This is a genomic window from Acinetobacter sp. BIGb0102, from assembly GCF_003815055.1.
Taxonomy (GTDB): Bacteria; Pseudomonadota; Gammaproteobacteria; order Pseudomonadales; family Moraxellaceae; genus Acinetobacter; species Acinetobacter vivianii.
In genome coordinates this window covers 57,672-115,342 of record NZ_RKQE01000014.1, presented here as the reverse complement: position 1 = coordinate 115,342, position 57,671 = coordinate 57,672, and the positions used below count along the sequence as shown (strand labels likewise).

Annotated in this window: 45 protein-coding genes and 6 pseudogenes (2 of these 51 cut by a window edge); 13 read left to right on the top strand and 38 right to left on the bottom strand. The window is 35.3% G+C overall.

Annotated features, from left to right (window positions below; translation table 11 throughout):
- The 3 genes in view from EC846_RS13835 to EC846_RS13825 are tightly spaced (at most 37 nt apart) and all read left to right on the top strand, a layout consistent with a single transcriptional unit that may run on beyond the window.
- Window positions 1–1,870, top strand: partial view of a DEAD/DEAH box helicase family protein gene (locus tag EC846_RS13835; RefSeq protein ID WP_123775517.1) — the 3' portion only. Its footprint begins 1,571 nt before the window's first position; 1,870 of the gene's 3,441 nt are visible here — the last part of the coding sequence; its start codon lies beyond the left edge, outside the window; the stop codon is at window positions 1,868–1,870.
- Window positions 1,871–1,907: 37 nt separating this feature from the next.
- A complete protein-coding gene (locus EC846_RS13830; protein ID WP_002047748.1) occupies window positions 1,908–3,839 on the top strand; it encodes an ATP-dependent nuclease in 1,932 nt (643 codons plus the stop codon).
- 4 nt (window positions 3,840–3,843) lie between these two features.
- Entirely contained in the window at window positions 3,844–5,607 is a 1,764-nt protein-coding gene (locus EC846_RS13825) for a UvrD-helicase domain-containing protein (protein ID WP_123775516.1), read from the top strand.
- Window positions 5,608–5,635: 28 nt separating this feature from the next.
- Here EC846_RS13825 and EC846_RS18340 read toward each other — a convergent pair whose 3' ends face one another.
- Entirely contained in the window at window positions 5,636–6,358 is a 723-nt protein-coding gene (locus tag EC846_RS18340) for a hypothetical protein (RefSeq protein ID WP_228200682.1), read from the bottom strand.
- Window positions 6,359–6,674: 316 nt separating this feature from the next.
- Between EC846_RS18340 and EC846_RS13810 the strand changes: the two genes are divergently transcribed.
- From EC846_RS13810 to istB, 3 genes are all read left to right on the top strand, one after another.
- Window positions 6,675–6,911, top strand: coding sequence for a hypothetical protein (locus EC846_RS13810; RefSeq protein WP_002047769.1), 237 nt, complete (start codon window positions 6,675–6,677; stop codon window positions 6,909–6,911).
- A gap of 269 nt (window positions 6,912–7,180) precedes the next feature.
- Complete coding sequence (gene istA, locus EC846_RS13805; protein ID WP_123775515.1) at window positions 7,181–8,746, top strand: IS21 family transposase; 1,566 nt, start codon at window positions 7,181–7,183, stop codon at window positions 8,744–8,746.
- Window positions 8,746–9,489, top strand: coding sequence for an IS21-like element helper ATPase IstB (istB, locus tag EC846_RS13800; protein WP_017392347.1), 744 nt, complete (start codon window positions 8,746–8,748; stop codon window positions 9,487–9,489). The genes istA and istB overlap by 1 nt, the downstream gene beginning before the upstream one ends.
- A gap of 100 nt (window positions 9,490–9,589) precedes the next feature.
- Here the strand turns inward: istB and EC846_RS13795 are convergent, their stop codons facing one another.
- The 3 genes from EC846_RS13795 to EC846_RS13785 all read right to left on the bottom strand — a co-directional run bounded on the left by EC846_RS13795 (window position 9,590) and on the right by EC846_RS13785 (window position 11,646).
- A complete protein-coding gene (locus tag EC846_RS13795) occupies window positions 9,590–10,048 on the bottom strand; it encodes a type II secretion system protein (protein WP_123775514.1) in 459 nt (152 codons plus the stop codon).
- Window positions 10,045–10,569, bottom strand: a complete 525-nt coding sequence (locus EC846_RS13790) for a type II and III secretion system protein (RefSeq protein ID WP_228200686.1) — start codon at window positions 10,567–10,569, stop codon at window positions 10,045–10,047. Before EC846_RS13790 ends, EC846_RS13795 begins: the two co-directional genes overlap by 4 nt.
- A gap of 96 nt (window positions 10,570–10,665) precedes the next feature.
- Complete coding sequence (locus EC846_RS13785) at window positions 10,666–11,646, bottom strand: hypothetical protein (RefSeq protein ID WP_123775513.1); 981 nt, start codon at window positions 11,644–11,646, stop codon at window positions 10,666–10,668.
- A gap of 229 nt (window positions 11,647–11,875) precedes the next feature.
- On the opposite strand from EC846_RS13785, the pseudogene EC846_RS18625 reads away from it, so the two are divergent.
- Window positions 11,876–11,987 (top strand): annotated as a pseudogene (locus tag EC846_RS18625) (IS3 family transposase); the annotation flags it as partial.
- Window positions 11,988–12,015: 28 nt separating this feature from the next.
- Here EC846_RS18625 and EC846_RS13780 read toward each other — a convergent pair.
- Entirely contained in the window at window positions 12,016–13,179 is a 1,164-nt protein-coding gene (locus EC846_RS13780; protein WP_123775512.1) for a hypothetical protein, read from the bottom strand.
- A gap of 17 nt (window positions 13,180–13,196) precedes the next feature.
- Window positions 13,197–14,240 (bottom strand): nucleoid-associated protein, encoded by a 1,044-nt coding sequence (locus EC846_RS13775; RefSeq protein WP_123775511.1) that lies wholly within the window; start codon window positions 14,238–14,240, stop codon window positions 13,197–13,199.
- A gap of 322 nt (window positions 14,241–14,562) precedes the next feature.
- Between EC846_RS13775 and EC846_RS13770 the strand changes: the two are divergent.
- Window positions 14,563–15,153: pseudogene (locus EC846_RS13770) on the top strand (IS5 family transposase); the annotation flags it as partial.
- Here the strand turns inward: EC846_RS13770 and EC846_RS13765 are convergent.
- From EC846_RS13765 to EC846_RS13730, 8 genes and pseudogenes are all read right to left on the bottom strand, one after another.
- Entirely contained in the window at window positions 15,146–18,397 is a 3,252-nt protein-coding gene (locus EC846_RS13765) for an AAA domain-containing protein (protein ID WP_123775510.1), read from the bottom strand. The pseudogene EC846_RS13770 and the gene EC846_RS13765 overlap by 8 nt on opposite strands.
- A 111-nt stretch (window positions 18,398–18,508) precedes the next feature.
- Window positions 18,509–18,994, bottom strand: coding sequence for a GNAT family N-acetyltransferase (locus tag EC846_RS13760; RefSeq protein WP_123775509.1), 486 nt, complete (start codon window positions 18,992–18,994; stop codon window positions 18,509–18,511).
- Window positions 18,995–19,028: 34 nt separating this feature from the next.
- Entirely contained in the window at window positions 19,029–19,376 is a 348-nt protein-coding gene (locus EC846_RS13755) for a hypothetical protein (protein ID WP_123775508.1), read from the bottom strand.
- A 39-nt stretch (window positions 19,377–19,415) separates the two neighbouring features.
- Window positions 19,416–20,483: a PoNe immunity protein domain-containing protein gene (locus tag EC846_RS13750; RefSeq protein ID WP_123775507.1), complete on the bottom strand. Its 1,068-nt coding sequence runs from the start codon at window positions 20,481–20,483 to the stop codon at window positions 19,416–19,418.
- Window positions 20,484–20,485: 2 nt separating this feature from the next.
- Window positions 20,486–21,931 (bottom strand): hypothetical protein, encoded by a 1,446-nt coding sequence (locus EC846_RS13745; RefSeq protein ID WP_123775506.1) that lies wholly within the window; start codon window positions 21,929–21,931, stop codon window positions 20,486–20,488.
- A pseudogene (locus EC846_RS13740) lies at window positions 21,928–24,991 on the bottom strand (type VI secretion system Vgr family protein). The gene EC846_RS13745 and the pseudogene EC846_RS13740 overlap by 4 nt, the downstream one beginning before the upstream one ends.
- A gap of 128 nt (window positions 24,992–25,119) precedes the next feature.
- Complete coding sequence (locus EC846_RS13735) at window positions 25,120–25,452, bottom strand: hypothetical protein (protein WP_123775505.1); 333 nt, start codon at window positions 25,450–25,452, stop codon at window positions 25,120–25,122.
- 91 nt (window positions 25,453–25,543) lie between these two features.
- A complete protein-coding gene (locus EC846_RS13730; protein WP_123775504.1) occupies window positions 25,544–26,782 on the bottom strand; it encodes a tetratricopeptide repeat protein in 1,239 nt (412 codons plus the stop codon).
- A gap of 143 nt (window positions 26,783–26,925) precedes the next feature.
- Here EC846_RS13730 and EC846_RS13725 point away from each other — a divergent pair, with 143 nt between their 5' ends.
- The gene (locus tag EC846_RS13725) at window positions 26,926–31,602 is read left to right on the top strand and encodes a hypothetical protein (RefSeq protein WP_123775503.1); all 4,677 of its coding nucleotides are present in this window, start codon (window positions 26,926–26,928) and stop codon (window positions 31,600–31,602) included.
- Between the two features lie 122 nt (window positions 31,603–31,724).
- Here the strand turns inward: EC846_RS13725 and EC846_RS13720 are convergent, their stop codons facing one another.
- Together EC846_RS13720 and EC846_RS13715 are read right to left on the bottom strand one after the other, a co-directional pair.
- On the bottom strand, window positions 31,725–31,973 hold the full coding sequence (locus tag EC846_RS13720; protein WP_123775502.1) for a hypothetical protein: 249 nt from the start codon (window positions 31,971–31,973) through the stop codon (window positions 31,725–31,727).
- A gap of 170 nt (window positions 31,974–32,143) precedes the next feature.
- Window positions 32,144–32,347, bottom strand: a pseudogene (locus tag EC846_RS13715) (hypothetical protein); the annotation flags it as partial.
- 198 nt (window positions 32,348–32,545) lie between these two features.
- Here EC846_RS13715 and EC846_RS13710 point away from each other — a divergent pair.
- The gene (locus tag EC846_RS13710; protein ID WP_046813278.1) at window positions 32,546–33,595 is read left to right on the top strand and encodes a helix-turn-helix transcriptional regulator; all 1,050 of its coding nucleotides are present in this window, start codon (window positions 32,546–32,548) and stop codon (window positions 33,593–33,595) included.
- Here EC846_RS13710 and EC846_RS13705 read toward each other — a convergent pair.
- From EC846_RS13705 to EC846_RS13695, 3 genes and pseudogenes are all read right to left on the bottom strand, one after another.
- Complete coding sequence (locus EC846_RS13705) at window positions 33,592–34,932, bottom strand: hypothetical protein (RefSeq protein WP_123775501.1); 1,341 nt, start codon at window positions 34,930–34,932, stop codon at window positions 33,592–33,594. The two genes, EC846_RS13710 and EC846_RS13705, sit on opposite strands and share 4 nt — an antisense overlap.
- Before the next feature lie 180 nt (window positions 34,933–35,112).
- Window positions 35,113–35,694 (bottom strand): annotated as a pseudogene (locus EC846_RS13700) (hydrolase or metal-binding protein); the annotation flags it as partial.
- A gap of 372 nt (window positions 35,695–36,066) precedes the next feature.
- Entirely contained in the window at window positions 36,067–36,597 is a 531-nt protein-coding gene (locus tag EC846_RS13695; RefSeq protein WP_123775500.1) for a DUF4468 domain-containing protein, read from the bottom strand.
- Window positions 36,598–36,868: 271 nt separating this feature from the next.
- Between EC846_RS13695 and EC846_RS13690 the strand changes: the two genes are divergently transcribed.
- Window positions 36,869–37,738, top strand: coding sequence for a bestrophin family protein (locus tag EC846_RS13690; protein WP_123775499.1), 870 nt, complete (start codon window positions 36,869–36,871; stop codon window positions 37,736–37,738).
- Between the two features lie 5 nt (window positions 37,739–37,743).
- On the opposite strand, the gene EC846_RS13685 is transcribed toward EC846_RS13690, so the two are convergent.
- From EC846_RS13685 to EC846_RS13610, 16 genes are all read right to left on the bottom strand, one after another.
- Complete coding sequence (locus EC846_RS13685) at window positions 37,744–38,370, bottom strand: molybdenum ABC transporter ATP-binding protein (RefSeq protein ID WP_123775498.1); 627 nt, start codon at window positions 38,368–38,370, stop codon at window positions 37,744–37,746.
- A 1-nt stretch (window position 38,371) separates the two neighbouring features.
- Window positions 38,372–39,061 (bottom strand): molybdate ABC transporter permease subunit, encoded by a 690-nt coding sequence (gene modB, locus EC846_RS13680; protein WP_123775497.1) that lies wholly within the window; start codon window positions 39,059–39,061, stop codon window positions 38,372–38,374.
- 1 nt (window position 39,062) lies between these two features.
- A complete protein-coding gene (modA, locus tag EC846_RS13675) occupies window positions 39,063–39,812 on the bottom strand; it encodes a molybdate ABC transporter substrate-binding protein (RefSeq protein ID WP_123775496.1) in 750 nt (249 codons plus the stop codon).
- Between the two features lie 33 nt (window positions 39,813–39,845).
- Entirely contained in the window at window positions 39,846–40,631 is a 786-nt protein-coding gene (gene fdhD / locus EC846_RS13670) for a formate dehydrogenase accessory sulfurtransferase FdhD (RefSeq protein WP_123775495.1), read from the bottom strand.
- Window positions 40,632–40,712: 81 nt separating this feature from the next.
- Window positions 40,713–43,142: an FdhF/YdeP family oxidoreductase gene (locus EC846_RS13665; protein ID WP_123775494.1), complete on the bottom strand. Its 2,430-nt coding sequence runs from the start codon at window positions 43,140–43,142 to the stop codon at window positions 40,713–40,715.
- 210 nt (window positions 43,143–43,352) lie between these two features.
- On the bottom strand, window positions 43,353–43,847 hold the full coding sequence (locus tag EC846_RS13660; RefSeq protein WP_123775493.1) for a molybdenum cofactor biosynthesis protein MoaE: 495 nt from the start codon (window positions 43,845–43,847) through the stop codon (window positions 43,353–43,355).
- A 1-nt stretch (window position 43,848) separates the two neighbouring features.
- Window positions 43,849–44,100 carry a MoaD/ThiS family protein gene (locus EC846_RS13655; protein ID WP_123775492.1) on the bottom strand — a complete coding sequence of 84 codons (252 nt, stop codon included), beginning with the start codon at window positions 44,098–44,100 and terminating at the stop codon, window positions 43,849–43,851.
- Between the two features lie 48 nt (window positions 44,101–44,148).
- Complete coding sequence (gene mobA, locus EC846_RS13650; RefSeq protein WP_123775491.1) at window positions 44,149–44,778, bottom strand: molybdenum cofactor guanylyltransferase; 630 nt, start codon at window positions 44,776–44,778, stop codon at window positions 44,149–44,151.
- 30 nt (window positions 44,779–44,808) lie between these two features.
- A complete protein-coding gene (locus tag EC846_RS13645; RefSeq protein WP_123775490.1) occupies window positions 44,809–46,026 on the bottom strand; it encodes a molybdopterin molybdotransferase MoeA in 1,218 nt (405 codons plus the stop codon).
- Complete coding sequence (gene moaCB, locus EC846_RS13640) at window positions 46,023–46,946, bottom strand: bifunctional molybdenum cofactor biosynthesis protein MoaC/MoaB (protein ID WP_123775489.1); 924 nt, start codon at window positions 46,944–46,946, stop codon at window positions 46,023–46,025. The genes EC846_RS13645 and moaCB overlap by 4 nt, the downstream gene beginning before the upstream one ends.
- 102 nt (window positions 46,947–47,048) lie before the next feature.
- Window positions 47,049–48,107: a GTP 3',8-cyclase MoaA gene (moaA, locus tag EC846_RS13635; protein ID WP_123775488.1), complete on the bottom strand. Its 1,059-nt coding sequence runs from the start codon at window positions 48,105–48,107 to the stop codon at window positions 47,049–47,051.
- A gap of 123 nt (window positions 48,108–48,230) precedes the next feature.
- Entirely contained in the window at window positions 48,231–48,341 is a 111-nt protein-coding gene (locus EC846_RS13630; protein ID WP_123775487.1) for a DUF2474 family protein, read from the bottom strand.
- 8 nt (window positions 48,342–48,349) lie between these two features.
- Window positions 48,350–49,354, bottom strand: a complete 1,005-nt coding sequence (gene cydB, locus EC846_RS13625; RefSeq protein ID WP_123775486.1) for a cytochrome d ubiquinol oxidase subunit II — start codon at window positions 49,352–49,354, stop codon at window positions 48,350–48,352.
- A complete protein-coding gene (locus tag EC846_RS13620) occupies window positions 49,347–50,783 on the bottom strand; it encodes a cytochrome ubiquinol oxidase subunit I (protein ID WP_123775485.1) in 1,437 nt (478 codons plus the stop codon). The genes cydB and EC846_RS13620 overlap by 8 nt, the downstream gene beginning before the upstream one ends.
- A gap of 807 nt (window positions 50,784–51,590) precedes the next feature.
- A complete protein-coding gene (locus tag EC846_RS13615) occupies window positions 51,591–52,208 on the bottom strand; it encodes a TetR/AcrR family transcriptional regulator (RefSeq protein WP_123775484.1) in 618 nt (205 codons plus the stop codon).
- Between the two features lie 109 nt (window positions 52,209–52,317).
- Window positions 52,318–53,712 (bottom strand): hypothetical protein, encoded by a 1,395-nt coding sequence (locus tag EC846_RS13610; RefSeq protein WP_123775483.1) that lies wholly within the window; start codon window positions 53,710–53,712, stop codon window positions 52,318–52,320.
- 622 nt (window positions 53,713–54,334) lie between these two features.
- Here EC846_RS13610 and EC846_RS13605 point away from each other — a divergent pair.
- Window positions 54,335–55,669 carry a hypothetical protein gene (locus tag EC846_RS13605; RefSeq protein WP_123775482.1) on the top strand — a complete coding sequence of 445 codons (1,335 nt, stop codon included), beginning with the start codon at window positions 54,335–54,337 and terminating at the stop codon, window positions 55,667–55,669.
- Window positions 55,670–55,675: 6 nt separating this feature from the next.
- On the opposite strand, the gene EC846_RS13600 is transcribed toward EC846_RS13605, so the two are convergent.
- The 3 genes and pseudogenes from EC846_RS13600 to EC846_RS13595 all read right to left on the bottom strand — a co-directional run bounded on the left by EC846_RS13600 (window position 55,676) and on the right by EC846_RS13595 (window position 57,319).
- Window positions 55,676–56,710 (bottom strand): helix-turn-helix transcriptional regulator, encoded by a 1,035-nt coding sequence (locus tag EC846_RS13600; protein WP_123775481.1) that lies wholly within the window; start codon window positions 56,708–56,710, stop codon window positions 55,676–55,678.
- A 188-nt stretch (window positions 56,711–56,898) separates the two neighbouring features.
- Window positions 56,899–57,062, bottom strand: a pseudogene (locus tag EC846_RS18490) (hydrolase or metal-binding protein); the annotation flags it as partial.
- On the bottom strand, window positions 57,059–57,319 hold the full coding sequence (locus EC846_RS13595) for a hypothetical protein (protein ID WP_123775480.1): 261 nt from the start codon (window positions 57,317–57,319) through the stop codon (window positions 57,059–57,061). The gene EC846_RS13595 and the pseudogene EC846_RS18490, both read right to left, overlap by 4 nt.
- 313 nt (window positions 57,320–57,632) lie before the next feature.
- On the opposite strand from EC846_RS13595, the gene EC846_RS13590 reads away from it, so the two are divergent.
- Window positions 57,633–57,671 carry the 5' end (the start) of a hypothetical protein gene (locus tag EC846_RS13590; protein ID WP_123775479.1) on the top strand. The gene runs 270 nt beyond the window's last position, so the window shows 39 of its 309 coding nt (coding positions 1–39); its start codon is at window positions 57,633–57,635; the stop codon falls past the right edge of the window.

The following is a 57,671-nucleotide window of genomic DNA, read 5'->3' as shown; positions in this document are numbered from 1 at the left end:
GGCTACACCGCGTGATGAAGTCGACCGTGACACTTATGCACTCTTTGGTTTAGAAAGCGGTGTTCCAACTGATTACTATGATCTTGATCAAGCCATTGTTGATGGCTATCTTGTGCCACCTAAAGCCTATTCCGTTCCACTGAAATTCATGCGTGAAGGCGTGAAATATGACGAACTCTCTGAAGAAGAAAAACAACATTGGGATAGCCTAAATTGGGGCGATGAAGAAGCACCTGAAGAAGTCTCAGCGTCTAAGATCAATAAAGAACTGTTTAATACAGACACCATTGATTTGATGCTCAAGCACTTAATGGAAAATGGCATTAAAACCGAAGGTGGTGATCGTCTAGGTAAAACCATTATCTTTGCGGTCAACCAAAAACATGCACAGTTCATTGCTGACCGCTTCAATGAAAACTATCCGCAATATGATGGTAAGTTTGCCCGTGTCATTACCCACGCGACAAAATATCCGCAAAGCCTAATTGATGACTTTAGCAAGAAGGACTTGCCTGAGCCACAAATCGCTATTTCTGTCGATATGCTCGATACAGGCATTGATGTACCTGAAGTGGTCAATTTGGTGTTCTTTAAAGCGGTTCGCTCTAAAGTCAAATTCATGCAAATGATCGGGCGTGGTACACGCCTCTGCAAAGAACTGTTTAGTCCAGAAGATGATAAAAAAGAGTTTTATATCTTCGATTATTGCTCGAACTTTGAATACTTCAATGAAAACCCTGATGGTGCGCCTGTTGCGACCACAGAACCATTAGGGCAACGCCTATTCAAGGCTCGTTTAAATATCATTAGTCTGCTGAATGCTAAGGACTATGACACTGACGATTTAAAAGCAGTACAGCAAGATATACGTCAAAGCCTACAGAATGAAGTTAAGTCGATGAACAAAGATAACTTCATTGTAAAATCTGAACTTGAGTATGTCGAACATTTCAAAAATGATGATGCTTGGGATAACTTGGATGATCTTGCAATTGGTACGTTACGAGAACATATCTCTAAATTACCTAATCAGCTTGAGCCTGAAACCTTAGAAGCCAAACTGTTTGATATGTTGTGTTATAACCTTGAACTGGCAGTATTAGAAAAGAACAATACCGCTATTCAAAGCTATGCCAATAAAGTGATTGAAATCGCTTCTAAATTGGAAACTAAAGAAAACATTCCTATTGTTGCAGAACAGATTGCACTAATCCAAGACATCCAAACCGTAGAGTATTGGAAAAGTATTACCTTACCAATGCTTGAGTCAATGCGTAAACGTATCCGCAACTTGGTCAAATTGATTGAGAAATCGACCTCGACGATTGTTTATTCAATGCTTGATGATGAAATTGGAGAGATGCAAGCAGTCGATATTCCAGTCGTTTCAAGTGGTGTAAACCTTGCCCAATATCGTAAGCGTGTCGAAAGCTTTATTAAAGCCAACGAAAACCACATAACCATTGCCAAACTCAAACGTGGTTTAGCATTGACTCCGACCGACCTAAGTGAACTTGAACGATTTGTTTTTGAAGCGCAAGAAGTTGAAAGCCGAGATAAGTTTGAAGAGTGTTTTGGGACAGAAAAGTCGTTACCACTGTTCATTCGATCTTTGGTGGGCTTAGATCGTCAAGCAGTACAAGAAGCCTTTTCAAAGTATTTACAAGGTTCAAGCTATAACGAAAAGCAAATCCGTTTTGTTGAAATGATGATTGATCATTTGACTCAAAATGGCGTGCTAGAGGCAGCACAACTTTATGAACCACCGTTTAATCAAATCCATTATGAAGGCATTGATGGTGTGTTTGGTGATGCAGATGCTGACAACATATTTGGGGTTGTTGAAGCGTTTAATGAAGCGGTGGCTTAATTTTTAAATTTTCATCAATAATTAATCAGGTATAACTGTGTATATTAAGAAGTTATCAATTACGGGATATCGTTGTTTTTCAGAACTTTTTGAGATCAACTTTAGGAAAGGTTTAAATGTAATTGTTGGGGAAAATGGAGCTGGTAAAACAGCTATTATCAACTCGTTTCGACAACTATTTATTGATACTGAATCTGGCTCTTATAATGTTTCTTCTGATGATTTTAATAAACCATTTAAAGAAGCTTCTATAGCAGCTGACTCTTTCAAAATAAAAGTTGAATTTGATAATTTAGAAAATGCTGAACCAATAGCATTTCTACAATGGAGTGATGCTGCAAATAATGTAATTTTAAACTTAGAAGTCTTAAATAAAGAGTTACGTGGGCGTTTTAAAAAAAGTTTCTGGGGTGGAAATTCTAAAGCATCACAATTTGATGTTGAACTATTTGACAAAATCCATTGTATTTATCTACCTCCATTACGTGATGCGGAATCAAAGCTAGTAAATGGAAGACAATCTCGCTTATCGAAACTATTAAAGTTTATTGAAGCTGAGCAACTTAAAACATGTAAAAAAGCTAAAAAGAAACATCCACTAGAAGAGAAATTTAAAGACTTTAATAAATCTCTTATTGAAGAAGAAGGTTCAAGTATAAAAGAAGCAAATCGATTAATCACAGAACATTTGTTAAAGGCAGTTGGACAGAATTTTAGTCAATCAACACATATACAATTTGTTGAAAATGAATTTTCTAAAATTGTTGAAAATTTAAGATTAATTTTCTTTCCTAAAATTACAACTGCTGAAGCAGATCAATTCAGAGACTTATGTCAGAATAGTCTTGGATATAACAACTTATTGTATATTGCTTCTATTCTTGCAGAACTAACGTTAACTAAAGAAGAATCATTATACAGACTTTTACTGATTGAAGAGCCTGAAGCGCATTTACATCCACAGTTACAGGTTCGGTTATTAGATCATCTAGAGAAAGTAGCAAATGAACATAAAGTACAAGTTATTGTTACTACTCACTCGACAGTTTTAGCCTCAAGTGTGCATTTAGATAAGATTATACATTTAACTAAGAATGATAATCCTACTGCAACACCTTTAGCTGAATGTGGTTTAGCTGATAATAACTTGAATTTCCTTAATCGCTGGTTGGATATCACAAAATCCAACCTACTTTTTGCGAGCGGAGTGATCCTAGTTGAAGGTATAGCTGAACAAATGATCATTCCAGAGCTAGCTAAGACAGTATTAAAAGGTAAAGAGATTAATAATATAGAAGACTATGGGGTTTCAGTAATCAATCTTAATGGTATATATTTTAATCATTTTATGCGCCTTTATTGTAATATTACAGGTGTGCCAGATGTGCAAGAAGATCAAGTGGGTTTAAATGTTCCAATCCGTTGCGCAGGCATTACAGATTTAGACCCTGATCAATTTTACTATGAAGAGGATACATCTACAGACACTGAGTCGAAAGATAAACCAGAGAAAAAAATAAAAATAGATTATAAACCCCATGAAGACAATATATTAGAAGGAAAAAATCATGCTCTGAAATTGGTAGATAGCATTAATACTTCTGACTTTGCACGGCTATTTGTTGCAAAATTTAAGACGTTAGAATATGACCTTGCAATGGAAAGTAATAATGCAAAAGAAATGGCTAAAGTTCTTATTGAATTATGGCCATCAAAAACAGGCGATGTGAAAAATGGCTTACAAGTAATAATAGATGATGATTACTCGGAAATTACTTCTGAACAAAAAGCAAATCATGCCTTTGAAATATTAAAAAGAGTTGATGATAAAAATATTGGGAAAGGATATTTCGCACAAGTTTTAGCAGATAAGATTTCATCAGAGGAAATTAAACTTCAAGTACCTCAATATCTCGAAGATGCGATTCTTTGGGCTTGTTCATTAGACAAATCCTCTATTGAGGAATAGTTAGATGAAATATACAGATGAACAACTCGATTATATTGAACGTGCAAAAATTACAGAGAATGTTTTTTTAAATGCGTGTCCTGGCAGTGGAAAAACTGAAACCATTGCTCAACGAGTAGCAAATGAAATTGAGAGTTGGGCAAATTTTCCTAGTGGGATTGCGATTCTATCTTTTACTAAAAGTGCTGCAAAAGAAATTGAGCATCGAATTAAAGAAAAAATACATGGACAAACAACATATCCCCATTTTATAGGAACATTTGATAGCTTTATCCTCAAGAATATTGTGAATCCTCTTTCGAAAGATATTTCCAAATATGAAGGACATAATGGAGATTATTCATTTAAAGTAGTGAACTATGATTCGCAGTTATTTTTTTTAACAAAGTATCCACATCGTTATCAAAAAATTTCAGGACATCATGTAGAAATAGATAACAAAACAGGACGTTTTAAATTTCATACGCCAAATAAAGATACAAACAGAGCTCTTAATGCTATGGTTTTAGAGCAATGGCAAAAAGATGATATTTATCGTGCGAAGAAAAAATGCCGTGATGCAGGTTTTCTAACTCATAAGGATATCGAATACCTTGCGGAATCAGCTCTTACCACTCGTACTGCAACACAGGATTATACAAAAAAATTAGCAAAAAGATTTCAACTTATCATTGTTGATGAATGCCAAGATCTATCCTTTGAACAACTAAATATCTTAAAAGCCATGATGTTGAATGGAACAAAATTACATTTTGTTGGAGATTTAAATCAATCTATATATGAGTTTAGGGATGTTGATCCTAATGACATTATTAACTTTATAACTGACAATGGCTTTCGAGAAATTCAATTAACTAAAAACTTTCGAAGCTGTCAAAAAATTGTAAATATTGCTACAAATATTATGAAATCAGGTTCAATCGAAGCTGATTTCACATCACCCGAACAATCATGTTTTGTACTTCAGTATAAAGATTCACCTTGTGAAGTTATTTCTCAATTTAATGAACTGACCAAACAGTATAGCAATCGAGTTTTAGTAGCTAGAGGTCATCAAACTTTAAACCAGTTATCTATTGTGGATAGCACACCAGCGAAACCAGTTGAGTTCTTACTAAGCTCAATCTTGAATTTTGATGAGACAAGTTATACTTCAATCAATCAGTCACTTATTGATTTCTCAAAATATATTAAAGATAAGGTAAAGCTAGAAACAAAATCAAGTGATTATAATTGTCCTCAAATTATTGCATCAGAATTAGATTGGAGATTGTTCCTCCACAACTCTATCCAGTATTTATTAAATCATGATTTGCAATTAGATAGTTGTACATGGACAAATTGGTGCAAAAAAGTAAATGCTGTTGTTATTAATTTGTTTAAGCAAGAATTTGTACTCCCAGAGATTTATGAAGCATTAAAAAATTCTGACTTTAAAATTAGGTCTCCAAATGGTAAAGCAACACACTGCATTTCTAACTATCACCGTAAAAATGATTCATTAGATATCAAATTCAGAAAATCAACTATTCATGGTGTTAAAGGTGAAACACATGAAGCTACCATGCTGATTTCAAATCCTACACGGAATGGAACTGGTACACATTGGTCTCATTGGATTGGAGATAAAACATCTGAAGCATCAAGATTTGCTTATGTTGCATCATCAAGACCAAAGTATATTTTAGTCTGGTGTGTCAAAAAGCTAAAATCTTCTGAGCAGAAGGATTTAGAAAGTTTGGGGTTTGAAATATTGGATATAAAGTAACTCATTTATATTTAATATTTTGTACGCATTATTGATGGTCGTTTTCAGTTAAGTTTAAAAAAATTTCATAAGCATAAGTATATGAAAAGTGATCATCTCTTTTGCTCAAATGACATAAAGATTTTTCTATAAATTCAACTTCATCTACAAAAACAACATGTTTACAAGGTATAGCATGTACATATGCTTCAAAAAACTCTTTTACAGTAGGTGGCAGAAGCTGTAATTGAGGTAAACTAAAAACTTGACCTAATACCGTCAATGAACAAATTTTAAGATTTAAAAAATATCCCGAATAGCTCATATCAACAGCTTCATTCAAAAACAAAATAAATACTGTTAGAGTATCTAAAGGATATTTTTTGGATAACTTTGTTAGTATTTCAAAGATTTCACTATTTTTATAAAAAATTCGTTTTACAAACCTAAGCTCAAAAGATGATCTTTCAGCTAAATGAAGAAAATGACGGCTAACTTCAGGGGCTAAGCTAAGTATGATTCTATCGGTTTCAATAGCAGAACGTGAATCAAAATTGAAAATATTCCAAATTGGATGATGAAACCAGATAGCAGTTTCTGGATACTTCAATGCCACCATTTCTACACGTTCTGGTCTTGGAGAAGCCTCACCGCGCTCATAGCGTTCCCACAATCTTGGTTTTTGATCTACTGGCTCTAAATGCTGAAATTTTTCAGGTTCAAAAAAGAGTTCTAATTGCGGTGCCGACAAGCCACCTGAATAATATTTCATGAGGCGGAACCAAATCATTGTTCTGATTCCTCTAACTTTCTTTCGAAAGTTCTTTTGCCGTTGTATATAACTTTTTTGATCCATAATTTTTTGGCGTAAATCGTGACAGAAGAAATCTATTAAATCACAATAAAAATTTCATGAGTTTTCGTTTTTTAGTCATACGCAACTTTCCTAAAAAATACTATTCATATAAATCAGCAGCTTAACATGAAAATTATGGCTATTTTGTACTTAAAATTTAAGAAAAAAATTCGGGTTCTCAAGCATCATTATTTTTTTCATAATATAAAAAATCCAACACCACCGAACAAATATGGACACGACCAAACAACATCAGAATTTTGCAGATGAACTCGAGCAAAAATTTGGAAAAATTGTAGGAGGGACGGAATTAACGAAACTGCTAGGCTATCCAAGTACTGATGCTTTTCGGCAAGCAATGAAAAGAGAACAATTACCAATAGATGTTTTTTCTATACCCCATCGTCGTGGATATTTTGCCTATTGTCGAGATGTCGCTCAATGGTTAGAGAATTTACCTAAAAAATAGAGGATTACTTACATGAGACATTTCAAGGAGAAGTACTAGTGATTTGATTTATCTGACTTTTATGATTTCTAGGTAAGGCACAATAGTTTATGCTCTGCAAAGCATAAACTATTGCAATAAAACGATGTCTTGAGCAGACCTTTTTATTTTGTGCATTTTTTGAAGTAATGTCAATTCGCTTTGTCTTATGCCATAACGCCTTACCATAAATATTCAACTATCTCATTCAATTAGAAGCTTTTACTATGATGTAAAGGTTAGGAATTTTTATGCGTATACCATATGAAAAACAACGTGAAATTATCCGATTACTATCTACAAATAAGTTAAGTAATCGTGAGATTGCTAGAATTGTTCATGTTTCACATAACACGGTAAAACTTTTAAGAACAAAGTTTATGAAAAGCGGTGAAACATGGGAAAGTATTTCTTCTTTACCTGTACAAGAATTCTATCAACGACTTCCAAAAACTACGAAAAAACGGTTATATGAGCCTAGAAAGCATATGCCTGATTGGGAATATGTTAAACAGGAATTATCACGTAAAAATATGACTTTAGAACTTCTTTGGCAAGAATACAGAGAAGAATTCGGCTTTAATGGTTATTCATACTCATGGTTTGTTAAATTATTCAATCAATGGTGTAAAGTTCAAAAAAAGAGCATGAAGCAATTTTATAATGCTGGTGAATTTTTATTTGTGGACTTTTGTGGACAAACCATTCCAATTTATGATGCCAAAACGAATATGGAAAAATTTAAAGCCCAAATTTTCGTTGGTGTGATGTGTAACTCTTCTTATAACGTTATACATGCAGTTCCAGATCAAAAGATTAAATCCTGGATTGAATGTCATATTGAAGCATTTAAGCAATTAGGAGGTGTTCCACAATATATTATGCCAGACAACTTAAAGGCCGCTGTCATAAAACATACTCGTTCTGAAATTAATATCCAAAAGGATTTTAATGAGTTCGCTGAACATTATAATTTCATTGTTTATCCTGCTCGCTCACGAGAGCCACAAGATAAAGCATTAGCTGAGAAAGGTGTTCAAATCATTCAAACTCAGATTCTCGCTAGACTAAGAAATCAGCGTTTTTATTCATTGACTGAATTGAATAAAGAGCTCTATATACATAACCAAAAAATCAATGAAAAACAAACTAAGACCTTTCCTATGGGGAGGACACAGCTATTTTTACAAACGGACAAAGTTGCACTATCACCATTACCAGAACTGCCATTTGAGATATGTGAACGTAAGTATGATGTACGTGTTAATGAATTTGGTTTGATTGAATGGAATAAGCATTTTTATTCAGTACCTCATCAATATGTACATTGCCTAGTTGACCTTAAAGTGACACAACAGATGATTGAAATTACACATCAGCGTCAATTTATTGCTCAACATTTATTAAATGATCAAACTGGTGGCCATACGATTTCATCAGAGCATATGACTGAGACACAACGAGCCTATAAAGAATTAACTTTACCTTATTTAATTGAATGGGCAGAAAAAACAGGCCCATATACGACTGAATTTGTTCAAAAGAAAATTTCTGAGAGACGTGATTTTGCGAACGGCATCCGTACAGTACAACGATTAAAGCAATGGTCTAATCAATCAGGATACACAAGTGAAGATTTAGAGTCTGCTTTGCAATATGCTATAAAAATTAATGCTTTAACCTTTGACAGAATAAAATCAATTATCCAAAAAAAAGTATATGGTAATCCTAGGGAGACACCTACTACAAAACTCACTTTACATCATAATATCCGAGGTGCCAATTATTTTAATATCAATAAATTAGGAGATAAATGATGTTGTCACCTGATTTAAGAAATAAATTGGTTCAACTCAGATTATCAGCTATGGTCAAAGTTTTGGATTTACATTTGGTTGACCCAAAATTTTTAGAATTAACGTTTGAGCAACAACTCACTCATATCGCCGATGCTGAAATTTCAGATCGTGCTAATAGAAAAATTAGTCGACTATTAAAAAATGCAAGTCTGAGGTATCCGCGAGCATCAATAGATAATATTGACTATCACTCAGAAAGAGGTATTCAGAGACGCCAAGTTTCAACATTATTTGACAATAAATGGATTCAGCATCGTCAAAATTTAATTATTCTTGGTGCAACTGGTACAGGAAAAAGTTGGTTAGGTTGTGCCTTTGCAACACATGCTTGTCGCCATCATTATAGCGTTTTGTATTTCAATACTAATACTCTGTTTGAGGCACTAGCTCTTGCTGTAGCAGATCGAACGCTACCGCAGTTAAGGCGTAAGTTGATTAATACTAATCTATTAATTATTGATGACTTTGGCTTGGGAAGCATAGATTCGCATTTAGCATCCATATTTCTGGATATCATTGACCTACAGGCCGTAAACGGATCATTACTTTTAACAAGTCAGTACCCTACGTCTGTATGGCATAGTCGATTTGAAGATCCCACATTGGGGGATGCTGTTTTAGATCGAATCGTGCATAAAGCTCATCTTATAGAGTTACAGGGGGAATCTATGAGGAAAAGACAAGGTAAAAATACAAATTAATTTTTAGGGAGACTGAAATATGTCTCCTTTATTTTATGTCCGTAGAAAAATGGTCAGATTAAAAAGATTTTAGCTGGTCAGATCAAAAGAGCATGAGTGGTCAGGTCAATAGATATTTTGCACTCAGTGAATAAACATCATAAACATCTCCATCATATTTAAAATGATCTGGTTCATTACGATATGAGCGAATCCCCCATGTTTTATCTACTGCTGATGATGGATCTTCATAAAATGGGTCAGTAGGAATCCTTCTTAAAAAGTAAATTTTTCTTTTTTTGGGATCTTTAATATCAACAACTCCATCAACAAGCTCATTTAATGTATTTGGATAGCCTGTTGTATCAGCACTACGGTAGATATGACCATTGTCACCTGCTTGTTTATAAGCATCAATTGCGGTGCGGATTTCTTTTAATGCACTTTTAAGCTCTTGCTCTTTCACTCGCTGCATACTCAGTTGGGTAATTGGCACAATAACAGAGGCCAAAATAGCCATTAAACTCACCGTTACAATGAGCTCAATAAGCGTAAATCCTGCCACAGATCGAGAAGTCATGGGGTGCTCTGCGGCGTTGGCTGTTGTATAGGTGCAGCCAATTGCGATGAATCAAGTGAATCTGTCGATGGAGTATTTAAAGGCATATTTCTTGGATTATTCAAAGAATTATCCGATTGCGTTTGATTGCTACTTAAAGAAACTGTATTTACAGGTAAGGGCGTTACAGTGGCATGATTTCCACTATTTACGATTTGTGACCGTGTTAAACTATAATCTGCTGATGGTGTGAGTCTTAAAGGCTTGGTACTAACAGAATCATTGGTGCCAGAACTAAATACATTATTATCCAATGTCGGAGGAATCATATTTCTGATAATACGGGGCGTGATCAACAAGACAATTTCCGAATGGCTTTTACGATTTGTCTCATCTGAAAACAATTTACCCACGATTGGTAACTTCCCAAGCCCAGGAAGATGCGAAGCCGAATCCGTTTGATCATTCTTAATCAAACCCGCTAATACTTGGGTTTCACCATTATGGAGGCGTAAAGTTGTACTCACATTTCGAGTACCAATTTGATGTACTAGCTCATATGGTAGATACTGAGTTCTATCAAAGATTTAAAGTATGACTTTTCTCCTTTTGGAGAGAAGTCACTCGATATCATTTATTTAAACAGAACCCAAATCTCTGCTAAGGACTTTCGTATACTCCAAAAGATCTATTTCTGAATTAAATTTCTTTAATTCAGGTTCTACCTCTCCTAATTTCCATAGAAATGAATGGGATATATTTGCTTCTACATCTCTAGAGCCCATTATGTCATATTCATTTGGGTCGTTAATTTCTAAATGAAAGGATACTGAACTAATATTTTTCTTTTTTTTCATCATTGTCAGAAGATTTCGAAACTCCCCCCAAGCCTTCTTATCAACTTCTTGAAATTTGGAATTGAAATAATAAATTAGTGCTTTTTCAATAACTAAACCCTCCTTGTCTAAAGGGATATCATAAATCATTGAGTTAGTTGATATTATATCTATATTTCTCTCTTCAATTTTAGTAAATGATCCAACTTTAAATGTATTAACTGTTAAAAAAATATCATTTTCTGATGTAGGCACTTTATAAAGTATCTCTGTCAAGCCTCTGTGCTTCAAACCTAAAGCTCGTTCTACAGGATTTTCAGTTATACCAACATACTGTACTTCACTTGCAATCCCCAAATTGATCCCATACTCTCTTAGAAAATAATGAATGGGATAAGCTAGCGATTCAGAAACTTCACTGTGAAAATAAATAAACTTTTCATCTACAGTTATGTTAGATGGGATTTCTTTCGGGAAATAAATTTCAATTTTCCTTTTATCTTTATTTCCTATTAAAAAATAAATAGTCAACTTTCGTCTATCGAAGAAGGAAAATTTCGGTTGCTTCTTTACATCGAAACGAACTTTCTTTCGTGAAGTGACAAAATAGATAAATCTTTTTTCATTACTTGATTCAACATACTCTTTGAAATTATTCAACATTTCTTTAAGCTCATTTTTAGCTTCATCAAATGGCGGATCAACAATCAAGTCGTACCAAAGAAAGTATGATGAGTCTATTGTAATGTGCCAACTTTTCTCAGCATCATTATACTCAGGCATTTCCTGTATCGAATTATAGAGGCCTCTTGTCATATACGTTCTACTAAAAACTCTACTAATCAATTAAAACTATAAAGTTAAGTCAATATAGTCAACTAAAATACGTCATAAAATGACGCATAAAGAACTAACTAGTTATAATCGGCTCTTGACGCTTAATCATTTACTGTCAAATCTGACAGAAGAACAACTAATCTGTAGTTGTACTGTTGATTGAGACAAATCAAATATGCATGCCCAACTGATCGATAGCAGCAACTTTCGATTATCTGAATGTGATTGATGATTACTGGCGAAAGGATTTAGCCATAGAAGTCAGCTTTTCATTACCTGTAATTAGATAGGCGGATTATGGTCAGATCATGACGTTTAAAAAAAGAAACGTGTAATAAATACTAAAAAAACTAAAGAAGTAGCAACAAGAGTTATATTTTTAACTAATACTAAATTATCATTCAATTTCTCGATTCTTTTATCTAATTGAGTATAAACATCAAGATATTCAGCTTTATAATCTGAATCATCTTTTTTTCCCATCTCAGCTTTTCTAAGTTTCATCTCATTATCTAATGCTTCCAGTGTATTATTCTGATTAGAAATTTGCATTAAAACAAATACACAAAAAACAATAATTCCAATAACGATAAGAATATTTTTTATGAAATCCCCAGCCGATGCAACATAAACCATCTGCCCAGCTGCAAGGAGTGTAGCTATAGGTAAGGTAAGTAGTTGATTTTGCATATCTGAGAATACTTTGTTAATTTTAATTGTATATTCCCGACGATCCTCTTCAACTTTATTTTTGAAATCATCAAAAGAAAACTTATCCATATATAACTGGAAGTTACTTTTAACCACTCTATAAAAAGTTTCAAAGTTTTTCAAAACCACTGATAAAGATATTTCTCCTTCTTTAAAAACCTCATGTAAACCATTAATTACAGACAAATGCCTATCTTGGTTATGAAATTCATTTTGAATATATTCTTTAATAAATCTTTTAACCAACAAAATATTAAAATTCAGGTCTTCTGCAACATACTCAGAATTTATTTTTAAATTCTTTTTCCCCACAAAAATAACAAAAGATTTATTACCTAAACTTCCGTGTATATCGGAAATCATTTTTAAATTTTCAAACAATTCAGCAATAATGAAAATATTGCTAATACTTTGATTATCATCACTTACTTTAGGAAAATACCTTTCAGATATATCATATACATAAAAACTATCTTTAGGCTTCACATCTAATCGACGAGAATTATTTTTTAGATAATGATTTATATCAAAATAAATATTTGTAGAAGTTAATGGGATTACTAATATATTTTTAGTCGAGTCATTATCAGAAGTATCAATATCAAATGACTCAAGCTTTTTCTCGATTTCAAAAAAACTTAAACCGGATCTTTTTCCTAAACAACCCTGAATACAATTAGACTGCTCATCAAAACAAACGCTATCTAACATCGTTAATAAATTAACGACGAAATCTAACCTTTCGTCTGCTGTTCCTGATTGCGCCATCTATTATATGCCATAAATTAAGGTTTAATTCCCTCAAGGTATTGTTGTTTAGCCTTCTCACTAACATTGGAAATCACAAAATTACCTTCATCGGTGAGAACTATATTACCACTTTCGTAGTCTGCCACATCAAAGGTAACATTGATAGTGCCACTTTTGACAGTAACACGTTTCCAACGACGAACTGTGGCGCGATCAGGTTGAAATTCATCACTTATTTCTATATCCGATTGACGTATATATGTATAGAAACTTTCAGGTTCCTCCTGGTTCAAAATAACTGATATTTCTTTTAAATAGACAATTGGTTCGCCATTATCAGTTCTCTTATTAATTGCATCTACAAAATGATCCTGCAATAATTGTTTTTTAGCCTTTTTAGTTTCTTTATCCCACTTTTGCTGAACACCATAATCCTTTAACGCTTCAAATATTGCTTTTGTATATTTTGTTGAACTTGTATAATTATCACAGTTTATCGAATCTCTAAAATAATCTGATACGTCTTTGCTAGATTTTTTTATAAAAGATACATAGGGCTCTTGATCATTTTCCCATTTTCTAATATCGATTCGTGCACCCTCATGAATTTTCTCCATATCAATTGACAATAACTCTTCAAGATTAAAATTATCGCGATCAAAAGTTATTGCTGTTTTTTCTTTAATCATTGTGACAAGTAAATAAGTATTATCTGCTTCCCTATATTCAAGAAAGACTATTAAACCACCTGTCGCCCACTTTAATTGTTGCCCTTCAGACAATGCTGTCATTAACCTTTCAACATGTAGCCTAGACAGTTTAATAAAGTCAATCTTACCATCTCGATAATCTTGTAACTGTAACTGAAAAATAGAGTTTTCTGACTTATCTATACAACCATAACCGCTAATAGAGTTAGTATATTTAGCTCTTAACCTTGTCGAGAATGTAATTGAAGCTGCTCTATCCAATGGGAACTCTTGATCAGAATCTAAAATTAATTTTGGCATTAAATCCGTTGGATTTTGTTTTTCATTGTTTTTTTCAATTTCATGAATAATAAAATGTGTTAGTTTCATATGCCCCCCATCTTTATAAAAAATTAATAGTAACTAAGTTACTAACAAATAACAATCAAAAATCACCATAAAATACTTTACATATACTGTATAACCATTTGGTAAATCTTCAAGAAAACTATAACTCCCTCCCCCTACTTAGCAATGCTCCCAAGTCTTCATACATTATCCATAATAATTTTGTTGTTTGTTAAAGTTGATTAGCAACGGCTTTGTTGCACAAACCTATCTCTCAGGGCTTATTCAGCAATATAATTCTTAGATGAACTAGCCTGCATCCAAAATATATCATACAAAGAATTGGTCTTCTTACAACTGAGCTTTGATCAATCGTGGAAACCTCACCATTTGGTTTGATTCCAATACACAGTGGTATGCACAACCAACACGTAAATAAGGACGAAATCAAACTTATTCAAATACAGCTATTCAGTGTTGTTTAATGATTAAAGTCTTATTTCGTTTAACTTTACGAATGACTTCAGGCTTTGTTCAAAGCCTCATTAAAATTTACGGTTTAGATTAGACAGTACCAGATTACTCAACGCTTTGTAGAAGACAAAAGCATATTGATATCGCAATTAGCTATCAAAAAAGCAGCCATGGACTGCATCTACTTGTTGATTCTACAGGCTTAAAGTTTTTAGGTGAAGGAGAATGGAAGCATAAGAAGCATCAACCTGGATATCGTCGCCAATGGCGTAAATTACACATAGGTATAGATGCTCAAAATCTGCAAATACGGGCTGTACAGCTAACAACGAATAAGGTCAGTGATTCACAAGTACTTGGTGATTTACTTGATCAAATTCCACAAGAAGAACCAATTAACTCAGTCTATGCCAACGGTGCTTATGACACAAAGCAATGCCGTCAAGTGATTGCATCTCGAAAAGCGCATGCAGTTATTCCAGTTCAATCGACCTGTTTGTTGTACTCACTATTCTGACTGGAAGCGCATCAACCAAGGTTGAGAAATAGTTCATTTTAGACCAAGTACGGACATTACCGATAACATACAAACGACTCTTTGCTCGTGTCACAGCAACATTTAATAAATTTGGACTTGAGGAAGCCCAAGCTCTAGCTCCTTCCCCAGTACGATCTTTTGCTGTACCTAATACTAAAAAAACGATATCCGCCTCTTTACCCTGAAAAGTATGCACAGTGCCACATTCAACACCTTTTATTCCTGCCTCTTTAATACGGCTTTTACATGCTTGAATCACTTTTCTAAAAGGTGAAATGACATATATTTTAATTTTTGAATTATCAACCGAGGCTTTGCGTTTTTTCTCTAACTGTCTTAAACAATCAATCAACACATCAAGTTCTTCAGAATTAACGGGATGAGTAAAATCTATTGAATCTACATTCATCCATGTGCTAGCACCAATGTCATAGGCCATATCTATTGCTTTAGGATTTCCTGCACTATCAACACGTCCTTGTACCATTTGACCTGCATACGCAATACTATTTGCAATGGAAAACATAGGGTCATCACAACGACGATGCGTTCTTAATGGCATACCTGTCCAAATTCTTGATTGATCATCGCCACTACCACCATCAATCCATGAACCAAATGGGGTTATTCGGTCAGCAAGGGTTTGTACAGACTCAAATATAGGGGACCAAGATAAATCGACATCATTTTGTTTGCGTAGGATCTCAACCACACTATCTGGTAGTGTAAATACAGGTTCAACCTGCAAAGGATCACCAATTAGGATAGCTCTTTTACTTCTCCAAATTGCACCTGCTGCGGATTGAGGTGTAGCTTGACCTGCTTCATCAATAAGTAACCAGCCTAGACTATCTTGTCCCATACCTGCAAAAAGCCGACTAAATGAAGCCAAAGTTGTGGAAACAACAGGAACCACAAAAAATAAGCTGTCCCAAATCTGTGGGCGATCTTCATAGGAAAGCCCTTTAGCATTTCCTGAAAGCATTTGCCCAACCATTCTTAAATTACTTAAAAATCGTTTGGCATTAGATAAAATCGTTAGTTTGTGTAGTTCTATCGATTTAATAAAAATACGAGCCCGAATATCATCTATAATTTCTGAGGTATTTACTGAAGCTCGATGTACGGCTTCAAATGATAATTTCCAGAAATCAGAACCGATTACATTTCTTACACCTAGAGTTTGTATCGCCTGTAGATCAAGGCTCAATCTCTCATACTCTTGTTTTATCTCAGTGAGTTCATCATTTAGTTCTAATAGTTCTTGTTCACAAATCTTTATCATTTTATTTCTTGATATCTTATCATTAACAAGATTTTCATATCGTGCAGTGGTTTCTTGCAATGATAGGGTCACTTCATTAATCCGTTGATTATAGATTTCTATACGGTGAGTCCGATAGCCAAATAACGCACATAGGCGATCCCACAATTGTGGTCCATGGGATATCTGGATTTGCTCTAATATCTGTTTTTTAGATTGTATTAAGATAGACTGATCTTGTAATTCACTTTGTATTTGAAGAAATACATTTTGATGCTCATTTAATTTTTTATTTTTAATCATAATCGTTTGCAATAGCGTTTCATTCTTCTCCATACACTCTGCAATCATCTGCGAAGCATGTTCTGCTTTCATCAAAATTGAACGCTTTTGCTCCAATTGTTCAATTAATTCAAGTAGCTCAGTTTTTACTTTATTCCACTCTCGTCGATAAGTATTAACATGAGGAATAGCCGCTTCAAGTATTTGTTTCATCGATATAAATGAATCTTTACCATCCTCTTCATCATTCTCAGTAACATGATCTTCTTTAAAAAATGCACGAGCAAAGGATCTACGGTTAGTGCTATTACCCAAGGCTGCGGCAATTAAGCCCCATGTAGGAATTGGTGCTTGATTTTCATCTAGAACTTTTTGACTATCAAACACACCCTTTATGACCTCAGGGAAATATAAAGAGCTTGATGCGTACCCCTTATCTAATTTACTGAGTGCAGGTAACTCCTGTGAAATATTTTTTACCGCATTATTATTGTTACTACTGACAACGATTGAACTATCCCTCACCAACTCTTCTACAATGGGTGAGAACCTTCGTCCCATGATTTGAGTTGGCTGTTTAAATATAGCTTCTGGTGTAGAAAGTGCTAAAATTCGCTTGGCTCTATCCGTAATGACGGACGCAATAACATCACAGAGTAAGGTTGTTTTCCCTGTGCCTGGTGGTCCATTTACACCGATGATACCGTCTTGATGACTCAGTATGTTTCCAATGTGAGCAACAACTGCTTGTTGTGCTAATACTAATGGTTTATCGGGTGATGTAGGCCAACGGGAGATAGGTAAATGAGCAGCACAAACAAGCTTTCCCATCACTTCATGATTTTCTAAAATATCTATTCGTTTGTGATCAAGAATGGATGGTCCAAGATATGTTGATAATGCTTGTCCAAATGATTTGCCTGATACACTTTGTTTCAGCATTTGATCAAGATCATCTAAATAAAATGAATTAAGGTAATTAACCTCTTGCTCAATATTCTCTAATGTTTTTTTTCTGCGTAGTTTTTTGGTGGTAACCACAATTCGCCAATCTAACCCAACTTGGTCATTGTGATCAAAAATAGATCTAACTAATTCAGTTTCGCTTTCCAAGTCCTTCCAAGAACATCGATAATCCTCTTTCGATTGAAATAAACGATGACAACGCTGAGCAAACTCTTCCTTAGCTCGAGTAAGTCTTGCATTCAAATCAGTAAGTGGTTCTCCTCGACTTAAAGCTTGGGTACCATACACGTAACTGGCTGGTGCATAACTATCCTCATTGAAACGTCCATTTTCGTTTACAGTAAAAGAGGCTAACCAACCAGTCCCTGCTATACGTTCACGTTCTTTATCACCCAACTCTTCGCTTACAATCTTTCGTAAGACCAGTCGAGTCAGGTCTTCTTGATCTGCAACCCCAATATAAACTGTATGGATATACATATATTCTGACGTTGGTTGATACTCTGCCTTATCCCAAGGTAGTTTCTCACCAAACCTTAAGGTTATTATCTTCGTTGATTTATTATTGTCTTTTGATGTTGGAGCAGGAGGTATAGTGAAAATTTCTAAATCACGCCAAAATGAAAGAATACGACTGACCTCAGTAAAACTACAACTACTCTTCTTATTATCCATAAAAAATCTCAAAAAAAATTAAATTTAGATACTACCTTGCATTAAAAAAATTTAAAAAAGCGATATCTTTTTATTCATTATTTAAACACAATGTATTAAAGCCCAGTAAGATCATATTTTATCAAGGTTAACACTTATTAACTTTTTACTCTCATAATCTTGAATCAAGAGCTTCAATTTTTGAATAGGTACTATAAATTCATTACTAAACCCTAACTTATTCATAAAAGTTTTGCATTGAGAATTTGGACATTCTATAGCTAAATACTGATAATCATATTTCTCACCAAAATGACATAGCTCTTTGAGCAACGCCGTGCCAGCTCCATTTTTTATTCGTTTAAAACCAATTCTGGCTACAACAATTGTCTTTACATCCTTTTCCGGTGTATATGCATAACATCCAAATCTTAAATAAAGATCATCTTCACCAGAACTTCCAACAGCTCTAACCATAATAAGATCATGTGAGAACTTATTTCTAGGATCAGAAACTTCAAATAATCTAGCAGGCAACCTTAGCCTCATCATCATAAATTTTTTTACTAGTCTATATATTTCATTAAGTTCATCTTTTTGAAGTATTAGTTTATTCATTTATGTATACTCAGAATAAAAGATACGAGTTATCTTACCTATTACAATCAATCTGTAATTTACTCTCGTAATATTCCATAGCTAATTTCAAATCTTTTAAAAGTGTTTCTTTACTATAGTCATTGGGTGAAATTCGAAGCAAAGCTGGCATATACTTCGTTTCATATAGCATGGGGTACTCTTTACAAAGGACTTGAGTTTGCTGTTCTTTATCTGCATTGTGATCATCCAATAAGTCTAAATATTCAGATATCTTTTGATCAGCTTCAGCAAACTGTACTTTAGCATCTAAATTTGCACTTTCTTTTTCTTGCTCAGACTGTTTTTGACAACCTATCATCATTGCAGCAAAGATCACTAAACTTATAACTTTAATTCTCATACATCCTCCCTTCCAAGACTCCCCCTCAACTATTACAGACTACTCTTCACCATCCCAATACCAGTACACCTCACCCCAATCTAACTCAGTAAATGCAGGGACAATTTCACCTTGATTAAAATACTGTCGTGAATCAGGTTGCGCTGGTGTTTGCCAATAGCCTGTTTTAATACATGCTTCTCCACCTTTCACTTTTAAACGCTCAGGGTCTTTTTCTTCTATAATTGGCTTCGATTGTGATCGTGCAAAATCAACTAAATCTTTTGGATAGAACTGGTGTTCGCGATATACAGTATCATCTATATCCAGCAACCATGTAACAGCAGCCGCTTCCCATGACCAATAACCGTAATATAAATATCCTTCATCAATATCAGTTTGAGGATGTTGATTATAATAAGGCTCTCGACGACTCGCTTCATACCAGCTTTCTAGGTATTGCAGTATTAAAGCTGGACGTTGTTCAGGTGCAGCTTTAAATACCTTGATTAATTTTCGATAAGGTAAATGTCGTCTAGCCTCATCTGGAGGCGTTCCTCGGTCTGCTACAAATGGGGTCACCAAACGTTCAATTAAACCATCTTTTTCTTGTCCTTCTGGTGTTGCTTCCACATAGTCAATAAGTGGCATGATCCGAACCATTTGATCAGCATAACCAGTCAACAACCCAAAACAAATCAAACGTAATGCAATATTCCAGTAGTCTTCCGTACCTAAACTAATATGCCAAACAAAACGACCATCTGCATCAGGGCTTAAATTATATAAATGACTTGTTTCTGCATACTCTTCGACCCAATGCAATAAATATGGATATAACTCTTTTAAAAATTCAATGTCGCCACCAGCTGAATAGTGTAGAGACATTAAATTAAGTGCATCCTGCAAACGCTGATGTCCTGCTGCGATATATCCCCCAAACTTCTTTTCATTCTTATAATTGCTAAAACCATCTGTAACAGCATATAAACCGTTTATGAACTCATCAAAATTCATGTGATACATATTTTCTGATAATAATTTATCTCTGTATAAATCTATATCCTGTATTTCTAAACTTAACCACTTTTGCCAATCTATTTCTTGCTCATTGACTATTATTGACATTTCTAACGCTCCAACATTTCATTTGGCATAACAAATTCTAAAGTAATCGCATGGGAAGTAACTGTACGAGTACATTTGGGTTTATCCAAACCTTTACATTTACGATGGTGATCAAATTGATTCCCCGTAATCGTAATTAAGCTACGATCATAGGGACACCGCACCGCAACGGTTTTACCCACTCTTTTTTCAGTACCCGCTTTAAATTTAACCCTTCTCCAGGCCCTTATGTCTGAAAGTAATTTGACCTTATGGTTAGGTGTAATATTAGCAGTTATAATTTTATTAGATATCCACAGGTGAGACATTTGTACACCATCACCCACTGTTGTACCAACTGATCGTTTAACTTTATTCTCTTGATCAGACTTCATATAAACATCTAACCCCATCCTTAAAGCCGCCATAGCGGCTTTAGGCGTCATAAGTTTTTTATGACTGGCTAAATTCGTCGCTTTGCTATCAGTAATTCTGTACTTATGCCCAATACTATTGCTATGCCATACATGGTCAATCCCATTATGTCCAGTATCATGATATTCATAAAGCACACCGTTATTATTAATTTTGCTACGGTTCTTTTTACGTTTTACAAAATAATAATCCGTTATATGTTCGCCACCAGAGCCTAGCTCTTGATTCGTGCGCTTTTTTGCCTGTCTTTTTGTTGATGTATTTAACTTACCGGTATTTGCTGTACTTCCACCTGTATTTTTTACTACTTGCCCATTTTGAGAGGTTTGTGGTGCAGATGAATGATTGGTATTTTTTGTAGTATTACGGCTGGGCTGATGAATGGGTGCTCTTGCTGTCGTATTTGGATAAGGGGTTGCTAAAGCTTGTTTATGAAGTGACTGTAAATCTTTCATCACCAATTCAATTTGCCTATTTGCAACCTGTTTCATCTTCCGAAGCTGCGAGACCAATGTCTTTAATCGAGCTTGCCCCAAGACTGCTCGTGACAACCAACTATCAAAAACATCAATCAATCCATCTACGATTTTATTTGAGGTTTGTTGTAATTCTTTCGTATACGCATTCCAGTTTAAATTGCGGAACCATTTCTCGACATTCCCTCGCATTGTTTTACTTGGGATTGAGTCTAATATCGCCCCCATTCCCTTACCTGAACGTAATTGTTTGAATACAATTTTTAATCCATCACCAGCAACAGGTACAAATGCAATCAAATTAAAAACCAAGTCAAACCAATTATCTTTCTGCTCAGGCTTTTCTGCTATTTTGACAACTGAAACAATGACATTACCGACATCAACGCCTTGACCTACAAATGGAATGCAACCAATAACAACAGCAACTACAATTTGTGCTGGGCTAGAACCGCTGCCATCCAATACTCCTTTGATCCAGTCTGCTGCTGATTGCTCAGCATTTTGTGTGACTCTGATTGAAGAGTTAACAGATAGTTTTACAACAGCAGTATTCATTCCTCATCCCCAAAACTAAAATGTGGTGTCGCTTGTTCATTTAATGGAATTTCTTCTGCATTATCCTCTATCGCATCAGATGAACTATTTTTTTGTTCCAGAGATTGTTCAACATAGTCATTGATATGCTCATCATACTCTACCGAATGTCCATCAATCATTGATTGAATTTCATCTGGGAAATATTCATCTAAAAGTATATCGAGTTCTTGCTTGTTGTATTGCTCAATCAACTGTTCCGCTTCTGCAAGCGTCATGATTTTATTATCTTTAAATGTATTTTCTGGCTTGGTATGGTCTGATTTAGCTTCAACACTGCTAAAACCGTAATATACTTTTGGCTTGCTTTTATCCGCTGGAACTTGAACTTTAGCATAGCCATTAGTATCTAATATTCCCTCTAGCATTGTTCCATCTTCAAACATAAGTTTATAAGGTGCTTGAACAACAGGTTTTAAGTCATCGTATAAATATTTAAGCTCTAACGCTTTAGGTGGCATATTCAATACAGGTAAAGCTGGCAATTTTGCTTGAACATTCGCGCCACTCTTCAACAAATGCTGCCCAGCTTTCACTTCGAACTTTCCACCTGTGGTTGGAAAGATTCCTGAACCATTCAACTTAAGTTCAGAACTATCTGCTTTAAATACAATTTCCTTTGGACTATTAAAATAAATTGCATCTTCAGTCGAAATGATTTGTATTCCTGCCTTTGCGAGAATATCTAAAGCATCACCTTGAGCCTGTATCTCAAACTTACCTTTTGCAGCAACTTGTTTAATGCCATTCTGGGCTGCAAATAAACTGATCTTTTGACTGGCTTGGGCAATCAGGTTCTTCTGTGTGGTCAGATTAATACTATCCCCTGCAAATTGGTTCAACTGTCCATCTGCTGACAGGTGAATATCTTCTGAGGTACTCAGTCCAATCCCATTTGGTGAACTAAGTAAAAGTACGGCTTCATTAAAATGCGCAATATCTTGCTGTATCTGTTCAAAGAATTCTTTTAATTGATCAACCGATTCCAATTCATCCGTTTGCTGATTCTTGGCAACTTCACTCAAGGCTTTGGCATTACTTTGATTGCCTTCTAGCTGTTGTTTAGCGCTTTGCGCTTCGAGATGATCGCCTTCGGCTTGTGCTTGAGCATGGGTGGTAATCAATAAGCCTTCACCTGCTCGGACTGCTCCCCATTGATCAGTCCGTAGCTCAAATCCCTCGCCTCGGTCTTCACTTTCTGCTTCTGCTTTGGGATGGCTGAGTTTGCCAAGATTGAGTTGACTGGCAGCATGGCTACTTTGTAGTTGTACGCTGATCTGTCCAGTGGTGTCATCAAAGCGTAGTTGGTTATAACCTGTGCCTTGATATTCTTTACTTTTAATACCTGCTAGTTTTTTGGTGTCAGGCAATTGTCCTGCATTGTCGAATTTGGTTGGGCTGCGTTGTGCTTCGTGCAATCGTCCTGTGACAAAGGGACGATCAATATTGCCGTCAAAGAAGTCGATCACCACAATTTCACCAATTCTCGGTAGAAAGCGTGCACCATAGCCTTCGCCTGCCCACGGGGTCAGTACATCCACCCATGCTGAATCGGTGTCATTGTCGTTGCTGCCTGCTCCACCATCGTGTTGGTGATCATCGTTTCGGGTAAACAGGAATCGAACTTTGATTCGACCCCATTCATCGACATGAATTTCTTCGCCTGCTGGTCCGACGACTTTAGCACGTTGAGGATGGGCTGCTGGACGGTGTTGTAATGGCTGGTATTCGGGTACGGTTTTGATGCTGCGGCGTTGCAGGGTTAGTTGGTTGGCTTGGCGTTCTTCTATGTTGCTTTGGGTCGTGTTGTTTTGCCAGTTGCTTTGGCTGATCAAGCTTTGGATTTGTTGGTTTAAATCTTTAGGTAAGTTGTTTTGGTTGTAGAATGTTTTGGCGGTGATCAGAAATTCTTGGTCTGATCCGCTGTGTTGGTCAATTTCAGGGTGTTCAGTCAGCTTAAACCAATAGCCGACTTGAGTATCTCGTACGGTGGTGTTGGCAATAAAGTGTTTGGCTTGGGCATCATGGTAGTGACTGAGGTTTTGATTGAGTTTTTCAATTTGGCTGTTGCCTGATTTTGTTGCGCCATCTTCGCCATTGAGGTCGTGCATCCATGCTGGGGTGAAATGCCATGCATCTTCGAGTCCTAGGCTGGCATTGTCATGTTGTTGACTATGCTGATGTTTGCTTTGCACACTACCTGCGCCATCTTCTTGTTCTAGAGCATCCGCTTGCCAACGTTGGATATGCACGGCTGTCGGTTGTAGACTGCGTTCGGCAATCAAGCTGGTCATGCTGTCGTATTGTTCGGTGGCACTACTGCGATGGTAGCGAATTGTTCTTCGATTTAAAGCTTGGTATTGGTGGTTATCGTCAATCAAACGTAGTTTTTGTGCTTGGATTGGACTATTTCTGTTCGCGACGTTGAGTTGGGCTTCGTCGATTAACCAACAGATAGATTCTGAACGAAGTAAATTTGTTAAAAACTCTGCATCTGTTTGATTGTGTTGCATGATAAATGGACGGATATCGTAGTCTTGTGTAAGTCCACTCAGATCAAGTGTAAGGCTGGATGCAAATAATGGACTACGCTGCTGCCACTCACGGAACACTATTTCTAGAACTTCAGGCACAGATTTATTCATAAACACACGGCTGTTGCGGCGTTTATGCCAGAGTGCAGTGGCATCTTGTAATTTGAGTTTATACAGTGTGAGACTACCGTCAGATTTGTCCTTGTACGGCTTCAGTGATAATGCCAGAGATTCTGAATAGGGTGCCTGTATCTGTGACTTGGTCTATCGCTGCCTGACAACCAATGAACTGTTTCAATGCAATGGTTGCGTCCGTTGATAGGCAGATCAGGTCAGTAGTTATCCCTTCATTAATTGCATGTGTACCCTCAATGCGTTGCAAAAATACCTGATTGGCTAAAGCAGGATTAGAAAATTGAATATGAATCGCACGTTTTTGTGCTGTTAAGCCAAGTTGTTCTAATGCAGAATAAATAGTTTTGAACATCGCTTCTTATTTAGATTTTTTTAAACGTGAGCGCATTTTACAGCAAAAAGTATATTTATGCTCAGACGGTTTTGTCTATTTGTGTCATTTCCCTTGAGCTGCTTGAGTAGCTTTCGCCTATAACAAACTTAATCAAAGCTGAGATTATATTTCCGTTGAAGTTGGTTAATACTCAATTCAGTGGGTTCATTCCAATATTTTTCTACCCATGCTTTTTTATCATTGCGCCGTCCAATATTGTCTAATAAAAGTTTAAGTTCTTTACGTGCATACATAATTTGCCGTTCGGTCTGATTCAAGTTTTTAGCAATCTCCTTGACCTCTATATCTGTTCTAAAGATTTCCTGTTGGTGTTCAAGTAGCCAGTTTTCAGACGTACCTTTATCTGCCTGAAAGATACTTTCTAAACGAATAAAAGCGTTAGTAAGATCATCATCATTTTTAATTGATTTAATATTCACTGATATTTCCTCATTCTTATAGTGTCCTCCAATTCCTAATACCCAGAAACAGGAGGATAGACATCAATATAGTTTCTCTAATTTAAGAGTATTATTTCAGCTTCAAATAAAACTTACTCTTACTGTCATACTGATAACTTAAAATTTTATTTACTTTAACCATTCGATTATTGTCGTTCATATCCGTTCCCTGATAATGAATCTGGAATGGATAAAATGGTTGTCCATTTTTGTTGACTTGGATTGCTGAAGAATAGCCGTACTCTGGTTGTTCTGAAACTTTTCCTTCTTCAAACATTTGTTCAAAAATATAACTTTCCTCATTTAACAGAAGAAGTGACCATACGCTTTCCCCATAACCATTGCCGTAATAACCATCAATGGTATAACTTCCTAGTGTATTGTTTCCAAAAGCTTGTAAGTTCTTTTTAAATTCTTGGGCGTTCCATGAGGTTCGACCATATCCCTCAATACTTTCAATTCCCCCTTGGGCTGTTTTTGAAATCATTTGGAATTGTCCATTGTCCAATTTTTTAAAGAGATATAATTCCAAAGTACCTCGTGTAACATGTGAAGTTTCTATCCTGCCTTCGATTGCTAAAGTCACTTCCACAGGGACTAAATAACGGGCTTCCCCCTGCATATTCTGGTAAGTAAAAATAGGGGCGATACTGATCACAGCGTCTGTGAGATCGTCCAAGTCGCTAGGCTTATTAACATAGTAGTATTTGCCACTTCCCCAGTAATCATCTTTTTCTCTTTCTCTGGATGATGCTACCTTGTAAAAACTTCGGGCAATGGTATCCGTACTCAGATTAGGGAGTACAACTTGCTTAAAGTTCTTAGGTTCAAGCTTGGATGTATCATAATATTTAATGGCAGTTGTGGCTGTTTGTACTGATGGCATTTGAGTGGTATTAAGCTGCTGCACCTTGGCTTGTAATGAGTTATACATCATGACCGCTTCAGGTTGTCCCTGCCGCGCGGCACTTTGTAACAAGGTAACGCCCTTTTCTGCATCCTGTGGTACACCATCCCCATTAAGATACATGACTGCTAATGCGTACTGTGAAGGAGCAAAACCATTCGCTGCTGCCTTGGAAAACCATTCAGCCGCTTTTTTATGATCTACAGGTACACCCTTCTTTCCTAAGTAGTAAAGCATCCCCATATTGTGGTGACTTTGGTTATTATCTCCTTTGTTCCTGACTTGCGACAGCACATAGTTCAGTCCTGCCGACAGGTTCACTTTCTTGGTTTCAGCAGATACTGTTGAACTGGTAACTACAATATTAGTGGCGACAACAAGGTGAAGCATTAATCTTTTCATTTGATTTCTATCCTTTATTTGTCATCGACTTTAAACCAGTACGAATATTCTTTAGGCTGACCATTAGCCCATGGGCAAAGTTTTGCTATCAATAATAATTGTTATATATTACTGAATAGTAAAGTAAAAATAAGGTTCTATACGTGGCGTTAGAAGCAGGCGGTTTTGCTGAGAAATTGGGCAACTATTTTGAGACAAATTGGATTGCTTATCAATTAATTAGACTTCTTGAAGAGAAAATTGCTTATGTCACTATAGAACCCATAGGTACTGATGAAGTAGGCGTAGACATTATTATTGGGCGATTAGATGGCAAAACAGAACATCATCAGTGCAAAGCTGGAAATGGAAGCAATGAGTTCTGGACTCTTTCAGCTTTAAATAGCACAAGCATATTAAAAAATGCCAAGTTCCAGATTGAGCAAGGTACTCAAGAATTTAATCTTGTTTCACCTTTAACTTGTAAATTAATGGCGGACTTACGTTTAATTGCATTGAATTACAATGGGGTACCTCAAAATTTTTTAACTTACCAAATTAGCTCTAGCGCAGAAAGACAAAAGGATTTCTCACAGCTATGTACACATCTGGGCTTAGATCTCCAACAAGATATACATTTGGAACGTGCAATTAAATTCCTACAAAAATTTGTAGTGACTAGTTACTCTGAAGATGCCTATCAACGTAATGAGCTACTAGATAAGGCTTCAATGCTCTTTTTTGACCAACCAATTAATGTGATTAATTTTCTAAAAACGTATCCTGTTGGCTTTAATAGGCTAAGGCAAAAAATTACAGCATCTCAACTATTAAACGACCTTGAGGCCCACGGTTTCAGTCTAAAGATCACTCCTAATGATGAAAGAATTACGACTGTTATTAGACAACTATCAGAAGAATTCGTTAATTCTATTGAACCTCATCTAATTACTCAAAATGTTATCCCACGTCCTGAACTTAATGAAATTGTACAATCAGTGAATGAAACAGCCATCACGCTTATTAAAGCAGAAGCTGGTATGGGTAAGAGTGTTGTCTTATTGGAGTTGCATCACCGGTTACAAGCACAAAATATTATAAGTATCCCTATAAGACTTGATCGAAAGCACCCTGAAAATAACATAGATCAATTTGGGCAAGATTTAGGATTCCCTTCTTCCCCTATTAGCTGTTTAAAAAATTTTGCGAAACATCAAAAAGTCGTGATTCTTTTAGATCAACTAGATGCTATACGTTGGACAGGATCACATTCAAGTAACGCCTTAGAAATATGTCGTCAATTAGTAAGACAGATTCTTAGTTTACGTCAAGAAAAGATTCAAATTAGTATTATTCTTGCTTCTAGAGATTTTGATGCACAAGAAGATGCAGCCCTTTCAAGTTGGATTAGCAGTCTTAACAGTCAGCTTAACGAAATTAGTATTTCCACGTTAGATCAATCAATAGTCAGTAATCTCATCAAAGATTATGAGGTTTATAACTCTCTGACAGAAGAAAAAAAGAAAACTTTACAAATCCCTTTATGGCTTAATATTTATTTGACGATAGCAGAAAGAATCCAATCTGCTCCCCAGTTTACAAATAAGTTAGAGTTAGTACGACTCTTTAGAGAGAATCGCATAGACCTCCTAGAAATTAGCCACCACATTTCTAAACAAGATGCGATAAATCTTATCGATATTATTGTTGAACAAATGTCTCGTAACTCACGCCTGAATGTAAATGAAAACGTTCTACCCCCTTGTAGCCAAAATACATTACATGCTTTAATTTCTGTAGGACTATTATCTAAGCAAAGCACGAGAATAAGTTTCAGACATCAAGCTCTTTATGATTATCAAATAGGTCTTAAGTTCTTTAATGAGGCTATGATATCTACCGACAATCTAATTCAAATGCTTGGAAACCGTAACGAACAAACCTTAACTAAGCGTGAGCATTTAAAATATGCTCTAAATCTTTTACTTGAAGCAGAACAAACCTCATTCTGCAATAGTATTAGAGCAATAATTTTTAATGAGAATATAAGATTTCACTTGAAATATTTAGCCCTCAATTCTCTAAAAAATATAAAAGATTTAAAAAAACCAGCTAAGCTCTTGATTGATGAAATTATTGCGGAAACCAGTTTATTTATTAAATTCCTAAATAATAGCTGTTATGAGAATGTGGCAATTTTATCCTATCTTTCAGAAAAAAAATATTTGAATAGTTGGTTAAATGATCATAATCCTGAATTGCTAGATATTACTTTAAGATTACTCAGATCGATTGCAGACTATTCACCAGATCTTGTTCTCTCTGAAATGAAACCATTTATAGGGAAGTCTGAACAATGGGATAGATATGTCTATAACTCCTTATGCTGGGATATCGCTAATGATTCAGTAGAAATGTTTGAAGTACGCAAACAGCTTATAGCATCAGGCTGTTATGTCAATTTTGTCAACTGGAAAGATCTTTCTAGAAAGAATCCCTTACGAGCCTTAGACCTGATTGAATTAATGCTGGATCATTATCAAGATATTATAGAAATTGATTATTATTCTGAACAACGTTCTAGCAAACCCAAATTTTCGAATAGAGATAATTGGTCAAGTATCGAACTGGATGAAATTATTACTCTCGCTAATGCAGTTCCCCAAGAAGCTATTCGTAGATTACTTACTCGCTTATCCACTCTCTTAAGCAGTACAAATAATGAGGAACAAGCATATCACTGGTTATCTAAAAAAACTAAGTACAATAACGATCCTGTAGCTAATTTAATTCATGGAATAATTGAATTACTCGAAAAATCAGCTGAAAAATTACATGACCAACCTAATTTTTTGTTTGAGTTAATTCATAGCTGTAGCAACAACCAAAATTTTGTATTTAATCATATATTAGCTAAAATTATCATACATCTATCACCTAATTATTCAGATTTTATCATTGAATGGATTTTAGCCAATCCTGAAATACGTTTTGAATGCGGCAATACCTACAAAGAACCAGCATGGATATTATCAGGAAAAATAATTGAAAAATTTTCTCCATTCTGTTCAAAAACCTTATTTCATGAATTAGAAAACAAAATTTTATTTTTTTCTTCCTTTGATTATGATGATATAAAAAGACAGCTTAAATATAGAAGAACAGGGTATTTCTCTCATTATTGGGGAGAAACTCAGTACTTCTTACTACCAAAACTTGATAAAAAAAGGCGGTCTATCGAAGCAGAACAAATGATCCAGATACTTAACCGTAAGTTTGGTCAATCTAAATCATCAGATTTTTGTAAAACTTACGAAATAAATAGTGGTTGGGTCACCTCTCCTATACGCAACCCTAATCATCTTTCTGATAAAGCATGGACTAATTTGATTCTCACGCCTGCTAAAGAGTTTAATTCATTTAGATTAAAACGTATTAATGGAGATACTCTAGCAGAAGCAAGTATCCATCAATTTTCTAATGCATTATTTACTGCTACAAAGAATCAACCTATTCGCTTCTGTCAATTAGCCTTATCTTTACCTAAAGATATTGATAATCAATATATTGAAGCTTTTTTTCGGGGCTTACGTGATTCCAGCTTGACGAATGTTACTGAACCATATCGTGATAGTTGGCAATCTCCTCCTATTGAATTAATTGAGCAAGTATTAGCCCACTTTTCACTAATAGATGATGGTCACGCTTTAATTGATTTATTAGACACTCGTATAAAAATTTTGTCTCCAAAATATATTGAACAAATTGAATATTTAGCGATAAATTCAAAAGATCCAATACAGGGTAAGCTTAATATCTACAACCCTCAAAAGGGAAATGATCCAGAAGTAATTTCAGCTGAAGAACTTAGGGGTAATACAATTAACTGTGTAAGAGGTAAAGCTTATTTGGCTATTGCCGAGCTCTTTTGGAATGATAAAGAATATGCTTTGTCTCATAAGCATTTTGTAGATTTAGCTATAAATGATCCTCATCCAGCCGTAAAGATGGCTACACTGGAACTCTTAGCTCCTCTGTTAAATTATGATGAAGATTTTGCATTTACCCAATTTCTTGCTTTATGCAATAAAGACCTAAGAATGACTTGCGGTTATGAATCCCATTATTTTTTCAATAATGGTTTTAAAGGTAAGCATCAGGAAGATTTAATCTCACTTGTTTTGAAAATGTTAAGCTCAGAATATCAAGACGTTCGTAAAGAGGCCGCACGCCAAATTTATGCTCGTTGGTATTTTTATGACCTCTTTCAGGAGGAACTCAAAATCATTTTTAATGACACTGGTATTCTAAAAGAAGGCTGTACGTCTGTAGTTAACCAGCTTTTATGTGATGGGCATGGAGATGAAAATTTAGAAAAATTGCAATCATCTTTTGAGATATTAGTTAATGATAATGATGAAAGTATTTTACGTTCAATTAGTAATACCGTTGGTCATGATGAGTTTTGGAATAAAACAAATTCAGCAGAACTATTTGAAATATTTGCCAAATCTAAAGCTGCTCATTTTAATCTATATGGCTTATTTCATTACTTTGAGAACAAAGGTGATAGTTATGCTGAATATAGCTCATCACTTTTGACATTAGTTATTAATATAACAACTAATTCAACCATCAACAGTGAATTTAAAAATGAAAGGTTTCAAGACTCAGAAATTATAAGAGTTGTACAACGTCTTTATGATGAAGCAACAGATGATGAAGATAGCGACACTCTTAACATTTGTTTAGACATATGGGACTACCTATTTCAGTCAGATGTTTATTCTTCACTTGTTTTAAGAACGACCAATCATATAGAAAATGGTCTTCTCAGCTAAATGACAAGCACAATAGATAAGCTATGTAGTTCAGCAGATAAATCTATTTAATAAATGATTTACCTCAAAACCTGGACAGAGGGTTACTCATTTTCAATATTCCCTGTCCAAGGTGAAATATATTATCTTTCTTTATTTGATTGAGAAAGTACTGATGCTGCTAAAGTTTTTGTCATATCGCTATATTTTTCACTTTGTAATACTTTTGAAGCCTTTGACTCCATATCACTGCTTGTCTGTTTACCTGAATGGGTTTGAGCTAGAGCAGATCCAGCAAGCTCTTTCTGAATTGTTGAAGAAGATGGATTACGTAATACATCTGAAGCTAGTGAGCCAACTTTACTAGATGTTTGTTTTGAATTTTTTGACATGATATTAATACCTTAGGTTAAGAAGATTAAATCATATCTTGAATACCAATTTGATCAACATTTAAACGACACAGCTTGACGCTATAAAAGTCTTTCCCGATGAAATGTAATTAAAGATTAATTCATCTGATTAAATTCAACACCTACATCAATTACTATAACTCTTTCTAAAAACCTACTGCCTTACATAGTTCATCCCTCTGTTCGGCTAATCTAATCACGTCTTGCAGATCCACATCATCAAGTAAAGTTAAGTCCACGTAATAAATCGGAGTCCGATAACTTTGAGTGGTACTTTTTCCTCTCAACGTGAGTTGCAAAGGTAGGCATGAAAGTAAGTCACCTGAAGCTGCATGGTAATAGCGTAGTCGTGCCACATGATCTAAAGCTTCCTGATAAAATCCTGCTGCCTTGCTCTGTTCATCAACCCGTTTAGCTAAGAAAACCACTTGATGCATATTAATCCATTGATCTAAATAATTTTTTCTTTATTCAATTTATTGTTATTTGGATCTATTTTTTATTGATTTTAATAAGTAATCTATTCTTTTCTAAGATTACATATTCTAAATATGAAAAAAGGATTTAGCGTCCATAAGTACGTCGTTGCAAATAATAGAAAGGGATTCTTCCTATGGGCAATCAAAAATGGAAAGAACGAATTATTTGAAACAATTTCGAAAGAATGGGTCTCATTGGACAATTTTTCTGGAGAGCGTATTCCACTCGATATAGTAAGTAGAGAAATAAAAACAATGGTCACTCTTGCCAATGAACCTAATCTAGGTCTTGAGGTCGTGGCAAGTGGTGATGGTACACTTTCACCTTTATACAAAGTTATAAGTATTGCTCTAGGACCTATTCTCAATAGAAATGTGGAATTACCTTTTATCTTTATTATTCGTTTAGTTATTCATTACTTCAAAATCTTAACTGAAGTTGTCTCAATTGATTTGCAAGAAACCAAAGATACTATCAATATTGTATTTAAACCCAACTTACCTGAGCTATTTAGTTATCATCAAATTGAGGGAGCTATGTTTGGGGTAGCTCGGCTTGTAGCGAATTTGTACAAGCACTGGCCTGATCAAATTGAGTTTCAACATGAACCGAATCCAGTTAATCTAGATATCTATCTCAAAACTTTTAGAGCTTATCCGCTTTTTAAAAAAGATAACAATCAACTCATTTATAATTCTACGGTCTATATCCCATTGGATTCACCTATCTTAATCAATCCTTTTATCAACTCTATTGATAAGCAGTTTCCTGAAATTTCCTATAAAGAAAAAATCAGCCTAATTCTTTGTACAACATTGGGTTTTCTTCCACCCAATATTAAAAATATAGCAACGTCCATGAATATGAGTGTCAAGACGCTTCAAAGACGTTTAAATAGTGAAAATATTACCTTTAATGACATTTTATTGGAAGAAAGAAAAAAAAGAGTGGTTGAGTATCTTAAAACCCAACAATTTACCTCTCAACAAATAAGTACATTATTGGGTTATAAAGCTAAAAGTCAGTTTTTAAAAGCTTTCCAAACTTGGTTTGGAATGACTCCAAAAGAATACAGGACAAGGTTTTTAACCCCGTCCTGGAACTTACCCATACATCATTAGAAGTTTAGCTTTTGGTAAGCATTACATCCTAAAGCTTCAAACTCTGCTTTTGTATAGTAACGGGCTTGTGGCAGGTATTCGCCCATTACAGCACTTTCATCACCTGGAGTTTTGGTATTTTGAATTGCATTCTGGAAATTGCTTGCTGGTAACATATTACGGATAATAATCCTTGCATCATTTTTATTATCTGTACGACCCTCAGCAAGTGAGAAACCATCACCATTTTCAGGCCATTTCAAGAAGTCAACACCACACTCTTTTGTTGCATTACTTGGGCGGTCACTGTCCAAACCAGTAACAATTGTGTATTTTCCATCAGGATTGATTGTAGTGTTCTCATCAAATAAACAATCCGTCACTTTCTGTGAATAAAATTCATTTTGGCATATTGACCAGTAACGAAGCTGTGCGTTCTTACTGTCAAAACGATCTTCCCCATTCCATGTCTTTGGTACTTTAGGAATTTTTCCTCGAATCACAACAATTGGCTTGATACTACGATCCAAGAAAGTAGATATGTACTGATTATCTAAATTTGCATAGTAAGCCACACTACGAACGGGATTCGTATTGCATACACCATAGAACTCACACTGGAGTGTAAAAGCACTTGTATAACTTGCCCGCCATACAGGTATCTCTTTGGCTGGATTATTTTGACGAGCTTTAGCATAGGTTTCTGCGGGAATAACGGGAATACTAAGTATTTTATTCTCACTATTTAATGCTTTACATGCTTCTTGTCCTGTTAAGACTTGTCCTTGTCTTGTTGTAAGCTCAACTTGCGGTAATTTAACACCACCGAGTTGATTTTTACCTTTATTTGGTACATACACACGATATAACAATACGCTTGCACCACCATCTTTTGCATAGTCATAGAGTGTATTTGCTGGTCGGCCTTGTATCGTCTCCCCCGCAGTAACATTTAATGTATATGAACGATTTGGACTATTTCTGACATTGCCATCAACAAAAGGATTTATTCCGTTTGCATCTGGAATAATACTGCTATCACTAATTGCATCTGCTGGGGATGTGTCGGCTTTGTAACTATTAATCGACATATATCGAGCATAAGGGAAATCACCTTTCAGCCTGAGCACAGCTCCCTCTGGTAAGGTATATTTTGCACTCCAGTAGGTACTTCCAGTATCAGGAAAGGCGAAGTTGGTTGCAGGATTTTCTCTTACATACGGCCCCTGCCAGAAACAATCACTCGTCTCAACAGGTGGTGTAACTGTTATAATTTCGTCATTGGAGTCATCTCCACACGCAGTCAACCCAACCGTAATTAAACAAAGACTTGCAATGAAGTTAATTGCCTTATACATATGTCCTCCTAACATTTTGTTATTGGCATTCCATCCACTATAAATAATCTATTTTCAAAAATAAGTGTTTATAGATGACATTTCTCACGAAAAAGGTCGCATTTAGCGACAAAATTATCTTTGTGAATTAATTTTTAAAATGAAGTGCTACTAGAGAATATGACACTCCATTTTCATTAATCAATTCAAAGCCTGAACCGACTGTTGCAATCCCTTTTGAATATCTTGAATAGGTGCAGGATCATGAACTTGTTCCAAGTGTTTAATTTCATCAGTATAAAATTCCTCAACAATATCCAAGCCCTCTTCACTTCCCACTTCAAAACTGGCATTGCCATAACCTTGCCGAGCAATATGATCTAATACTTCCTGGTAAAAACCTACCGCTTTACTTTACTCATCAATTTGTTTCGCTGAAATAATCGCTTCTTGCAGATTGGTCCCATCACGTAGGGTTAAATCCATGTAGTAGATCGGAGTACGATAGCTTTGAGTTGTACTTTTGCCCCGTAAAGTGAGTTGCAATGGCAGACATGAAAGTAGATCACCCGATGCCGCATGGTAATAGCATAGTCGTGCCGCCAAAGTACGAATGCTATTAAAGCCTCTGGTTCTAAAGATGAATGTACCCAACTTATTGGATTCATCCAGATTGACGTAAAGTCTGCCGTAAGGCTTATACAAGCTAACTTGAGCCAAAGGAGATAAACTAGGTAATGGATATGATTGTTGTTCAATACCATTTTGATTTAATTGATGACAGTTTTAATCACTCCCCGAACAGATTAGGTAACCTATTTTAGCTCAAATAGTTTGTATCAAGATCAGAATGGGATCATTAAAGTGTATTAGCAATAATTCTAAGTTTCTGATTATAATTAGCGCTTTCATTCGAAGCTGTTTTTCCACGTAAGGGGCGCTAAATCATTTTTCTTTTTCAGTTCTCTGACCGATACCTATAAAACATATTACTAATCCTATAATTACTTTTTCGTTTATTTCAACTAAGATCATTACACTATAACCAAGTTGCTATTTAGGGGACATAAAACAATTAAAACCTCGATCAATCCAAATAAATTATTTCATATTTTTAAATAAATTTATCATATTTAGTTACATTATCAATATAACCTACATAGGAATTGATGCTTCAGGTTGAGCTTCTGGATTTAGAACATGAAACTCATATTCATCTACTAAGTTTTTCAATTGAGATTTAACAGCTAATTTCTTATCTTTATAAAAATTATTACTATGATTATTATAATTTACATTTCTAAAAACAAGTTTAACACTATGATCTTTTATATATAGCTCCATTATATAATCAAAGGATTCATCAGTCATTTTTATCATATTACGACTAATACACGTAGAACAATTATCATATTTCAATCCCGCCTGCCCTTTTATAACTAGCAAACCTTGCCTCTCGTCCTCCCTGATAAGCTTACGACTTGAAGAGTAATCCAATAGATTATTATGCCAATTTTTCGATTCCTCATAAATTTGCTTTTTACTTAACTCTTTAAACTCAATATTTTTTATAAAAAAGATATTTCTTTCGGTATATGTTTCTTTAAAATTATTTTCGTAAAAACTACATCCTTGCAAGCTTATTATAGTACAACCCAATACAAGACCTAATAGTAATTTTTTCATATATTAGTAGCTTTTCAAAAATTTTAAATTAACATTTTTTTATTTCAAATGAAACTTTATGAGAGTAGATTTTCTGTAAAATCTTGCGTTTTTTCTTTCAAGACCTAAGTTGCTAGATATGTAACTTTAATAAAAAAATAACTAGACTGCTCCAGAAACAACCCCAAGCCGTTGATTATATTAAAAAATTCTTAAAAAATGAAAAGTATTAAGCTCCTTTTAATTCAAAAAATTATAAATTACAATAAATCAAATTCTAAGGAAAGGCGTTATGTTCGAAAGAGACAAAAAAAGCATTATTTCTTTGCTTTTTGCTTGGAATGAAACTGTTTTACCTCAAATTCTGCCTGCACTCATATTGGTAGTGATAATTTCGACTGGTTTTAGTAGTTTGATTTATTTCAATATAATTAAAATTTCAACTTTTCCAACTATTAGCTTTTCGATATTTGGTGTTATCTTATCTATCTTCTTAGGCTTCAAAAATACTGCCTGCTATGACCGTTGGTGGGAAGCAAGAAAACTCTGGGGATTGTTAATCGCTTCTTCAAGACATGTTCTTCGTGAAACTCTTTTACTCCCTCAATCTCACCGTGAATTAGTCATTAGTTATTTAATATTATTCACTAGTACTTTACGGTATAGATTACGTAATATCCCCTTAAATAGAGAGTTACTTTCGAAATATAGTTTTCTAAATGAGTCTGATATCACAATTCTACTAGTACAAAAAAATCCTCCTCAATTCATCTTAGAAAAAATACAACATGTTTTAATTACTGCATTAAAAGATCAGGCTATAACAGATATTATTTATAATCAAATAAATGCACATATTACAGATTTAGGTAACGTTCAAGCTGGGTGTGATAGAATCAAGGATGCACCACTTCCATATTCTTATTCTGTCCTATTACATCGGGCCGTTTATTGCTTTTGCTTTATTTTACCATTTAGCCTAGAAACTGCCCTAGGAATTGGAACTCCTCTATTAGTTGGGCTTATTGCTTATTTATTCTTAGGACTAGATGCTCTTAGCACCCAACTCGAAGAACCATTTAACTTGAATATCAACGGATTACCTTTAGATAAAATGGTAACTAATATTGAATATGAGCTCAAAAGGGATTTATCCAATTGAGTTTCCTATATATGCCAAATAGTATCTGTTAAGCGATTAACCTCTTCCATATCATGAGTTACATACAGCATTGGAATTTTAATTTCATCCTTTATTTGCTGAAAGAATGGAATTATCTCAGCTTTATGCCCTGCATCAAGAGCAGATAATGGTTCATCTAACAACAGAATATTTGGCGAATATAAAATTGCACGCCCTAGTGCTACCCGTTGTTTTTCTCCCCCCGAGAGCTTTATAGGCATACGTTCGAGTAGTTGATCTAGTTTGAGAAGATTAACGATGAAATCCAATTCAAATTTACGTTCCAATTTAGGAGTATGTTTAAAGCCAAACATCAAATTATCGAGTACATTTTTATGTGGAAATAACTGGCTATCCTGGAAAACTAATCCTACCCGACGCTTTTGAATAGATAAATTTATTTTTGCCTGTTTATCAAACCAAACTTCATTATTTATTTTAATCTTCCCTTGCGTTGGAGTTATTAAGCCAGCAATAGCATGTAAAATGCTGGTTTTTCCAGCTCCTGATTGGCCAAAAAGGCCTATTACAGGAGCATTTGATTGAAAGGATTTATCTAAATTAAAGTCTTTAAAATTTAAAGTAATTTGACAATCAAAAGTTTCATTCATACTAGTTTCGCTTTTTCTTTTGATATCGAGTAAACCATTGAGCAAACCACAATGCAAAAAAAGCTACTGTTAGCGAAATGATAACCAATCTTTGTAATGCATGATCTGTATCTGGTTGTTGCATTAAGCTATACATAGCTAAAGGCAAGGTACGTGTTTCATCTTCAATATTACCAACAAATGTAATAGTTGCCCCGAACTCCCCTAGACTTCTGCAAAAACATAATATTGCTCCAATTAAAATACCACTACTAGCAAGAGGTAAAGTAATGGTTAGAAAAGTGCTAAGAGATGAGGCCCCTAATGATTTCGCTGCTAATTCTAACTTTTGATCGACTAATTCTATTGCCAAACGGATAGATTGTACTAATAAAGGAAACCCCATAACCATTGAAGCAAGCACAGCCCCTTTCCAATTAAACGCTAATTCAAGTCCAAATTCCGATAAATAGCTTCCAATAAAACCTCTATTACCAAAGACTTGCAATAACAAATATCCAGGAACCACAGGCGGTAATACTAAAGGAAGAAAAATTAGAGTTTCTAGGAAGGATTTTCCCCAAAACTCTTTTCTTGCAAGAATCCATGCTACAAAAATTGCTGGTACTATATTAAAAATTAAACAGAAAATTGCTACTTTGCATGAAAGAAGCAAGATTCCAATTTCGTAAGAAGACAGAGGAGAAATCATTTTAAGTGTTATTTAAAATACTGAAGCCATATTTTTTAAAAACAGTTTTAGCCTCATCACCTTGTAAATATTGATAATATTTCAGAGTAGCAGCATTTTTATTTACTATTCCCATCGGATAAATAATTGGAGAGTATGTCCCCTTAGGGAACTCTGCAATAACCGAAACTTTATTTGTGATTAAGGCATCTGTAGCATAGACGATTCCAACTAGGCATTCACCTTGCATAACAAAATTTAAAGCTGTTCTCACATTTTCAGTCTCAACTAGGCGAGGTTTAAGCTTCGTCCACCAATTTAAATTTGTTAAAGCTTGTTTAGCATACTTACCAACAGGAACACTTTGAGTATTTCCTGTACATATTTTTCCATTAAAAGCTTTTAATGGGTCAAAACCTTTAGCCATTTGAAAATGAAATGCTTGATCTTTAGGACTAATCATAACTAAACGATTGCCTAATAAATTTATACGATCATTTCTATTAATTATTTTTTTATCTTGAAGATAATTCATCCATTGTACATCAGCAGAGATGAACAAATTTGCAGGAGCTCCAGCTTCAATTTGCTTAGCTAATGTTGAAGAACCAGCATAGGAAGTTTTGATATTGATATTATTTCTCTTTTTATATTGCTGATTTATCTCAGCTAAAACATTGGTTAAACTTGCTGCTGCATAAACGGTAATATTATCTTGTGCATATCCATGACTCATTACGCACAAGCTTAAACTTAATAATAGACGCTTCATTTTTTATCCTTTCACGGCAAATCTATAGGCTTATCATGTATAAATTACAAAGCCTTCACCTCTACAAAAACTTGCCAAGGTTAGATCAGCAGCTTGTGCCATTTCTATAGCCATACTCGTAGGAGCAGAAATTGTTGCGAGTAATGCTATATCTAATACAGCACACTTTCTAATCAACTCATAACTTGCTCGGCTCGTCATTACTACGAATCCTTTGGAAAGATCAAAGTTCTCCGCGGAAATATAGCCAAGCAATTTATCTAGTGCATTATGGCGGCCCACATCTTCAAATATTGCCTGAATTACACCGTTCTCAACCCAAGCGGCTGCATGGGCTCCTCCAGTAACAGCAGTTATCTTTTGCTGACTTTTTAATTGTTTTACTGCATTAGGAATTTCTTCTAACCACTGTGGTTGAACCATATGGCTAATTCTAGGCATTGAGAAATGAAATTGTTGTAGGCTTTCTATACCGCATAAGCCACATCCTGTTCTACCAATGAGCATTCTGCGATGTTCTTTTAATGCCATAAACGCTTTTGATGAAATATTCATCTCGACCTGAATACCAAAACTATTCTGAATAATATCAATAGAGTAAAGATCTTTTAAACTTCCAATGATTCCTTCAGAAAGACTGAATCCTTTTGCAAATTCAGCTATATCGGTTGGCGTAGCCATCATAACCGCATGAGATATACCATTGTAGACTAAGGCAATAGGGTATTCTTCGACGACTTTATCAAATTGAATATCGGTTTGACCTTTATCAAACCGTGTAATTTGAATTGTTTCATAACCTAGAAATTGTGATTCCAACTTTAGCTTTCCTTACAATTAAGGATGGCAATCAAAGATTGCCATCCAATTTCACTTACAGTGGACTAAAGTAGTAAATATTTAAATTCCAACTTTTTTATCTGCATCTTCAGGATCAACTTCAGTAAATAAGTTGAAGTGCTCAGGTGCATCGCCCGGATGTAGAATTACGGGAATACTCTTTGAAGCTGGAATTTTGGCATATTTATCATGGCTTGAAAGTGCAACAAGTGGATTCGTTTCAGGATAATAAGCCGCTAAACTTCCTCTCGGAATGTTGTATGGTACTATTCGGAAACTTTTTACAACTCGTTTTACACCGTCTGAGAATACACTTTCAATATCGACCCACTGGTTATCAACGAATCCAGCCTCATCAATATCCTGCTGATTCATAAACAATACGCGACGTTGACCAAAGACACCTCTATAACGGTCATCAAGACCATATAACGTTGTGTTGTATTGATCATGAGAACGTGTAGTCATTAAAGTATAGACTTTACTATCAGTATACTGAGCAGAAAATTGATTCTCTTGATCTTTATAAACCTCTGCCAATGGTGTGATAAGGAACTGTGCTTTACCTGCTGGTGTATTCCAAACTTTCTCATTCGCAGGGTGGATAAGATGGAAGCCACCTGGCTGATATACGCGACCATTGAAATCTTTGAACTCTTCAAAAACATCTTCAATAGAATCACGAATACGATCATAATCCTCAATATACCAGCGCCATTTAATTTTAGATTCAGTTAAAGTCGCTTCAGCCATGCGTGCAACAATATCAGGTTCAGAAAGTAAGTTTGGTGAGGCAGGCTCATTACGTCCAGCTGATAAGTGGACATTACTCATTGAATCCTCAACTGAAATAGCCTGATTACCCTTCAATTGTTTATCTACTTCGGTTCGACCTAAGCACGGTAATACCAATGCATCTTTACCACACACTAGATGACTGCGATTTAATTTAGTCGCAATATTTACAACCAATGAACAACGTCTCAAAGCTTCTTGAGTATAAGGCGTATCCGGAGTCGCAACCGCAAAATTCCCACCTAAACCAATAAAGACTTTAACATCACCTTCGTACATGGCTTTAATGGTATCTACAACTCCAAAACCATGTTTACGCGGAGATTTAATTCCAAAAACACGGTCAATGTCATCAAGCATTTTTTTACTTGGTATTTCATTAATCCCCATGGTTCTGTCACCCTGCACATTACTATGCCCGCGAACAGGACATAAGCCTGCGCCTGAACGACCAATTTGCCCTTTTGCCAACATTAAATTAGCTAACATATGAACATTGGCGGTACCATGTCTGTGTTGTGTGATTCCCATACCCCAACAAAAAATTGAGCGTTCTGACTCTAAGAACATTTTAGCAATTGATTCTAAATTCTCCGGAGAGAGACCAGAATATTTGTAGATATCAATCCATTCAGTGCGATCAATTTCCTGCAACATTTCCTCGAAACCGACGGTATTCTCAGTAATATATTGACGGTCAAATACACTTTTTTTACCAGCTTGGATTGCTTGTTTATCCCACTCACGTAGATGCTTCATCATACCTAATAGAAGAGCATAATCTCCCCCAATTTTAGGTTGAAAATAATAGCGACTAATTGGAGTGCTACCATTTGTCATCATTTCAATAGGAGCTTGTGGATCTTGGAAACGCTCTAATCCACGTTCTTTAATAGGATTAATAGCAATAATATTACCGCCTCTACGTGATACTTCGCGTAAAGTACCTAACATACGTGGATGGTTCGTACCAGGATTATGCCCGAAGCTAAATACAGCATCAGCTTCATCGAAATCTTCTAAAGTAACTGTCCCCTTCCCAAGTCCAATTGAGTCTAACAAACCTACACTAGTTGTCTCATGACACATATTTGAGCAATCAGGAAAGTTATTCGTTCCAAAACTACGTACAAATAACTGATACAAGAAGGCTGCTTCGTTACTTGCTCGACCAGATGTGTAAAAGGCAGCTTGATCCGGATTATCCAGAGCTTGAAGATGTTGTGCGATAAGCTTAAATGCATCGTCCCAAGAAATTGGAACATATTTATCCGTAGCTGCATCATAACGCATTGGGTCCGTTAAACGCCCCAAATCTTCTAGATAAAAGTCATTTTGCTCAGCTAACCAACTCACAGTGTGGTGAGCAAAAAATTCAGGGGTAACTCTTTTACTCGTTGCTTCAAATGCAACAGCTTTGGCACCATTCTCACAGAAGTTAAATGCGTGAGCATTTTTTTTCTCAGGCCAAGCACAACCCGGACAGTCGAAACCTGTAGGTTGGTTAATATTCATTAATGTGATTGAGCCTTTCGCGAAGACTTCTTGTCTTTTTAAATTTCGGGCAACACTCAATAAGGCTCCCCATCCACCAGCTGGATGCGTATAAGGTTCGATACGCGCGAAATTTGTATTCTCCTGAATATGACGCTCTTGGCCTTCAGTTTCAGGCTTAATTTGTTCTGAATTGTTCATTTGAGTGCCCTCTTTAATGGGTTACCTGATTTAATTCAAAATCAGCTCATGAAAAAAGATTTCATTAACTTACTTTGCAACTTTTCATAACAATCGTTTCATTGTTATAACTTAACGCATTTAACTTACAATTATTCACTCTATATAAAATGAGATAAATTTAAAAAAGATGGGTTATCTTTAATTAAACATATACAAATTTATTTCAGCTTAATGAGAGTGTGATTTAGCACCAGAATGGTGATGATGATGCTCATGAGATCCTTCATCTTCATCCTTTCGGATACAGCAACCTGCTACATACTCACTCGTACCGTCAGAATAAAACTCTTCTTTCCAAACTGGAACCTCATGTTTTACACGCTCGACAGCCTCTTCACATGCCATAAAAGCTTCTCGACGATGAGGTGCATAGGCGACTGCTATAATTGCTTTCCCTCCAATATCTAAAGAACCAATTCTGTGAATAACTTGAATATAGGAAACACTGTATTTACTTTTAACTTCTTGCTCAATTTCACGAATCATTTTTTCAGCAATAGGCTTATATGCAGTGTATTTTAATGCATCAACACTTCGACCTTCATGGTGATTACGAACTGTCCCAATGAAGATTCCGATACCACCACATTCTGGATAATGATCGATGGATTCAAAATCATCTAGACTTAAATCTGTTTCCTTAATACGAGAGATATCCGTCATTTTAGCCTCCTGCTACAGGGGATAATAAAACTAATGTACAGCTATTCGCCAAACCATGACGACGTGAAATAATCTCATCGCCAATCGCACAAGCACATTTATCCAGAAGTTTTAATGAATCAGGATATTCATCAGAAATTTGTTTTAAAACTTCTGAGACCAAACTATTTTCAGCACAAGTAAAGATTAATTCTGCGGGTAAATGTCTTTCGACCGCACCATAGGTTTCAATCTTAATTTTAATATCTGCCATTTAGCACCTTTACTTAAGCATAACGATATAATGAATATTCAGCTCTAACTAAACCGATTTAGACCGACTACTATCTATTTGTAATTCTTCACGGTATTGATTTAACTCCCGTTCTGAATTAATGCTATGAAAACTCGTAGTGGTTTCATATTTAACAATTTGAGTGTTCAAATCATCCAAGCATTTGCGAATACTTAACTGATCATTCGCTAAATGCTTTTCAATCGTAGCTAAACTGTCTCTTTTTAATAAACAAAACGGATAAAGGTTTTGCTCATTAACAGATAAAAATACAGCTTGAGAATTTTTTGCCTCCGCCAAAGCTTGGTGCATTTTTGATATAACACCAGAAGGAATAAAAGTAATATCGCAAGGAATGAAAAGAATAAAATCTGCATCTACATATGACCATGCGCTCTTCATTCCCATTAATGGTCCTAAAAACCCTTCCTGATCATCAGAAAAACACTGTATTTCCGGTATCATTTTCTGATAAACCATCCAGTCCCGATTACTATTCACCCAAATTTTAGAAACTTGCTCACAAAATTCATGATAAATCTTAAATAGCTGAACTTCTTGATCAAACTTTTGCAAGAGCTTATTTTTGCCTTGCATACGTCTTGCTTGACCACCAGCTAAAATAACTAAGTCAGTATCGGGATATTTGGACACCATTGTTCTACCCAACCTTATAAACTCATAGTACTAAAGACAAATGAACTCAATGAATTGAGGAGAATCTTCGGGGTTCTTAAACACAGGAATTCTTCCAATTACATTCGCTTCACTTAAGTTACTCAACATATGAGATTGCTGTTTTTGGAGCTTTGAAACACTCAACTGCCCTTTATCATCAATGTCCAATTTCATACGTAGTAACTGTTCTCGGCTATCCCCTTTTACTGAACCATTTAAAAGTGCCATTTGCCATTCTGGCTTTGGTTCATTTAAACCTTGCATTGCTTTAAGCAAAGTTGACAAATGGATTTCTAAACACACAAAAACTGCTGCAGGATTACCAGGAAGTCCTAATAGATATGAAGAATGGTTTTGTTGCTTATACTCAGCAAAATAGATTGGCTTCCCGGGTTTCTGAGCAACTTGCCAAAAAACTTCTTTTGCTCCTAACCCCTGAGAAACTGGACGAATCAGATCATAATCACCTACTGAAACGCCTCCAGTGGTCACAACTAAATCATAATGATCAAGTGCATTCACCAAGGCTTTTTTTAATACTGTTTCTTCATCAATCACATGTTCTACATGGATATTTTTAAACCCTTTTTCATGTAACCATGACAAGATCATTGGAGAGTTGGCATCAAAAACCTTTGCATCATTATCAAGGTTCTCACTTACTTCATCACCAGTAATCAGCACAGCAATACTAGGGCGTTTAAAAACTTTAACCGCTTTCACGCCGGCCATACCAAGCGCTGCTAACAACCCACTTTTTAAATATTGGCCCTTATAGGCTAATACTGTACCTACAGATAACTCTTCACCTTGATAGCGAATGTCCGTACCCTTTTTAATCACTTGATTTAGTGTAATCTGCTTGCCCGCTGCGCTTACAATTTCTTGACGAGCAACAGTATCAGCTGAATCAGGCAATCTACCGCCTGTGAAGATCCGTACACATTGTCCAGATTCTAACTGTATATTTTCTTCGATACCTGCGCGGATTTCTCCAACCAATTCAAACTCAGTGATACCTGCATTAATGTCTTCACTTTTTAATGCGTACCCATCGACTGCACTCTGAGTAAACAATGGTAAGGCAATATCAGATACAACATCTTGCGCTAGATAATGCTGATGAGCTTGTATTAGCGGTAAAGTTTGAATCTTACGTGGTTCAGCTATAGCATAGGCTACGAGTGCCTCATCTAAGCTGATTAACCCTTCTCCAGAACAGCTCATTCATAACCTCCTGGATGCGGCAAATCACGGCATACATCAAAGATATGAACCAGTGCAGGTAAAATAGCCGCCATTGATTCAGAGGCTCCCCCACGACTACCAGGTAAAGTAATAACAAGTGAACGATCAATAAAACCAGCAACCCCTCGAGACATGGCAGCATAAGGTGTACGTCTTTGACCAAAAGCGCGTGCTGCTTCCATCAGGCCATTAAGTTCTCGTTCGAGTAATGGTTCGATCGTATCAACCGTAATATCTCGCTTACCTATACCTGTGCCACCTACGGTAATGATGCATCCATAGGATTTAACCAATTCTGAAATCAATTGTTTTAGCTGTAACGGTTCATCAGGAATGATTTGGTAATGAATTGGATCAAATCCAGCCTCAGTTAAAGTTTCAACAACTGAACGTCCAGCAGTATCTGGTTTTTTACCTGAAGCTACTGTGTCTGATAACACAATAACTGCAGCAGCTACAGCTTGTCGAAGATGACGCTTATAATGTGATTTTCCGCCTTTTTTTAGGTCTAGCTTACATTGTCCAATAATCAATTCATGCGGTTCACAATGAGGTTTCAACATATCGTAAATAGTTAATGCAGCAAGACTAGCAGCAGTTAAAGCTTCCATTTCAACACCAGTTGGCCCGATGGTTTCCACTGTTGCCTGAATCTTTACTCGATCTTCCAATATATCGAAGTCAACATCTGCACGATAAATAGGTAAAGGATGACAAAGAGGAATTAACTCATCGGTACGCTTAGCAGCAAGAATCCCAGCGATACGCGCTGTTTTTAATGCATCACCTTTTTCAGTATTACCATCAGCTAATAACTGCAAACAATCAGATGGAGCAAATAACTCCGAACTTGCAGTTGCAATACGATAACTTTCAGGCTTCATACCTACATTTTTCATAAAAAATCCTGTAAACCTAGATAATGCATAACTTCAAAGTAAGCTATTCATTTTCAAATTAAAATATACATATACACTTCTATAAATTCGTATTTAGAAAAACTAACCTCCAATAGAATGCATAGTAATCTTACGAACAGGTGCAGCTTGATAAGCAACATAGCCTGCTTTCTTATGCCATACTGTTTCCAGAATTGTTTCTATCAATTCTTTTTCCTTAGTTTTATCTAAGAAATTTCGAATAGGCGTACCAGAATTTGCAAATAAACACGTGAATAGTTCACCTGTTGCTGTTAAACGTAAACGATCACAACTTTGGCAAAAAGGTTTACTAATTGTAGAAATGATACCCAGCTTGAAATGTTGATTTAGTATATATATCGTGGCTGGATCATTACTTCGTTCTAATTTATGTATTGAATACTGTGATGAAAGTACATTGATAATTTCATCTTCAATAACTACTTTCTCTCGTTTCCAATGTTCAGGTTGATCTAGAGGCATATATTCGATAAACCGTAGCTCAAACCCATTTTGATAAGCCCAATCAGTTAACAAAAATATTTCTTTATCGTTTTGTCCATAAACTAAAACACAATTTAGTTTAATTGGAATATTAGCCTTTTTTGCAGCTTCAATCCCTTTCAATACAGGCTCTAAAGGTTTTTGAGTCATATTGAAAAATGTATCAGGATTAATGCTATCTAGACTGATGTTAAGATCATCAAGCCCTGCTTGTTTTAACTCGACTGCATATTTCTCTAAATAATAAGCATTCGTTGTCATTGATATACGCTGCAAACCTAATGGTCTTAACTCGTTTAGCGTATTAATAAAATTAACTACGCCTTTGCGCATTAAAGGTTCACCACCAGTTAAGCGAATTTGAGTTATTCCAAGCTTAACCATCACCTCACAAAATTTATAAAGCTCCTCAAAGCTTAAAATATCGTGCTTAGCCAACCAAGTTGGATGATCAGGCATACAGTAACTGCATTTAAAATTACATCGATCAGTCAAAGAAATTCGTAGCTTTCGCTTATGTCTTTGGAATTGATCAACTAATTTTGATTCATGTAAAAATGCTGAGGAAACCTCCTCGAACTGTTTTTCAATGTTAGAAGTTATGCTTACAGAATCAACTTTTGCTAACTTAACCATTTCATTCCTCAGCATCTTAATACTTTGATTTAATTTCACTTCAGTTTATCAACTGAATTACATGAAACATTAAAAATTCTTTAAAAGAAGAACTGTTAAACACAGTTCTTCTTTTTGACTAAGTTATTGATAGGCAAGTTGAATTAATAATCTAAAAAAACCTGCAATAACTCCTAATGTAAGTACACCACCCACCCAAAGTAAAATGAACCATCCAGTTTGAGAAAGTCTCATATAGCCTCCTAGTGGTAACCTGTGTCACCAACACGCACTTTACCTTTAAAAATCCAATAAGAAAAAATGGTATAAGTTAAAATGATAGGAATGAGCAATAATGCACCAATCAAAGCAAACAATTGGCTATTTATAGGGGCTGCTGCCTGCCATATTGTGACTGAAGGTGGAATAACATAAGGCCATAAACTAATGACGAAACCAGTGTAAGCCAAGAACACCAAACCCAATGTATAAATAAAAGGGCTAAGTTCTTTTTTCTGCTTGCAGGCACGTAAAGCCATACCAGTGAAAATAAGAACTAATACTGGAACTGGACTAAAGTACATTAACTGGGGCTGACTAAACCAACGCGCAGCAATTTGTGGTTGTGAAAGTGGTGTATAAATACTAACCAACCCAAAAATAATAAATACTGCAATGATCAGTTTAGGCATCATTGAAAACATTTTTTCTTGAATTTCAGCATCAGTTTTATAAATTAACCATCCACATCCTAAAGTTGCATACAGAACAACCACACCAATTCCTGTAAATACAGAGAAAGGAGTCAACCAGTCCAGTTGTCCACCAGCATAAACACCATTTAAGGTTTTGATACCCTGAATATAAGCGCCTAAAATTACGCCTTGAAGGAAGCTCGCAAATACAGATCCTCCAATAAAAGCTTTATCCCATAGGTGCTTAGTACGGTTTGCCTTAAAACGGAACTCAAAAGCTACACCACGGAAAATTAAGGCAATAACCATCAATATAATTGGCATATATAGAGCAGAAAGAACTGTTGAATACACTAAAGGAAAGGCTGCAAAAAGACCTGCCCCACCAAGTACCATCCACGTTTCATTACCATCCCAAACTGGAGCAACCGTATTCATCAATACATCGCGCTCATGAGATCCTTTAATGAAAGGAAATAAAATTCCAATGCCTAGATCAAACCCATCCAAAATGACATAAATCAATACGCCAATCCCAATAATGACAATCCAAATAAGAGATAAATCAATCATGGCGATTCTCCCGTATTGATTCTATTTTATCTAGGCTTTCTTCAACCGCACTCATTGGCCGCATTGGCGTCTGATCAATATCAGCATGCTCACCTGAATGTGCACTTAAAAATTGTGGTCCTTTATGCATGACCTTTAACATGTAATAAATGCCAATACCGAAAACTACACAGTAGACCAGAACAAAAATAATTAAAGTGATTCCCACTTGCGACGCTGATACAGGGGATAAAGCATCTTTAGTACGAAGTACATTGTAAACAACCCATGGTTGACGACCGACCTCTGTGGTAAACCAACCAGCTAAAAGCGCGATAAACCCTGATGGTCCCATACACAATGCAAAACGTTGGAACCATTTACTTTCGTATAGACGATCAGAACGACGCAACCATAAACCTAACACGGCTAGTAATAGCATCAGCATGCCCATACCAACCATCACACGGAAGCTCCAAAAGATAATCAATGAATTTGGACGATCTTCAGGTGCAAACTCTTTTAAACCTTTTACCTCTCCATTTAAGGAGTGTGTCATGATTAAACTGCCTAAATAAGGAATAGATATTCCATACTTAGTTCGCTCTTCTTCCATATCAGGAATACCAAATAAATATAAAGGCATAGCTTCATTTTTATTAGTTTCCCAATGACCTTCGATTGCAGCTAACTTGGCTGGTTGATGATGTAGTGTATTTAGACCATGATTGTCACCTACTAAGATTTGTAAAGGTGCCAGAACCATAATCAACCAAAGAGCCATTGAAAATGACGTTTTGACTAAAGCATCTCGACGGCCTTTTAATAAATGCCATGCTGCAGTTGCACATACCAACAATGCTGCAACCAAAAATGCAGCAATAGCCATATGAGTAAAGCGATAAGGAAATGATGGGTTAAATACAATTTCAAACCAATTTTGAGGAACAATTATTCCATTTTCGATACTAAAACCTTGAGGAGTATGCATCCAACTATTAGATGCTAGAATCCAAAACATGGAAATACATGTGCCAATTGCTACCATTAATGTTGCAAAGAAATGAGCTCGAGGACTAACTCGTCCCCAGCCAAAAAGCATAATCCCTAAAAAACCAGCTTCCAAGAAAAAAGCACTTAAAACTTCATATGCTAACAAAGGGCCTGTAACGCCTCCTGCTATTCTCGAAAACTCACTCCAGTTAGTCCCAAATTGGTAGCTCATGACCACCCCAGAGACAACACCCATACCAAAAGCAACAGCAAAAATTTTGATCCAAAATTTGAATAAATCTTGATAAATAGGGTTTTGGGTTCTTAACCAGCGCCATTCTAAAACAGCTAAAAAACTTGCTAATCCGATTGAAATTGCGGGGAAAATTATATGAAACGAAACAGTAAATGCAAATTGCATTCTGGCGAGTTCAAGAGCAGTAAGTCCTAAAGTCATACTACCACCTTCTTGGGTAATGATTTAAGTGATAAGCCTTGTCTTTATTCCACATTGTCAAACATAAAAGGCTATATAAAACATAAAATTACATTGGCTTTGCTGACAATAAAAATAAAATCAATACATGTTTACTTCACTAAAACAGTAAAACAATAAAAATCACATTTCAATACATTGCGCTTACTTTTTAAACAATTTTAAATAGGTATACAATTTTACATTTGATCAAATAAATTAAAAACTTTGAATTATAAGTACTTTTTATATATTTTATAAAAATTTGTTTTATATCTATTTTAATCTATATGTTTAAAATTTAAACTAAAAAAACATTAAATAAAAATATGAATTTTTGACGAATTTGAATTATCAATTGATTTTAATTTTTTAAATTTATATTTTAAGTTTAATTTAAGAATTTTATGTTAGATTCTATTAAGCAAATATCAATTATTAACCAAAACTCTAATTTTAATTAAAATTCCACCTTATAAATTATTATTGATTCAATAAATTTTAGATTAAGAGACTTATAAAATATTGATCAAATTACAATCAACGCAAAACCTGAACCGATTGCTGCAATTCTTTTAGAATAAGCTGGACACGCGCAAGATTATGAGTTCTCTTCTAATGCTTATTCTCTTGGATATAAAATTTCTCAACAATATCCGCTTCTTCTTCAACTAAAACATCAAAGCTGGACTTAAAATAGTTTTGTCAATCTATCTTCAAAAAGCTGAAAGATTCTATCTCCTTCCTGTATAAATTTCATAAAGTTATATTGGTTAGTGAATAGATACATCACGTATAAATCTCATTTGTTTTAAAAATAATGCCACCTTCAATATAGTCTTTTAGGTATTTACTCAATAATCGATGATCTTTTATTGTGGTAGGCCAGAACTGTTCAAGGCCTATATCGCTAATCACATTTAAAAGAATATTAAAGGTAAAAAGAACTTTAAGGGAAAGAATATCAGGGTTAGCCCCAGGAAGCGCAAGTTGCAAAAGAGTCACAGCTTTCTTTGAAATGGGAATTAAAGTCTTCGCGACAATGGCCCGCCCTTCAGTTCCAGCACTGACCGTTTTAGAAAAAAATTTAATATAATGAATTCCATTTTCCTGCAAGAGTATTTTTATCATAGGCTTTGTTAAAGCGTCCACTACATCAGAAACTTTTATATCATTAGGCGGAATCTCATTCAGCAATTCCAAACTATCCATCATATAGGGTTGCATAACATGATTCAGCGCAGCTTCAACCAAGCCCCATTTAGACTTAAAGTGATAATAAAGAGCTGACTTATTTGCGACTCCTGCGATTTCATTGATCTTTTGCACAGACATTGTTTCAACATTATTTTGTGAAAAAAGAACAATCGCTGCCTCTATCAATTTCTCTTTAGTTTGTTTGCTCATTAAATCCTTCAATACAAAAGTTCAATTAAATCTCGAATTACTCTGGAAATTTAAAAAATAAACCAATCTTTTTAAGGGATTGGTTTATTTTTCTATTCTAGGTTATATCTTAAGAACAGCCTTTTGTTTCAAAAGCTTCTTTAGAAGTATATTTTATATCTGGCAGATAATCACCCATCACAGTCTTTTCTTCACCTGGCACTTTTACATTCTGCACTGCATGGATAAATTCAGAACTCGGTAATAAATTACGCATGATAAATAAACCAAAGTCAGAATGTCCAAATGCCTTGCCATCTTCTGCTGTATAGCCTGTTCCTCGTGGACTTAACTCAAGGAAATATACACCACATTCTTCACGAGCGTTGGCTGGACGATCTTCCGGTAAAGAAGCAACAATGGTATAGAAACCATCTTTATCAACTTTTTGGATATTCTCATCATACAGACAATAATTGGTTGCTGTACTAATCAACTCATTGGTACAGATTGACCAATACCGAATATCTGTTTTTTGCACAAACTGGTCATTATTAAATGTTTTTTCGGTAGTTGGTATTTTACCCCGAAGTTCAACCACCTTACCTAATCTTCTACTGGTTGCAGCATAAACATATTCGTTATCAGGAGTTGCCCAATAACCGAGTTTAGGTGTTACAGCCAAACCCTCACATTTATCTATTGGTGTCTTGGTAATTGGGTCGAATTTATAAATACATTTAAAGCTATCTAAAGCACTAAATGCCTTATACCATTTTGGTTCTTGTTGAGCTGGAAAACCTGTATATCTGTTCTGGTTAAATGCAGCTACCGTGTAAGCTAATGGCATTGTGGCGATACGATCTATAGGACCTTTTTTCACTTGTAATACACTACAAACTTCATTCCCTTTTTTCACTTCACCATTAGCAAGATGAACTTTAAATCGAGGAAAACTAACATTTCCTTTTTCATTCATATTTTTGTTTGGCACATAGACACGGTATAAAATTGCCACTTTATTATTAGCTGTTTTAGGTGCATATAATGTGTTTGTTGCAGGATTAGCAGGCAAGTCTGCCAACTGTAGTTGTGCTGAATAGGCACGGTCTTTACCTAAACGGTTATTTCCTACCAAAAATGGATTGGTTGAACCCTGATTCGGTACAATCGCTCGATCCAGTAATGAATTCACACGCTCACCTTGTGCAGTATAGCTGACCAAGGAAAAGTGCCGTGAATATGGATAATCACCATCAATCATTACCTTTGCACCTTCAGGAACGATAAACTCTGATGACCAGTAAGTTACATTAGAATCGGGAAAGGCATAATTTAGTGGGTCTTCACCACTATGAGTTTTACTAGTGACCGAATCCTGCCACATACAATCGGTTAATTCAGCATCTGGATTAGTGGGTACACTAACCCAGCTCGAATCTTCATTATCATTACACGCACTTAAACCTACTGAACCGAGGACTGTCAGCAATATTCCAATCCTTAATTTATTTGATCTTTCCATTAGATATCTCCTTTTTCAATCAATGATCACGCACTATGTTCTAGCATTATTTTTATCGACCTCATACTTTCCTGTTTAGGCCTAATCCATATAGATTAAATAATAATCCATTTGAATTAAATTACAAGTGCATTTAAAAATAAAGACTCTTAAAATATTACGTTTAACTCCTAAGCATTAATTTAAGCTCTGAACCGACTGCTGCAATCTTTTCTGGATATCCTGAAGGGCAAGCGTGCCTCTGCTTTGGCTTTAGTACGTCTGTGTAAAAACTCCTTATCCCCTCTTCACCTCAGACCTCAAAATTGGCATTAAGGTAACCTTATCGTGCCACATAATCTAATCCCTGCTGTCTTGCTATCCCTTACCATACGAATAGCTTATAAGTACAACAAAACCTATTTTTATATTTAATTACACCTGATTAGACCACAAAAAAAGATCATATTTAAGCTTTCTAAATTATAGATGGTTTATATAGATTTTCTCTTCCATCCCTCTTCTTTACCAATTCAATTTGTCCCGAAATGCGACCATATTAGTTCAGTCTATATCTAGCTGAAATATCACCAAATCCTTATCCTTTTAAATTTATGCCAATGACAAAATGTTAGGAGGACATATGTATAAGGCTATTCATTACTTAGCAAGTTTATGCTTATTAACGGTCGGACTCAGTGGATGTGGAAATGATTCTAATGAGCAGGTAACTATTAATCCGCCCCCCACTGCAACAAGTGATTGCTTTTGGCAAGGGCCTTACGTAAAAGAAAATCCTGCAACAAACTTTGCCTTTCCTGACACAGGCAGTGCTTATTGGAGTGCTCAATATACACTTCCCGAAGGAGCAATTTTAAGATTAAAAGGTGACTTCCCATACGCTCGATATATGTCTATCAATAGCTATCGATTGGACACCACTCCAGCAGATGCAATCAATGATACGAAAATCATTCCAAATAAAGATTCAATTAATCCTTTTATTGATGGTAATCCACGTAATAATCCAAATCGATCATATGTCTTAACTGTGGCCTCTGGTGAAGCACCTGAAAGCCGACCAGTAAATACAATCTATGACTATGCGACTGGTCAAACTACATTAGTTTATCGAGTATATGTACCCAACAAAGGGAAAGACCTATTAGGGGGGGTAAAGCTACCTCAAGTAGAATTAACAACTAGACAAGGTGAAGTATTAACAGGTAAAGCGGCTTGTAGTGCACTAAAAGCATCAGACAAACTAGCTAGTGGTGTTTTCATTGCTCCAGATACTTATGCAGCAGCTCGTCAAAATAATCCAGCCAAAGAAATACCAGTTTGGCGCACTTCATACAATATGAAAGATGATATTCAATGTGTTTTCTATGGAGTATGTAACCCAAATCCAAAGCGTAATGTAGCCTATTATGCTAATCTAGATAACCAATACATCTCAACATTCTTAGATCGTAGTATTAAACCGATCGTTGTTATTCGTGGCAAAATTCCACAAGTACCAAAAACGTGGAATGGTGAAGATCATTTTGATAATAAAAATGCCCAATTAAGATATTGGTCAATGTGTCAAAATGAATTCTTTTCTCAGCGAGTAAGCGACTGTTTATTTGATGAAGATATTACAATCAATCCAGATGGCAGATACACAATTGTTACAAGTATCACTAGCGATCGACCAAGCAATGCAACTAAAGAGTGTGGTGTGAACTTCTTAAAATGGTCTGAAAATGGCGATGGTTTTTCAGTTGTAGCTGGAAAAGAAGATCATAAAAATGATGCACGAATCAATGTCCGTAATATGCTACCTGCAAGTAATTTCCCAAATGCAATTCAGAATACAAAAACGCCTGGAGATGAAAGCACTGTGTTAGGTGAATATTTACCTCAAGCAAGATACTTCACTAGAGCTGAGTTTGAAGCACTAGGTTGTAATGCATATCAAAAACTAAACTTCTAATCAACGTTATAGGGCGATATGCAAAACTGTCGCCCTATATTCCTTGGGAGACATACCGAACCAAGTTTGAAAAGCTTTTAAAAATTGGCTTTTTGCTTTATAGCCCAAAAATAAAGCTATTTGCTCAAGGCTAAACTGTTGTAATTGCAAATATTCAATCACTCTTTGTTTTCTTACGCCTAATAATAATTGATCAAATGTAGCACCCTCCTGACTTAGTCTTCTCTGCAAGGTTTTTATACTAAGACTCATTAGATTTGCGATATTTTGACGAGTGGGTGGAATAAAGCCCAAAATGGTAGATAGTAAGACTTGAGTTTTATCTTTATAAGATCTCTCTGGGAACTGATGTTCAATTGAATGAACAAGTGGATTGATTAACAATGGATATTCTTTATTGCTTGCCTTTTGGTTAATTGTATAAATTAGTTGATTGGTGGTTTTTAGAAAAGTAGGAGTACATTGAAAATTTTTCAAATATAAATCTGAATCAATAACATCTGGTATATGTTGAAATTCAATCTTATCAGGCCAACAGTTTTTTAAAGCAGCGATAAGCCTACTAATACCATACATCGCGCCTTCAATTTGGTGATATGTAATGAGTTTTGGTAAATTTGGGGAAAAAATAAGTCGTACTTCATTTTTCAACTCTTGTACTTTAACTGATACTACTTCAGTCAAGATTTGATAATAATGAGCAACCATCCTTAAAAAAAATACAAAGGGTATCTCAACATTTCTATTCAAAGCAGGACTTAATGCTATTTTTAAAACTTTATAAAAAGGTGAATGTTCTAACTCCGAAATAGCTATAACTTTTAATCCAAGATTAGGTTCATTAACGAAATTGGTAATTTTAAGAATTTCCTGACTAACAATGTCTAAAGGCACTCTATCGCCAGAAAATCTATCAAGAGGTATTAGATCTTTGGCTATCTGATCAAATAATTCTTTCTTATCATTTGCAACAGCCCATAGATAGAACCCTCGCCTATTATTCATAACAATATGTTTATGAACACTAAATCCCTTTTTCATTATAAGCCCAACCATGGTAATTACGATTTAATTTTACATAAAAATTAACACTCACCCCCAAATATTTCATACTTTAAAAGCATTCATATACCGTGTAATGAATGCTTTTATTAACTAATAAAATGCAGGGTAATGCCTCAATAAGAATTAATATCCATTCTGAATTAGTTCAAAGCTTGCACTGACTGTTACAACCTTTTTCGAATATCCTGAACATGATTCAAATCAGAGGCTTGTTGATGCTGCTCTGGTCTTGATTCATCCAAGTAAAACTCCTCAACAATATCCAAGCCTCTTCACCACCTATCTCAAAGCTGGCATTGCCATAGCCCTGTCGTGCCATATGATCTAGCCTGATGGTAATCTTTGACTTAGACTAGGATCTCTTATCCACTGAGTAGAAGTAATTGGAGGAAATTTAGCTGTATTCCTATCTTTCATCCTTTGCTGGACAAAATCTAAAGTAGATTGGCTTTTTTCTATTTTAAACTCCTCATTTTGACCATCTTGTATAAAACGAAATGGGTTTTCTACCTTCCATTCAATCTCCCCCGCTAAGACACTAAATGGAAACAATCCTCCTAAAAAAATTAGAATAGTATTCTTCATCATTTTCCCCTTATTTTTATTTACTGCATTTTGTTATATGCCAATAATATAATTTTTTTAAAGCATGTAAAAGTTTACATTTATCCCACCACTCAACACAATCATCAACTTAAGCACTTTCTTCCCGCTACCTTACCTCGTAGTGTCTTGTACCCTCTAAAATAATTGTAATTTCAAATGTAAATACAGTACTTCTAATTTATATGTTGTATTGGCATGGCCTTCTTCCACATATAGCTTATGAGCTTTTTCACGTATTTCGTATAGACTGTACCTATCCTTTATTGAATCCGAATGGTACCGAACATGTTTTATGGGTTGGCAAATTGGTAAAGCCGCAATTTCTCGAATG

Excerpts from the sequence above, each read along its gene's own strand:
- EC846_RS13825 (WP_123775516.1), top strand. The coding sequence starts at position 3,844 with ATGAAATATACAGATGAACAACTCGATTATATTGAACGTGCAAAAATT.
- EC846_RS18340 (WP_228200682.1), bottom strand. The coding sequence starts at position 6,358 with ATGAAATATTATTCAGGTGGCTTGTCGGCACCGCAATTAGAACTCTTT.
- EC846_RS13810 (WP_002047769.1), top strand. The coding sequence starts at position 6,675 with ATGGACACGACCAAACAACATCAGAATTTTGCAGATGAACTCGAGCAA.
- istA (WP_123775515.1), top strand. The coding sequence starts at position 7,181 with ATGCGTATACCATATGAAAAACAACGTGAAATTATCCGATTACTATCT.
- istB (WP_017392347.1), top strand. The coding sequence starts at position 8,746 with ATGTTGTCACCTGATTTAAGAAATAAATTGGTTCAACTCAGATTATCA.
- EC846_RS13795 (WP_123775514.1), bottom strand. The coding sequence starts at position 10,048 with ATGACTTCTCGATCTGTGGCAGGATTTACGCTTATTGAGCTCATTGTA.
- EC846_RS13785 (WP_123775513.1), bottom strand. The coding sequence starts at position 11,646 with ATGCCTGAGTATAATGATGCTGAGAAAAGTTGGCACATTACAATAGAC.
- EC846_RS13780 (WP_123775512.1), bottom strand. The coding sequence starts at position 13,179 with ATGGCGCAATCAGGAACAGCAGACGAAAGGTTAGATTTCGTCGTTAAT.
- EC846_RS13775 (WP_123775511.1), bottom strand. The coding sequence starts at position 14,240 with ATGAAACTAACACATTTTATTATTCATGAAATTGAAAAAAACAATGAA.
- EC846_RS13765 (WP_123775510.1), bottom strand. The coding sequence starts at position 18,397 with ATGGATAATAAGAAGAGTAGTTGTAGTTTTACTGAGGTCAGTCGTATT.
- EC846_RS13760 (WP_123775509.1), bottom strand. The coding sequence starts at position 18,994 with ATGAATAAACTAATACTTCAAAAAGATGAACTTAATGAAATATATAGA.
- EC846_RS13755 (WP_123775508.1), bottom strand. The coding sequence starts at position 19,376 with ATGAGAATTAAAGTTATAAGTTTAGTGATCTTTGCTGCAATGATGATA.
- EC846_RS13750 (WP_123775507.1), bottom strand. The coding sequence starts at position 20,483 with ATGTCAATAATAGTCAATGAGCAAGAAATAGATTGGCAAAAGTGGTTA.
- EC846_RS13745 (WP_123775506.1), bottom strand. The coding sequence starts at position 21,931 with ATGAATACTGCTGTTGTAAAACTATCTGTTAACTCTTCAATCAGAGTC.
- EC846_RS13730 (WP_123775504.1), bottom strand. The coding sequence starts at position 26,782 with ATGAAAAGATTAATGCTTCACCTTGTTGTCGCCACTAATATTGTAGTT.
- EC846_RS13720 (WP_123775502.1), bottom strand. The coding sequence starts at position 31,973 with ATGTCAAAAAATTCAAAACAAACATCTAGTAAAGTTGGCTCACTAGCT.
- EC846_RS13710 (WP_046813278.1), top strand. The coding sequence starts at position 32,546 with ATGAAAAAAGGATTTAGCGTCCATAAGTACGTCGTTGCAAATAATAGA.
- EC846_RS13705 (WP_123775501.1), bottom strand. The coding sequence starts at position 34,932 with ATGTATAAGGCAATTAACTTCATTGCAAGTCTTTGTTTAATTACGGTT.
- EC846_RS13695 (WP_123775500.1), bottom strand. The coding sequence starts at position 36,597 with ATGAAAAAATTACTATTAGGTCTTGTATTGGGTTGTACTATAATAAGC.
- EC846_RS13690 (WP_123775499.1), top strand. The coding sequence starts at position 36,869 with ATGTTCGAAAGAGACAAAAAAAGCATTATTTCTTTGCTTTTTGCTTGG.
- EC846_RS13685 (WP_123775498.1), bottom strand. The coding sequence starts at position 38,370 with ATGAATGAAACTTTTGATTGTCAAATTACTTTAAATTTTAAAGACTTT.
- modB (WP_123775497.1), bottom strand. The coding sequence starts at position 39,061 with ATGATTTCTCCTCTGTCTTCTTACGAAATTGGAATCTTGCTTCTTTCA.
- modA (WP_123775496.1), bottom strand. The coding sequence starts at position 39,812 with ATGAAGCGTCTATTATTAAGTTTAAGCTTGTGCGTAATGAGTCATGGA.
- EC846_RS13665 (WP_123775494.1), bottom strand. The coding sequence starts at position 43,142 with ATGAACAATTCAGAACAAATTAAGCCTGAAACTGAAGGCCAAGAGCGT.
- EC846_RS13660 (WP_123775493.1), bottom strand. The coding sequence starts at position 43,847 with ATGACGGATATCTCTCGTATTAAGGAAACAGATTTAAGTCTAGATGAT.
- EC846_RS13655 (WP_123775492.1), bottom strand. The coding sequence starts at position 44,100 with ATGGCAGATATTAAAATTAAGATTGAAACCTATGGTGCGGTCGAAAGA.
- mobA (WP_123775491.1), bottom strand. The coding sequence starts at position 44,778 with ATGGTGTCCAAATATCCCGATACTGACTTAGTTATTTTAGCTGGTGGT.
- EC846_RS13645 (WP_123775490.1), bottom strand. The coding sequence starts at position 46,026 with ATGAGCTGTTCTGGAGAAGGGTTAATCAGCTTAGATGAGGCACTCGTA.
- moaCB (WP_123775489.1), bottom strand. The coding sequence starts at position 46,946 with ATGAAAAATGTAGGTATGAAGCCTGAAAGTTATCGTATTGCAACTGCA.
- moaA (WP_123775488.1), bottom strand. The coding sequence starts at position 48,107 with ATGGTTAAGTTAGCAAAAGTTGATTCTGTAAGCATAACTTCTAACATT.
- EC846_RS13630 (WP_123775487.1), bottom strand. The coding sequence starts at position 48,341 with ATGAGACTTTCTCAAACTGGATGGTTCATTTTACTTTGGGTGGGTGGT.
- cydB (WP_123775486.1), bottom strand. The coding sequence starts at position 49,354 with ATGATTGATTTATCTCTTATTTGGATTGTCATTATTGGGATTGGCGTA.
- EC846_RS13620 (WP_123775485.1), bottom strand. The coding sequence starts at position 50,783 with ATGACTTTAGGACTTACTGCTCTTGAACTCGCCAGAATGCAATTTGCA.
- EC846_RS13615 (WP_123775484.1), bottom strand. The coding sequence starts at position 52,208 with ATGAGCAAACAAACTAAAGAGAAATTGATAGAGGCAGCGATTGTTCTT.
- EC846_RS13610 (WP_123775483.1), bottom strand. The coding sequence starts at position 53,712 with ATGGAAAGATCAAATAAATTAAGGATTGGAATATTGCTGACAGTCCTC.
- EC846_RS13605 (WP_123775482.1), top strand. The coding sequence starts at position 54,335 with ATGTATAAGGCTATTCATTACTTAGCAAGTTTATGCTTATTAACGGTC.
- EC846_RS13600 (WP_123775481.1), bottom strand. The coding sequence starts at position 56,710 with ATGAAAAAGGGATTTAGTGTTCATAAACATATTGTTATGAATAATAGG.
- EC846_RS13595 (WP_123775480.1), bottom strand. The coding sequence starts at position 57,319 with ATGAAGAATACTATTCTAATTTTTTTAGGAGGATTGTTTCCATTTAGT.